This is a genomic window from Clostridium senegalense (assembly GCF_018916625.1).
Lineage (GTDB): Bacteria > Bacillota > Clostridia > Clostridiales > Clostridiaceae > Clostridium_J > Clostridium_J senegalense.
On record NZ_JAHLNC010000001.1, the window covers coordinates 461,372 to 519,042 of the forward strand.

At 28.0% G+C, this 57,671-nt stretch carries 51 protein-coding genes and 1 other annotated feature (2 of these 52 running past the window's edge); all 51 genes read right to left on the reverse strand.

The features are described 5' to 3' along the window. A protein-coding gene (rplU, locus tag KQI36_RS02305) for a 50S ribosomal protein L21 (protein ID WP_010292661.1) crosses the window boundary here: on the reverse strand, positions 1 to 33 show its start. 279 nt of this gene lie to the left of the window's left edge; the window shows 33 of its 312 coding nt (coding positions 1-33); its start codon is at positions 31 to 33; the stop codon falls past the left edge of the window. 11 nt (positions 34 to 44) lie between these two features. Beyond that, positions 45 to 110, reverse strand: a sequence feature (ribosomal protein L21 leader region). Between the two features lie 141 nt (positions 111 to 251). After that, a complete protein-coding gene (locus KQI36_RS02310) occupies positions 252 to 1,697 on the reverse strand; it encodes an Rne/Rng family ribonuclease (protein ID WP_216449477.1) in 1,446 nt (481 codons plus the stop codon). Positions 1,698 to 1,718: 21 nt separating this feature from the next. Beyond that, the gene (locus KQI36_RS02315) at positions 1,719 to 2,423 is read right to left on the reverse strand and encodes a TIGR03936 family radical SAM-associated protein (RefSeq protein ID WP_216449478.1); all 705 of its coding nucleotides are present in this window, start codon (positions 2,421 to 2,423) and stop codon (positions 1,719 to 1,721) included. Further along, complete coding sequence (locus KQI36_RS02320) at positions 2,392 to 4,251, reverse strand: TIGR03960 family B12-binding radical SAM protein (protein ID WP_216449479.1); 1,860 nt, start codon at positions 4,249 to 4,251, stop codon at positions 2,392 to 2,394. The genes KQI36_RS02315 and KQI36_RS02320 overlap by 32 nt, the downstream gene beginning before the upstream one ends. A 69-nt stretch (positions 4,252 to 4,320) precedes the next feature. Continuing rightward, positions 4,321 to 5,163, reverse strand: a complete 843-nt coding sequence (locus KQI36_RS02325; protein WP_216449480.1) for a M50 family metallopeptidase — start codon at positions 5,161 to 5,163, stop codon at positions 4,321 to 4,323. 16 nt (positions 5,164 to 5,179) lie between these two features. Further along, a complete protein-coding gene (locus KQI36_RS02330) occupies positions 5,180 to 5,935 on the reverse strand; it encodes a M23 family metallopeptidase (protein WP_216449481.1) in 756 nt (251 codons plus the stop codon). A 306-nt stretch (positions 5,936 to 6,241) separates the two neighbouring features. Next, entirely contained in the window at positions 6,242 to 6,610 is a 369-nt protein-coding gene (gene mgsA, locus KQI36_RS02335; protein WP_216449482.1) for a methylglyoxal synthase, read from the reverse strand. 10 nt (positions 6,611 to 6,620) lie between these two features. After that, positions 6,621 to 7,733 carry a rod shape-determining protein RodA gene (gene rodA / locus KQI36_RS02340; RefSeq protein WP_216449923.1) on the reverse strand — a complete coding sequence of 371 codons (1,113 nt, stop codon included), beginning with the start codon at positions 7,731 to 7,733 and terminating at the stop codon, positions 6,621 to 6,623. Between the two features lie 174 nt (positions 7,734 to 7,907). Further along, positions 7,908 to 8,174, reverse strand: coding sequence for a cell division topological specificity factor MinE (gene minE, locus KQI36_RS02345; protein ID WP_010292678.1), 267 nt, complete (start codon positions 8,172 to 8,174; stop codon positions 7,908 to 7,910). A gap of 9 nt (positions 8,175 to 8,183) precedes the next feature. After that, positions 8,184 to 8,990: a septum site-determining protein MinD gene (gene minD / locus KQI36_RS02350; RefSeq protein ID WP_010292680.1), complete on the reverse strand. Its 807-nt coding sequence runs from the start codon at positions 8,988 to 8,990 to the stop codon at positions 8,184 to 8,186. 13 nt (positions 8,991 to 9,003) lie between these two features. Next, entirely contained in the window at positions 9,004 to 9,636 is a 633-nt protein-coding gene (gene minC / locus KQI36_RS02355) for a septum site-determining protein MinC (protein WP_010292681.1), read from the reverse strand. 245 nt (positions 9,637 to 9,881) lie between these two features. Beyond that, the gene (locus KQI36_RS02360; RefSeq protein WP_216449483.1) at positions 9,882 to 12,791 is read right to left on the reverse strand and encodes a penicillin-binding transpeptidase domain-containing protein; all 2,910 of its coding nucleotides are present in this window, start codon (positions 12,789 to 12,791) and stop codon (positions 9,882 to 9,884) included. 352 nt (positions 12,792 to 13,143) lie between these two features. Beyond that, entirely contained in the window at positions 13,144 to 16,020 is a 2,877-nt protein-coding gene (locus KQI36_RS02365; RefSeq protein ID WP_216449484.1) for a penicillin-binding transpeptidase domain-containing protein, read from the reverse strand. Between the two features lie 12 nt (positions 16,021 to 16,032). Further along, positions 16,033 to 16,524 carry a rod shape-determining protein MreD gene (gene mreD / locus KQI36_RS02370; RefSeq protein ID WP_216449485.1) on the reverse strand — a complete coding sequence of 164 codons (492 nt, stop codon included), beginning with the start codon at positions 16,522 to 16,524 and terminating at the stop codon, positions 16,033 to 16,035. A gap of 11 nt (positions 16,525 to 16,535) precedes the next feature. Then, positions 16,536 to 17,381 carry a rod shape-determining protein MreC gene (mreC, locus tag KQI36_RS02375; protein WP_216449486.1) on the reverse strand — a complete coding sequence of 282 codons (846 nt, stop codon included), beginning with the start codon at positions 17,379 to 17,381 and terminating at the stop codon, positions 16,536 to 16,538. A gap of 3 nt (positions 17,382 to 17,384) precedes the next feature. Continuing rightward, the gene (locus KQI36_RS02380; protein ID WP_010292690.1) at positions 17,385 to 18,395 is read right to left on the reverse strand and encodes a rod shape-determining protein; all 1,011 of its coding nucleotides are present in this window, start codon (positions 18,393 to 18,395) and stop codon (positions 17,385 to 17,387) included. Positions 18,396 to 18,417: 22 nt separating this feature from the next. Then, entirely contained in the window at positions 18,418 to 19,083 is a 666-nt protein-coding gene (radC, locus tag KQI36_RS02385) for a RadC family protein (protein WP_216449924.1), read from the reverse strand. A 45-nt stretch (positions 19,084 to 19,128) separates the two neighbouring features. Further along, complete coding sequence (locus KQI36_RS02390; protein WP_216449487.1) at positions 19,129 to 19,704, reverse strand: Maf-like protein; 576 nt, start codon at positions 19,702 to 19,704, stop codon at positions 19,129 to 19,131. Positions 19,705 to 19,716: 12 nt separating this feature from the next. Further along, positions 19,717 to 19,977, reverse strand: a complete 261-nt coding sequence (locus KQI36_RS02395; protein WP_010292695.1) for a DUF4321 domain-containing protein — start codon at positions 19,975 to 19,977, stop codon at positions 19,717 to 19,719. 362 nt (positions 19,978 to 20,339) lie between these two features. Then, on the reverse strand, positions 20,340 to 21,047 hold the full coding sequence (locus KQI36_RS02400; RefSeq protein ID WP_216449488.1) for an SPOR domain-containing protein: 708 nt from the start codon (positions 21,045 to 21,047) through the stop codon (positions 20,340 to 20,342). 103 nt (positions 21,048 to 21,150) lie between these two features. Further along, positions 21,151 to 21,747: a C40 family peptidase gene (locus KQI36_RS02405; RefSeq protein ID WP_216449489.1), complete on the reverse strand. Its 597-nt coding sequence runs from the start codon at positions 21,745 to 21,747 to the stop codon at positions 21,151 to 21,153. A gap of 394 nt (positions 21,748 to 22,141) precedes the next feature. Continuing rightward, positions 22,142 to 22,528, reverse strand: coding sequence for a hypothetical protein (locus KQI36_RS02410; RefSeq protein ID WP_216449490.1), 387 nt, complete (start codon positions 22,526 to 22,528; stop codon positions 22,142 to 22,144). A gap of 614 nt (positions 22,529 to 23,142) precedes the next feature. Further along, positions 23,143 to 24,129, reverse strand: a complete 987-nt coding sequence (locus KQI36_RS02415) for a tyrosine-type recombinase/integrase (RefSeq protein WP_244991454.1) — start codon at positions 24,127 to 24,129, stop codon at positions 23,143 to 23,145. Between the two features lie 76 nt (positions 24,130 to 24,205). Then, positions 24,206 to 24,463, reverse strand: coding sequence for an HPr family phosphocarrier protein (locus KQI36_RS02420; RefSeq protein ID WP_216449492.1), 258 nt, complete (start codon positions 24,461 to 24,463; stop codon positions 24,206 to 24,208). Positions 24,464 to 24,479: 16 nt separating this feature from the next. Beyond that, a complete protein-coding gene (locus tag KQI36_RS02425; protein ID WP_216449493.1) occupies positions 24,480 to 25,673 on the reverse strand; it encodes a pyridoxal phosphate-dependent aminotransferase in 1,194 nt (397 codons plus the stop codon). 389 nt (positions 25,674 to 26,062) lie between these two features. Then, positions 26,063 to 26,323 (reverse strand): stage V sporulation protein S, encoded by a 261-nt coding sequence (locus tag KQI36_RS02430; RefSeq protein ID WP_010292705.1) that lies wholly within the window; start codon positions 26,321 to 26,323, stop codon positions 26,063 to 26,065. A gap of 138 nt (positions 26,324 to 26,461) precedes the next feature. Continuing rightward, on the reverse strand, positions 26,462 to 28,009 hold the full coding sequence (gene rny / locus KQI36_RS02435) for a ribonuclease Y (RefSeq protein ID WP_216449494.1): 1,548 nt from the start codon (positions 28,007 to 28,009) through the stop codon (positions 26,462 to 26,464). Positions 28,010 to 28,617: 608 nt separating this feature from the next. Continuing rightward, positions 28,618 to 29,670 (reverse strand): recombinase RecA, encoded by a 1,053-nt coding sequence (gene recA, locus KQI36_RS02440; RefSeq protein WP_010292709.1) that lies wholly within the window; start codon positions 29,668 to 29,670, stop codon positions 28,618 to 28,620. Positions 29,671 to 29,940: 270 nt separating this feature from the next. After that, on the reverse strand, positions 29,941 to 30,483 hold the full coding sequence (pgsA, locus tag KQI36_RS02445) for a CDP-diacylglycerol--glycerol-3-phosphate 3-phosphatidyltransferase (RefSeq protein WP_010292711.1): 543 nt from the start codon (positions 30,481 to 30,483) through the stop codon (positions 29,941 to 29,943). A 44-nt stretch (positions 30,484 to 30,527) separates the two neighbouring features. After that, positions 30,528 to 31,850, reverse strand: a complete 1,323-nt coding sequence (rimO, locus tag KQI36_RS02450) for a 30S ribosomal protein S12 methylthiotransferase RimO (protein ID WP_216449495.1) — start codon at positions 31,848 to 31,850, stop codon at positions 30,528 to 30,530. Positions 31,851 to 32,048: 198 nt separating this feature from the next. Then, complete coding sequence (locus KQI36_RS02455) at positions 32,049 to 34,325, reverse strand: FtsK/SpoIIIE family DNA translocase (RefSeq protein WP_216449925.1); 2,277 nt, start codon at positions 34,323 to 34,325, stop codon at positions 32,049 to 32,051. A 484-nt stretch (positions 34,326 to 34,809) separates the two neighbouring features. Continuing rightward, entirely contained in the window at positions 34,810 to 35,544 is a 735-nt protein-coding gene (locus KQI36_RS02460; protein ID WP_216449496.1) for a ClpP family protease, read from the reverse strand. 58 nt (positions 35,545 to 35,602) lie between these two features. Further along, positions 35,603 to 36,796 carry an aspartate kinase gene (gene dapG, locus KQI36_RS02465; RefSeq protein ID WP_010292720.1) on the reverse strand — a complete coding sequence of 398 codons (1,194 nt, stop codon included), beginning with the start codon at positions 36,794 to 36,796 and terminating at the stop codon, positions 35,603 to 35,605. A gap of 13 nt (positions 36,797 to 36,809) precedes the next feature. Beyond that, entirely contained in the window at positions 36,810 to 37,085 is a 276-nt protein-coding gene (locus KQI36_RS02470) for a YlmC/YmxH family sporulation protein (RefSeq protein ID WP_010292723.1), read from the reverse strand. Positions 37,086 to 37,160: 75 nt separating this feature from the next. After that, positions 37,161 to 38,435: a M16 family metallopeptidase gene (locus KQI36_RS02475; RefSeq protein WP_216449497.1), complete on the reverse strand. Its 1,275-nt coding sequence runs from the start codon at positions 38,433 to 38,435 to the stop codon at positions 37,161 to 37,163. Between the two features lie 313 nt (positions 38,436 to 38,748). After that, positions 38,749 to 40,857 carry a polyribonucleotide nucleotidyltransferase gene (locus KQI36_RS02480; protein ID WP_216449498.1) on the reverse strand — a complete coding sequence of 703 codons (2,109 nt, stop codon included), beginning with the start codon at positions 40,855 to 40,857 and terminating at the stop codon, positions 38,749 to 38,751. Between the two features lie 105 nt (positions 40,858 to 40,962). Then, positions 40,963 to 41,226, reverse strand: a complete 264-nt coding sequence (gene rpsO / locus KQI36_RS02485) for a 30S ribosomal protein S15 (protein ID WP_010292729.1) — start codon at positions 41,224 to 41,226, stop codon at positions 40,963 to 40,965. 123 nt (positions 41,227 to 41,349) lie between these two features. Next, the gene (locus KQI36_RS02490; RefSeq protein WP_216449499.1) at positions 41,350 to 42,312 is read right to left on the reverse strand and encodes a bifunctional riboflavin kinase/FAD synthetase; all 963 of its coding nucleotides are present in this window, start codon (positions 42,310 to 42,312) and stop codon (positions 41,350 to 41,352) included. A gap of 11 nt (positions 42,313 to 42,323) precedes the next feature. Beyond that, positions 42,324 to 43,211, reverse strand: a complete 888-nt coding sequence (gene truB / locus KQI36_RS02495) for a tRNA pseudouridine(55) synthase TruB (RefSeq protein ID WP_216449500.1) — start codon at positions 43,209 to 43,211, stop codon at positions 42,324 to 42,326. Next, positions 43,212 to 44,171: a DHH family phosphoesterase gene (locus tag KQI36_RS02500; RefSeq protein ID WP_216449501.1), complete on the reverse strand. Its 960-nt coding sequence runs from the start codon at positions 44,169 to 44,171 to the stop codon at positions 43,212 to 43,214. A 5-nt stretch (positions 44,172 to 44,176) separates the two neighbouring features. Continuing rightward, positions 44,177 to 44,521, reverse strand: a complete 345-nt coding sequence (gene rbfA, locus KQI36_RS02505) for a 30S ribosome-binding factor RbfA (protein ID WP_010292736.1) — start codon at positions 44,519 to 44,521, stop codon at positions 44,177 to 44,179. A 17-nt stretch (positions 44,522 to 44,538) separates the two neighbouring features. Then, positions 44,539 to 46,608 carry a translation initiation factor IF-2 gene (gene infB / locus KQI36_RS02510; RefSeq protein WP_010292737.1) on the reverse strand — a complete coding sequence of 690 codons (2,070 nt, stop codon included), beginning with the start codon at positions 46,606 to 46,608 and terminating at the stop codon, positions 44,539 to 44,541. Positions 46,609 to 46,625: 17 nt separating this feature from the next. Further along, a complete protein-coding gene (locus tag KQI36_RS02515; protein ID WP_216449502.1) occupies positions 46,626 to 46,940 on the reverse strand; it encodes a ribosomal L7Ae/L30e/S12e/Gadd45 family protein in 315 nt (104 codons plus the stop codon). Beyond that, positions 46,930 to 47,199 (reverse strand): RNase P modulator RnpM, encoded by a 270-nt coding sequence (gene rnpM / locus KQI36_RS02520; RefSeq protein WP_216449503.1) that lies wholly within the window; start codon positions 47,197 to 47,199, stop codon positions 46,930 to 46,932. The genes KQI36_RS02515 and rnpM overlap by 11 nt, the downstream gene beginning before the upstream one ends. A gap of 9 nt (positions 47,200 to 47,208) precedes the next feature. Continuing rightward, positions 47,209 to 48,309: a transcription termination factor NusA gene (gene nusA / locus KQI36_RS02525; RefSeq protein ID WP_010292741.1), complete on the reverse strand. Its 1,101-nt coding sequence runs from the start codon at positions 48,307 to 48,309 to the stop codon at positions 47,209 to 47,211. Positions 48,310 to 48,324: 15 nt separating this feature from the next. Next, positions 48,325 to 48,786: a ribosome maturation factor RimP gene (gene rimP, locus KQI36_RS02530; protein WP_010292743.1), complete on the reverse strand. Its 462-nt coding sequence runs from the start codon at positions 48,784 to 48,786 to the stop codon at positions 48,325 to 48,327. A 334-nt stretch (positions 48,787 to 49,120) separates the two neighbouring features. Next, positions 49,121 to 53,473: a PolC-type DNA polymerase III gene (locus KQI36_RS02535; RefSeq protein ID WP_216449504.1), complete on the reverse strand. Its 4,353-nt coding sequence runs from the start codon at positions 53,471 to 53,473 to the stop codon at positions 49,121 to 49,123. 17 nt (positions 53,474 to 53,490) lie between these two features. Next, positions 53,491 to 54,540 carry a flavodoxin-dependent (E)-4-hydroxy-3-methylbut-2-enyl-diphosphate synthase gene (ispG, locus tag KQI36_RS02540; RefSeq protein WP_216449505.1) on the reverse strand — a complete coding sequence of 350 codons (1,050 nt, stop codon included), beginning with the start codon at positions 54,538 to 54,540 and terminating at the stop codon, positions 53,491 to 53,493. A gap of 11 nt (positions 54,541 to 54,551) precedes the next feature. After that, positions 54,552 to 55,589, reverse strand: coding sequence for an RIP metalloprotease RseP (gene rseP, locus KQI36_RS02545; RefSeq protein ID WP_216449506.1), 1,038 nt, complete (start codon positions 55,587 to 55,589; stop codon positions 54,552 to 54,554). 14 nt (positions 55,590 to 55,603) lie between these two features. Further along, positions 55,604 to 56,761 carry a 1-deoxy-D-xylulose-5-phosphate reductoisomerase gene (locus KQI36_RS02550; RefSeq protein WP_216449507.1) on the reverse strand — a complete coding sequence of 386 codons (1,158 nt, stop codon included), beginning with the start codon at positions 56,759 to 56,761 and terminating at the stop codon, positions 55,604 to 55,606. 111 nt (positions 56,762 to 56,872) lie between these two features. Next, positions 56,873 to 57,671 carry the 3' portion of an AI-2E family transporter gene (locus KQI36_RS02555; RefSeq protein ID WP_216449508.1) on the reverse strand. Its footprint extends 206 nt past the window's final position, so the window shows 799 of its 1,005 coding nt (coding positions 207-1,005); its start codon lies off the right edge, out of view — the gene reads right to left on this strand; its stop codon occupies positions 56,873 to 56,875.

The following is a 57,671-nucleotide window of genomic DNA, read 5'->3' on the forward strand; positions in this document are numbered from 1 at the left end:
TTGTTTTCCTCCAGTAAGTAATACTGCGTACATGTAAATACACCTCCTCAATCCAGTCTCGCCTTTTAAGGTACTTAATTAAATAAGTTTTAACACCTTTTCCGTGCGGTCTACAAAAGCCATTTTAGCACATAAAAATATCTTTGTAAAGATTTTTATTGTTAAAATTTATTTTTAATTACTCATGTAAAATAAAATAATCTACCGTAATTATACAGTATATTTTAATCTATTATTTAATTAAATATACTTTAATCAATATACTCTTCAGGATAAACCTTATATATATGTAGATTTTTTATTTGACTATTAAAAATAAGTGGCTCTATTTTAAATGTATCTATACCATGCACATAATTAATATATATATTTTTATCTAGACCATGAATGTTTTTCACAAAAGATAATATATCACTTTTTATTTCATTTTTATAGATATCATTTATTTCTATATATATATTCTTTACATCTTGTTCTACTTTTAAACGTTCTATATTATTTTGAATCATTGTTTCTATATACGAAAGTTTCACTTTAACTCCCTTACCATTGCAAGAAGTACAGTTTTCAAATATGTATTCAAAAATAGACTTTCCACTTCTTCGTCTTGCTATTTGCACAAGGTTTAATTCAGTAAAGTCATATATACTTACTTTGTTTTTGTCATTTTTAAAATGTTTTTTTAATTCTTCTATTATTGTTTTTTTCTCTTCTAGTTCCTTCATATCTATAAAGTCTACAACTACTATTCCACTTATGTTTCTAAGTTTTATCTGATCTGCAATAATTTCAGCCGCTTCTAAATTAGTTTCAAACACAGTTTTTTTCATAGAGGAATTTTTAGTATTTTTAGCAGAATTTACATCTATAACATGCATTGCTTCTGTTTTTTCTATAACTATATTCCCTCCACTTGGTAAATTTACTTTATTATTTCTCAAACTTAAAATTTCTTTTTCTATACCGAAATAATTAAATAGACTTATAGCATCTTCATATATTTCTAAATTAACTCTTTCAAATTTATATTCTAAAATTTCTTTACAAAAATTGAAGTCTTTCAAATTATTTACTATCACTTTATAATTCTCATGTTTTAATCCTTTTAATATATTTCCTATTATTCCATCGTTATCATATAATAGACCTATATTTTTAGAATAAGTAAACTTTTTAGCAACATTTTCATAAATAGAATAAATAGTTTGAATTTCTCTGTTTATTTCATCAATTTGAATCCCATACGCACTGGTTCTTATGACAACCCCTATATTTTCAGGTTTATGTATATTTATCATAGCATTTTCTTTAAACTTGTCATCTCTTATTTTTGGTGAAAATCTTATTTCTTTATGACCATTTGATAAAACAACATAATTTCCTGGGAAATTTACATTTTCTGTTACCTTCGCACCCTTTTTACCACTTTGTTCTTTTATAACCTCTACTAGAACCTCTTGGCCCTTTTTTAAAGTATTTAAATCTCCCTTTAAATACATATAAGCATTCTTTTTTGTGCCTATATCTATAAATGCAGATTTTATGGATGGCACTATATTTTGCACCACTCCCTTATATATATTAGAAACCTTAGGTTCATTATTCTCTTCTTCTATATAACACTCTGATAATTGTCCATTAGTTTTTACCGCTATTCTAACAATTTTCTCATGTCTTTCAATAAATATTTCTTTCAATTAGAAACACTCCAAACTACTTTAAAAATATTCATTAAGTGGAAGCATCTTTTTCCCTTTTAATGCATACATATCTATTCTCTCTATATCTACAAAAGCATCTTTTTCTATAGCATCTACATTTTCTTTTATAAAATCAGCTAATAAACTTGCAGAAAGATTCGCTCTACTACCACATGCCAATGTAGAATTTAATACTATATAATTATCTTCTTTAGAAAAAGATATCTTTTTTATTAAAGGTTTAATATTAACATCTTTTTCACCTTTTTTACTTTTTTTAATAGTATTCCATTCTTTTATATTATTTAATTTTTTTATTCCTTCTAAAGCTTCTTCTAAATTATTAGTTTTTAATTTTATTTTATATTTAGCTTCATCTATTATAGCCATTGCTTGTGGAGATTTAGTGTTTTCTTCTTTTTCAACTTTTTTAGCATCTAAAAATTTAATGCCAATAGGGGCATTTGTATTTAATAATTTTACTATTTCCTGTGAAGGCATCTCCTCTTTAAATACAACATCCATATATTCCCCACTAGAATATACCCCTACCGAAAGCGGTTGGGCTATAGATATGGTCATATGAGGATTAAATCCTTTTGAATATTCAATTGGTAAATCTGCTCTTCTTATTGTTCTTTGTATTGTTCTCATTAAGTCTAAATGTGATATAAATTTTATTTCACTTTCTTTAGTGTATTTTATTAAATAACGCACCTTCAAAGCACTTCCCCTCCTTAAAGTTTACATTTACTCCACATCCAGTACATCTTTCTCTACAATCTGGAGTTAAGCTTGCTTTTTTTGCATTTTCATTTTCTTCTATCAAGTATTCTTTTGTAACACCTATATTGATAAAATCCCATGGAAGTATCTCATCATAACTTCTTTCTCTATATGTATAGAAATCTCCATCTACTCCACATTCATGCAACGCTTCCTGCCAAGTTTCAAAGCTAAAGTATTCACCCCAACCATCAAATCTTGCTCCTTTTTCAAAAGCTTTAATTAAGACATCACATAATCTTCTATCACCTCTTGCAAATACTGCTTCCATATAACTTACTGGTGATTCATGCCAATTATAAACTATAGCTTTACTTTTTATAGAATCTCTTAAACTTCCAATCTTCCCTTTAACACTTTCCATTGTATCCATTGGTGCCCATTGGAATGGAGTGAATGCCTTAGGAACAAAAATAGATGTGCTTAAAGTCACTCTAAGCCCTCTTTTTCTTACATTTTTAGGAACCTTAAAATATTCTTCTACAACTTTTTCTCCAAGAGTTCCAATTCCTATAACATCATCCATAGTTTCATAAGGAAGACCTATCATAAAGTATAACTTTAATGTTGACCATCCAGCTTCAAAAGCACTTCTACTAGAGTTTAATAAATTTTCTTCATTTACACCTTTATTTATTATATCTCTCATCCTTTGACTGCCTGCTTCTGGCGCAAATGTAAGTCCTGTTTTTCTAACTTTTTGTATCTCATTAATTAAATCTACTGAGAATGAATCTATTCTAATAGATGGCAATGAAACACCTATTTTTTTATCCTTATATTTTTCTATTAAAGAAAAAACTAGATTTTGTATATCTGAATAGTCACATATACTAAGTGATGTTAATGAAACTTCCTCATATCCTGTCTTCTTTATAATATCATCTACTTGATTAACTAAAGTAGATGTCTTTTTTTCTCTAACTGGTCTATAAATCATACCTGCTTGACAAAATCTACACCCTCTTGTACATCCTCTAAAAGTTTCAAGAGTTATTCTATCATGCACTATCTCTGTATAAGGAACTATAAGTTTATCTGGATATGTATTTTCATCAAAATTTGTAATTATTCTTTTCTTAACTATTTTTGGTACATCTTCATACTTAGGCTCAAAGCTTTTTATCGTATTATCATCGTTATATTCTACATTGTAAAGACTTGGAACATATATTCCTTCAATTTTTGAAGCAGCTCTTAAGTACTCTTCTCTAGATTTACCTTTATATTCTTTATATAGGTCTAAAAGTTCGTTTAAAACTTCTTCCCCTTCTCCTAAACTAAATAAATCTGCAATATCATAAAGGGGTTCTGGATTGTAGGCACACGGTCCTCCCATCATAACTATTGGATGATCCTTTGTTCTTTCAGATGACCTAAGTGGTATATTAGACATATCTAACATATTTAATATGTTTGTATAACTCATTTCATATTGAAGAGTAAAACCTAAAAAATCAAACTCACTTAAAGAATCTTTACTTTCTAACGCAAATAATGGAATATTATTATCCCTTAAAGCTTTTTCCATATCTGGCCAAGGTGCATAAGCTCTTTCACAAAATGTATCTTCCCTTTGGTTTAAAACATGATATAGTATTTTACTTCCTAAATGAGACATTCCTACCTCATAAACATCTGGAAAACAAAATGCATACCTTATATCTACTTTGTTTATATCTTTATTATAAGAATTAAATTCTCCACCTATATATCTAGCTGGTTTTTCAACTTTATATAGTATATCATCGGAAATTTTCTTCATTTAAATTCCTCCTTAAGTTAATTACAATACTTTATTTTATCATAAGCTAATAATAATTCAAAATATATATTAATATTTTTTTATTAATTCTTCTAAGGTTACATTTCCCTCATTTTTTAAGAACTCTATTATTTCTTCCTCATATATAGTTTTTAATACTTCCATATTATCATCTAATACAGTAAATATATGATAATGATTTTTGTCTATAAAATCTAATAACTGTATAAGATTTAATTTGTAATAAACAGATATACTTTTATTTTCTATATAACCTCTCTTTAAGAGTTTCTCCCTTTTCTTTATTGTATAACCCATAATTACATAAACTATCCTTTCTTTCTCTTTCTTTGTGATTATTAATATAAAAATAGATATTAAAACTATATTTATATTTGACACATCATAAGGTAAAGAAATTATACCTAATATCAAAATTATATAGGCACAAAACATACTTATGTTTAAAGCTATTTCATTAGCTTTTTTATATAAAAATTTAGTTCTTAATATATCTTTTAAAACTCGTCCTCCATCTAACGGGAATAATGGCAACAAATTAAACATACCTAAAGCTAAATTATAATCTAAAAATCTTTTAACTACTATATTTCCATATAATCTATATAACACTAAACTTATTAAGGCTAAAATAAAATTTCCTATTGGCCCACTAATAGATATTAATATATCTTCCTTTATTGAAGCTTCATCTAAATCTTTAAGTTTTATAGCTGCCCCAACAGGAAGCAATTCTATACAAAAACCTTTAAACCCTAAAATTCTTGCCATAAAATAATGGCAAAACTCGTGAATAATAACTATAGAAAATCCCATAAATAAATTTTTATTTAATCCTAAAACTATTAAAAATATTAGATAAGGTATTAAATATTTATTAAACTTTATCAAAATTTCACCTATATTTTTAAATTACCATACTATTATATATATCTTGTGCTTTTCCCATATAAAGTATCTCAAAATAAAAATTTGTGATACCTTCAGATGATACATCTATTTCACCAATAACTGTATCTTTGTCTACCTTATCTCCAACTTTAACAAATATTTTTGATATATTGTAATACTTACTTTCTATCCCTTTACCATGATCTATTATTATATATTTACCTAAATTCTTATCCATATCTATTTCTTTTATTTTTCCTGAATTACAACTCTTTATAGGTGTCTTTTCTTTTATTGAAAATGTTATAATATTATCTTTATTTTTTTTATAAACATCATCTTCAGAAGATTTATTTGCCATAACCGGTATTGAATACTCTGTTTCTAACTCTTCAATTATTGTTTTTCCGCCTATAAACCCTGCCTTTATTTTATCAATCATTTGTACACTAATATTTTCTACATCGTCCAAAGTCATATTTTCCACTTTATTTACAACATATTTATAATCATAAGTTTTATTTATAACTACATTTGCACATTTTAGTAATTTATTACCATACTCATTATTTACAGTTTTACACCCCAAAAAAAATACCATCATAAATATAGCTATAGATAATTGAATTATAAATTTATTAGCTAAACTTAATTTTTTTTCACTATGAAAATTAGGTTGTACATAACCATGCCTTCGATTTACACTATTATTTCTTTTTCCTTTTGTAAGATTATTATAATATCTTTCATAAAGTTCTTTATAATGATTCATAACCCTCTCTCCCCATTTAATATTTTAGATTTTCTAATATCATATTGCTTAAAATATCTATTAATATAGGATTCTAAATTGAATCTTAAGCTTATTTTTCTATATATAGTTTTTTAAGTTCCTTTTGTACAAAATATGATATTAGTTTTTAAACTCCTACTTTTTTATTTATATTTAATTGATTGAACTTTTATGAGTATTGTTTTTTATTATAAAAACTTATTTTTACTATTTGAAATTAATTTTCACATAATAAAAAGCTATTCTAGATAAATTTTTACACTATCTAGAATAGCTTAATTTTTTTTATTTATTTTTCATTGCAGCAATAATTGTTTCTGCTGTACCTATATTTGTTGCCAATGGTACTGAATGTACATCACAAAGTCTTATAAGAGCATTTACATCGGGTTCGTGTGGTTGAGCAGTTAATGGATCTCTAAAGAAAAATACTACGTCTATTTCTCCTTGAGCTATCTTTGCTCCTATTTGTTGTCCCCCACCCATGGTTCCTGTTAAAAAAGTGTGTATATCAAGGTCTGCAAGTTTTCCAACAAATTTACCAGTAGTGCCTGTTGCATACAATTCATGTCTACATAATATTTTTCTATATCTCCTTGCAAAATCTATCATTTCATCTTTTTTCTTATCATGAGCAATCAATGCAATTCTCATATAATTCCTCCTAGAAATTAATCTTCTTTCTTCTCATTCCTACATTTAGCATTAATCCTAAAGAAATAAAGTTAGTAAGCATAGAACTACCTCCGTAACTTACAAAGGGAAGAGTTATTCCTGTTACTGGCATAATTCCTATTGCCATACCCATATTTTGAATTATAGAAAACATAATAAATCCAATCATACCAGCACACAATATGCTTCCAGCCATATCCTTGGATGTTTTTGCTATATTTATAAGCTTATATAAAAGTATTCCATATAATATTAGTAATATTATTGCACCTAACATTCCCCATTCCTCACCTATAACTGCAAATATAAAATCAGTATGGTTTTCCGGAACAAATTTATATTGTTTACCATTTAAGAATCCAAGTCCAAATAATCCACCAGATCCTATAGCTATTTTAGATTGTATAATTTGATGTCCATATGTCAACTCAAATTGTTCTGGATTTAAAAATGAAATTAATCTATTTTTCCAGTAATCATGCATTAATGGAGAATTCCACAATGCAACTATAGTTACAATTAAAAAAGACAAACCACCAGTTATTATTTTCCAATCTACATTTGCTACAACCACTATTGGAAGTATAATAAAAAAGGAAACCATAGTCATACCCATATCTGGTTGTATAACTATTAAAATCATAGGAATAGCTGCATAAAACATCATAGTCAAGATGCTTTTTAAGTTATTCACATTTCCTTCCATATCTTGAATGATCCTTGCTAACATAAATATCATACCTATTTTAGCAAACTCGGCTGGTTGAATAGCTCTATTACCAATACTAATCCAACCTGTAGCTCCATTTACATTACTTCCTATAAGGAAGTCATTTAAAATAAGCAAGATTACTCCACCCCAATAAATTATAGAAGCATAATTTAGAATTAAATTATAATCCCAAATAAGCATTATGTACATAGCTATTAATCCAACTATAAGCCACATAAACTGTAACTTAGCATAATATATTCCAGCAGTACTGTTAGTTGCACTATATATATTTAATATAGAAAATGCGACAATTAAAACAACTACAATTATGATGCTATAATCTAATCTTTTTACAAGTTTACTATTTAATTTAAGCTTATTTATCATATTCATCAGCATAATTATCCCTCCAACATAAATATGATTATAGCACATTTAAAATAATAACAAAAGTTTTTATAATTTATATATATACTGTTTTTATAAATTCTTAAATTAAATTATATATTATAAAATAAGTGTTGAAATAAAATATTATTTTTATTTCAACACTATTTTCATTTATCTTTGTTTTATATTTTTTATAGGTATACTAGCTATTAATGCTGGTGAAGATCCTTGTATTTCTTCTGTTTTTGTTATTTTTACATCTACTTCACTATCATCTATTTCAACATACTTAGATATAACCTCAAGCAAATCTCCTTTTATCATATTTAATAAATCTGGAGAAAAATTTGCCCTATCATGTATTAGTATTAACTTTAATCTATCTGTAGCTATACCTTTTGATGATGCTTTGTTTGAAAATAATTTAAAGAATTCCATAACTTCCTCCTATTTATTCCCCCCAAATATTTTCTTTATTGTTGCAAAAAAACCTCCTTGTTGAACCGTTACGCTTAAATCTAAAAATGGAACTTCATATCCCATTATTCTTTTAGCAATATTATTAAATGCTTGCCCTGCATCAGCAGAATTATCTAATACTATAGGTTCACCTTTATTAGTAGACACTGTTACCTTTTTATCATCAGGCACAACTCCTATTAATTTTATAGCAAGACATTCTTTTATATCTTCAATATCCAACATATCTCCATTTTGTGTCATCTCAAAATTTATTCTATTAACTATTAATTGAGTATCTTCTAATCCTTTTGCACATAATTTTCCTATAACTCTATCAGCATCCCTTACCGATGTTATTTCTGGGTTAACTACAACCACAGCTCTGTCAGCACCTACTATAGCATTTTCAAACCCTTGTTCAATACCAGCTGGACAATCAATTATAACATAATCAAAATTATCTTTTAAATCATTAACAACCTTTAACATAGCCTCTATATTAACATCATTTTTATCCCTAGTCTGAGCTGTAGGCAATAAAAATAAATTGGTAAATCTTTTATCCTTTATTAATGCTTGTTTTAATCTACATTTTTCATCTATTACATCAAGTAGTGTAAATACTACTCTATTTTCAAGACCCATAAGAACATCTAAATTTCTAAGTCCTGTATCACCATCTATTACTACCACTTTTTTTCCTGCAGAAGCTAAAGCAGTACCTATATTTGCTGTTGTTGTTGTTTTGCCAACTCCACCTTTTCCTGAAGTTATAACAATTGATTCTCCCATACTATCTCCTCCATTAAATGTATTTATTAACTAAATACGGTTCAACTATTATGTTTCCATTTTTTATTTTTGCAATTTCTGGATATGTAGGTTTAATTCCATCATCTGGAGATATTGTCATCAAATTTGCAATCTTTAATATTTGAGGATTTAAATAAAAAGCCCCTATTATAGCTTTTTCATTTCCTGTACATCCAGCATGAACACAACCTTTTATACTTCCTAAAACTATAATGTTACCAGCAGCACATACTTCTGCTCCTGGATTTATATCTCCTATTATAACTAAATTTCCTAAATACTCATAAGTTTGTCCACTTCTAATACTCTTTCTAAGATATTTAGTTCTTCCTTCATAAACTCCATTAAACATTTTTGTATTTGTTTCTTCTATGTCTATAAATATACAATCTTTTATATAAATTTTTTCAAACAATATATCTTTTATATAATTTAATTCTCGCTTTGTAAATTCCTTTATCTGAGTAGTTATTTTTATAGTACAACCTTTATAAAAATTTTTCCCTTTCGAAAGTTTTTCTATTAAACAACTAATCATATCTTCAAAGCTTCTAAACTTATTAATATCTATAATAACATTAAGTCCATCTCTATTTCCTTTTAGTATAATATTATCTCCTTGCATACATATCCTCCACACTATGCTATTTGATATATTTCAACATGTTTAATTAAAATCCTTCTTTTTGATTAAAAAATTTCTATTTTTTAGCAAATCTAGAAAGAATCCATGTTTTAAACTTTTAATTACAAAAAAAATATATCACAATTTCACATTAAAATCTATTGATATGATTAAAAGTTGGAAATTTAATAAAATATAAGTTGTTATATACAAAAGACACCATAAATTTATGGTGTCTTTCTATTTTATTCTTCGTTATTATCATTACCATCCGTATTCTCTTTGTTAATGTTATCATTAGTATTTTCATTTGTTTGATTTTTAGAGCTATTCTCTCTAGAATCTGGATACTTAAATTCATACCCTGGATTTGCTGATAATATTTCATCTCTAAAATATTGCTCATAAACTGCTCTTGCAACCGAACCTACATTTCCACCATGTCCACCATCAAAAACAACAATACAAGATACTATTTGTGGGTCATCTAGTGGAGCAAATCCTAAGAATGTTGCATATGAAGTTCTTCCTAGAGAATCCTGTTTATTTTGGTTAAATGTTGATGAACCAGACTTAGCTCCAGTTGATATTGGAAAACCATGAAATGCAGTTGCAGCAGTACCCTCATCATTAAAAACAGCACGTTGCAACCCTTCTTTTATAGCATTAACATGTTCCTCAGTTAAATCTATATGTTCTAGTAGTTTTGGCTCTATTTCAGTTTTTTCTCCTGTTACTGGATCTATTATACTATCTACTAAATGCATTTCATATCTATTTCCACCATTAACTAAAGTTGCCATATAATTTGCTAATTGAAGTGGAGTAAAATAATTCATACCTTGACCAATAGATGCATCATAAGCATTTGCCCCTGATATTCTATTGGATATAGCATCTCCTATAGAATAGTTTATTGCTATAGCCATATTTTCTATATCCTTATCAGAATATTTTTTAGCTTTTAGCTCATCACTTGATTCTATTAATTTCTTTAATAAATTTTGCATATTTGGTAATATATCTTCTTCTTTTGCCTTTTTCTCTTTTTTCATCTCTTCTTTTATAGCATCTACCAAAATAGTTTTCTTTTCATTTATTTTTTTAATTGCTTCTTTTTCTTTATCAGTACCTGTTTCATTCTTTCTAGTAATGTCAATATCCTTATAATGAGGTTGAGTATTTATTGAATTGGTACCTGTTTGTAGATAATTGACTACGTGATTAATATACTCATCTGCAAATTTATTTTTGCTTGATTCATAATTATATACTTGACCAAAATTTTCTGCTATTTCTATACCAGTTGAAAGTTTTGTATTTGAGCCTGGCTCAACACCTAGTCCAAACTTCCAAGCATATTTTGCTAAATAATTAAGTCCACTTGAATTTTCCCCACCTTTTGCAAAAAGCCTATCTGCAACATCATAGAAAAAGTAGTTACAAGACACTTCTAATGCCTTCCTTACATCTGTATCCCCATGTGAACCATGTTGGGTATTATAAATCCAACAAGCACCAGGATAATCAGAATATCTTTTATTATATTTACCATCATCATATACAGATGTGTACGGAGTTATTACATCTTCCTCTAAGCCTGCAATAGCTGTAAGTGGTTTAAATATAGAACCTGGTGGTATTAATGTAAATGTTGCATAATTATAAAATGGTTTTGGGAATATATCATAACTATCTTCTCTTATTTTAGTGTTACCTTCAATAGAATCATTTAATGGAAACATTTTATTTAACATAGTATTAACTTTATCTTCATAACTCATTGTAGCAACTTGTTCTTCAGTTAATACTCCTGGTATTGATGTAAGACCTCTACTTTCAATATACTCTTTTCCCATTTTTTCTAAATTAGGATTAAAGTATTTTTCTGAATCCTCTGCACTAAGCGATCCTCCTATAAACATATTAGGATCATATCCAGGTCTACTAGCTAATGCTAATATTTTCCCTGTTTTAACATCCATAAAAACAGCTGCGCCTCTAGTAGCATTAGTACTATCAACATCATTTACTCTACCTTTACTCTGTAAATCTGCCATAGTATCATCTAAAGCCTTTTCTGCTATTTTTTGTAAACCTTTATCAATAGTAAGTTGAATATTTTTACCTGGGTAAGCTTCTACTTCCCCCAATGTCTTTACTTTTCTACCTTGTTTATTAACTTCAATACTTTCCTGACCTTTAGTTCCTTTTAATATATCTTCAAAGCTTGACTCAATTCCTGCTTTACCAACGCTATCGCTACTTACATCACAACCTTTTTCTTCATATTTCTCTTGTTGCCATGAATCTATCTTAGATGTGTACCCTAAAAATGCTGAACCTAAATCACCATTTGGATAATATCTCATCGGTTGAGTTTCTACACTTACTCCAGGTAAATCTGATTGCAGTTGTTCAAAAATAAATGCAACTTCCTTTGATAAGTTGTTTGCAATAGCCACAGGTTTATATCCTGAATAACTTTGCATTTTAACAGCATCTAAAACAACTAATAATCTTCTTTTTTCCTCTAATGTATACTCATCTTTATCTAATAAATCATATTCTTTTAACAATTCATTTAAACACTCTTCTGCAGACACATTTAATAATTCTTCATCTACATTTTTAAGCTGCTCTTCAGTAAGATCTTTTTCATCTTTTCCTGGGTAAAGTTTTTTTATTGCTATACTTTGAATTCCCCTATCTTTTTTAAATCTTAATTCCATCCAACTTCTATTTGCATCATCTGTAGCTTTAAAATTAAATCGCACTTTCGGCTCTTTAGATGAATCTATAGCTATTGCAAATTCATCTACCATAGCAACACCTTTTTTATCTAATTTTTTAAAGACTTTATCCATAGTAGTTAAAAAACTTTCCTTACTTTCCGTTGTTTCTGTAAACATCAGTGTATAGCTTTGAATGCTAGTTGCAAATACTTCTCCATTTTTATCTAAAATTTTACCTCTAGGTGCTGCTTTAGATACATTTTTATAGTTTTTTTGTGTTGATTTTTTTTTAAATTCTTCACTCATTATAACTTGCAGGTAAAAAAGCCTGGAAATTATAGCTGAAAATATTATTCCCATTGCAATAAAAAACACCGTATATCTTGAAAATTTTTTATCTGTTTTTCTGTTTTTAATCATAATATTCCTTTCTCAAAGTCATCTTCTTTTTATAAATTTTTCTTCAAATATTTTTTTATTAAATAAGTTAATTACAACTTCAAAATTTCTTATCGTAACAATATCTATTTATTTTTATATAATATTACATTCCCACACCACTATTTTCCACATTATCCTATTTGATATATTTCAACACATTTAGTTAAATTCCTTTTTTTATCCAAAAAAAATTTCTATATTTTAGTAAATACAAAATTTTTTCGATTAAAAATTTAATTTTAAAAAATATTTTTATAAAATATAAATAAAAACAAAACAAAAAACACCATGAAATCATGATGTTTTTTGTTTTATTTATTAATACTACGTTCTATTTGTTAAGATTTTCGGTAGTTTTTTCATTTGTTGCATCTTCAGAATTTTTTTCTCTAGGATCTGGGTACTTAAATTCATATCCTGGATTTTTGGCTAATATTTCATCTCTAAAATATTGCTCATAAACGGCTCTTGCAACTGGACCTGCATATCCTCCATGTCCACCATCAAAAATAACAATACAAGATATTATTTGTGGGTCATCTACTGGAGCAAATCCTAGGAATGTTGCATATGAAGTTCTACCTAGAGAATCCTGTTTTTCCTGATTGAATGTTGATGAACCAGACTTAGCGCCATGTTCTATTGGGAATCCACTAAATGCAGTTGAAGCAGTACCTTCATCATTAGAAGCACCACGTCGTAAACCCTCTTTTATGGCATTAACATATTCTTCATCTAAATCTATATGTTCTAAAAGTTTTGGTTCTATTTCAGTTTTATCTCCTGTTACAGGATCTATTATACTATCTACTAAATGCATTTCATATCTATTTCCACCATTAACTAAAGTTGCCATATAATTTGCTAATTGAAGTGGAGTAAAATAATTCATACCTTGACCTATAGATGCATCATAAGCGTTGGCAGCAGATATTCTATTTGATATAGCATCTGCTATAGAGTAATTTATTGCTATAGCCATATTCTCTATATCTTTATCTGAATATTTTTTAGCCTTTAACTCATCACTTGATTCAATTAAATCCTTTAATAGATTTTGCATCTTTGGTAATATTTCTTCTTCCTTAGCTTTTGCCTCTTTTTTCATCTCTTCTTTTATAGCATCTATCAAAGCAGTTTTCTTTTCATTTACTTTTTTAATTGCCTCTTTTTCTTTATTACTACCTTTTTCATCTTTTTTAGTAATATCAATTTCCTTATAATGAGGTGTAGTATTTATTGAATCAGTACCTGTCTGCATAAAATTAACTAACTGATTTACATAATCATTTGCAAACTTACTTTTACTTGATTCATAATTATATACTTGACCAAAATTTTCTGCTATTTCTATACCTGTTGAAGGTTTTGTATTTGAGCCTGGTTCAACACCTAGCCCAAATTTCCAAGCATATTTTGCTAAGTAATCAAGCCCACTTGAACTTTCTCCACCTTTTGCAAAAAGTCTATCTGCAACATCATAGAAAAAATAGTTACAAGATACTTCTAATGCTTTTCTTATATCTATAGCTCCATGTGATCCACCTGCTGTATTATAAATCCAACAAGCTCCATGATAATCAGAGTATCTTTTATTATATTCACCATCATCATATATAAGTGTATCTGGTGTTATTACACCTTCCTCTAAACCTGCAATAGATGTAAGTGGCTTAAATATAGAACCTGGTGGTATTAATGTAAATGTTGCATAGTTATAAAATGGTTTTGGGAATATATCATAAATATCCTCTCTTACTGTTGTATTACCTTCAATAGAATTATTTAACGGAAACATTCTATTTAACATAATATTAACCTTATCTTCATAACTTTTTGTAGCAACTTCTTCTTCAGTTAATACTCCTGGTATTGATGTAAGACCTCTACTTTCAATGTACTGTTTTCCCATTTTTTCTAAGTTAGGATTAAAGTATTTTTCTGAATCCTCTGCGCTAAGTGATCCTTGTGTAAATATATTAGGATCATATCCTGGTCTACTAGCTAGTGCTAATATTTTTCCTGTTTTAGCATCCATGAAAACAGCTGCACCTCTAGTAGCATTAGTACTATCAACGTCAGCTACTCTACCTTGTTTTTGTAAATTAGCCATAGTATCATCTAAAGCTTTTTCTGCTATTTCTTGTAAATTTTTATCAATGGTAAGTTGAAGAGTTTTACCTGGGTAAGCTTCAACTTCACCTAACGTCTTTACTTTTCTACCTTGTTTATTAACTTCAATACTTTCCTGACCTTTAGTTCCTTTTAATATATCCTCAAAGCTTGACTCAAGCCCTGCTTTACCAACACTATCGCTGCTTACATCGTAACCTTTTTCTTCATATTTCTCCTGTTGCCATGAATCTATCTTAGATGTATATCCTAAAAACGCTGAACCTAAATCACCATTTGGATAATATCTCATCGGTTGAGTTTCTACACTTATTCCTGGTAAATCTGGTTGTAGCTGTTCAAATAAAAAAGCAACTTCTTTTGATAAGTTGTTTGCAATAACTACAGGTTTATAACCAGAGTAACTTTGCATTTTTACAGCATCTAAAACAACTAATAATCTTCTTTTTTCCTCTAATGTATATTCATCTTTATCTAATAAATCATATTCTTTTAATAATTCATTTAGACAATCCTCTGCAGATATTTTTAATAATTCTTCATCTACTTTTTTAAGTTGTTCTTCATTAAGGTCTTTTTCATCTTTTCCTGGGTAAAGCTTTTTTATTGCTATACTTTGAATTCCTCTATCTTTTTTAAATCTTAACTCCATCCAACGCCTATTTGCATCATCTGTAGCTTTAAAATTAAATCGCACTTTCGGTTCTTTAGATGAATCTATAGCTATTGCAAATTCATCTACCATCGCAACACCTTTTTCATCTAATTTTTTAAAGACTTTATCCATAGTAGTTAAAAAACTTTCCTTACTTTCTGTTGTTTCTGTAAACATCAGCGTATAGCTTTGAATACTAGTTGCAAACACTTCTCCATTTTTATCTAAGATCTCACCTCTAGGTGCTACTTTAGATACATTTTTATAGTTTTTTTCTGTTGATTGCTTTTTAAATTCTTCACCCATTACAACTTGTAAATACAAAAGTCTGGAAATTATACCTGAAAATATTATTCCCATTGCAATAAAAAACACCGTATATCTTGAAAATTTCTTATCTGTTTTTTTGTTTTTTACCATAATATCACGTTCCTAAAATCTCCATTCTTTCTTTATAAATTTTGTTTCTGAAAGTTTGTAAACATATCTATATAATATAATCGATAAAACCATATTATATAAACTAGTATATAATATATTTTCCGTATTTATTTTTATGTTCATTAAATATAATACTATTAGTATTATTATACCTTTCAAAATACTAAGGAACAATGTAGAAACTATCGGTACAAATGATTTTTCTTTAAAAATACTTTTTCCTACTACTGCTGCTATATAACAAATTACCATATTCGTTAGCATATTCACACCTAGTCCATTAAAAAAGTATAAATCTTGAATTGCACCTGAGAATATTCCTAATAGTATAGCTTCCTTTTCCCCATTTATAATTGAATAGGATATAATAAAGATTAATACTAAACTTGGATACACAGACTTTATAGCAAAAAATGTTACTAATGTATTATCTAGTATGGTTAGTAATAATGTTATTCCTATTAGTGTTAATATTTTCTTCATATTATCACCTACTACTTGTTTTTATCACTATTTTCTTTGTCAACCACTATAAGAACTTGTTCTAATGTATTAAAATCAACGCTTGGCTTTATTACTGCACTTTTCATAACAGCTGCCTTATCTTCTTTTACATCTAAAACTTTTCCTATTTCTATGCCTTTAGGATAAATAGCACCTAATCCAGATGTTACTATTGTATCGCCTACTTTTATTCCTGAATCAATAGATAACCCTGTTATTTCAGCTAAAAACTTATCCTCATTTCCTTTATATCCCTTTACTATACCATCACTCTCTTTTGTTGATAATACACATCCTGCTACTGCTATGTTTTCATTACATAATGTTTGAATTGTAGCTCGATTATTTCCAACACTTGTAACTTGACCTACCAATCCAACAGAAGTAACTGCAATCATTCCTTTTTCTATTCCATCTTTGCTACCTCTATTAATAGTAAATCCATCTAAAAAATTTTGTCCACTTAGCCCTACTATATCAGCACCTATATATTCATAGTCTGATTTTGTATCTTTAAATTTTAAATTTTCTCTCAATCTAGCATTTTCTTCTGTTAGCATTGTATTTTCATTTTTTAACTTATCTAAATTTTTATTGTCTTCTTTTAACTTTTCATTTTCAGATTTTAAATCTTTTATATGAAATATAAAAGAAAATGAACTTTTAACTTTATTACCAATATTATAAACAACACCTTGAACACTATTTAAAGTTGTTCCTACACCATTTTCCACGAAAGACACATGTTTTCTTTGCACAGTATAACCTATAAGAAATAAAAAGCATACTGACAGTATTATTACTAGTACTGCCAGTTTATTTTTTAGTTTATCCAATTTTTAGCCTCTTTTATCCATTATGTCAAGATTATCTAGTGCTTTACCTGCTCCTATAGCAACACAATCTAATGGTATCTCTGCAGCTTTTACAGGCATATGAGTTTCGTGGTTTATTAGTGCATCTAATCCTTTTAGCATCGCACCACCACCAGTTAACATTATACCTTTATCCATTATATCTGCAGCAAGTTCTGGTGGTGTTTTTTCTAGTGTAGTTTTTATTGAATCTATAATTGATGCTACTGGCTCTTTTAAAGCTTCTCTTACTTCACTTTCACTTATTTCTATAACTTTAGGAAGTCCTGAAACCAAATCCCTTCCTTTAATTTCCATATGTTTTTCTTCTTCTCCTAGATCAAAAGCTGAACCTAGTTCTATTTTTACTGCTTCTGCAGTACGTTCACCAATCATTAAATTATACTCTTTTTTTATGTAAGCAATTATGGCTTTATCAAGCTCATCACCAGCAACTCTTAAAGATTTACTAGTTACTATTCCACCTAATGAAATTATTGCAACTTCTGTTGTTCCTCCACCAATATCTACAACCATACTTCCTGTTGGTTCATTTACTGGAAGTCCTGCACCGATTGCGGCTGCCATTGGTTCTTCTAAAAGACATGCAAATCTAGCACCTGCACTTTTAGTTGCTTCTTCTATAGCTCTTTTTTCGACTTCTGTTACTCCTGATGGAAAACATACCACGATTCTAGGGCTTTTAAACCCATTTTTCGCACCAGCTTTTTCTATAAAACTTCTTAACATTTTTTCAGTTACATCAAAGTCTGCAATAACACCATCTCTCATTGGTCTTATAGCTACTATATTTCCTGGAGTTCTACCTATCATTTGTTTTGCTTCTTCACCAACTGCTAAAACCTTATTAGTTTTTTTATTTATAGCTACAACTGATGGCTCTCTTAATACTATTCCTTTTCCTTTTACATACACTAGAGTATTAGCCGTTCCTAGGTCTATACCCATATCTCTTGATTTTGAAAAAAATCTCATCATCTTTTTTCTCCTTTCGTTTCTATAAAAATGCTCTTTCTTTTAAGCTAACATATATACCATTTCCTATAATAATATGATCTAAAACTTCAATACCAATTATCTTTCCACATTCTCTTAATCGCATTGTAATGTTTATATCTTCTTTACTTGGATTAGGATCACCTGAAGGATGATTGTGGCATACTATAACTGAAGCACTATTATTCTTTATGGCCTCAACAAACACTTCTCTTGGATGTACAATTGAACTATTTAAACTTCCTATAGATATATCTTTTACAGACAAAACTATATTTTTAGTATTCAACATTATAAGCCTTAAATATTCCTTTTTTAAATGTTTCATATCTTCCATAACATAATTAGCAGCACTTAGTGGACTTAAAATTCTATACTCTTCACCTGACTTAAATGATTTAAACCTTTTAGAAAGTTCACATAATGCTACAAGTTGTGTAGCTTTAGCTTCACCTATACCTGGTAATTTTATAAAATCATTTATACTAGAATTTAAAAGTCCATTTAACCCCTTACAACTTACAAGTATCCTATTACACAATCTAAGAACATCTTCTTTTTTACTTCCTGTCCTTAATATTATTGCTAAAAGCTCAGCATTGGATAAACATTCACTGCCATATCTTAATAATTTTTCTCTAGGTCTCTCACCTTTTGGCAAATCCATAATACTTAAATTCTTCAAAAAATCACTTCCCTGAAATAATTATAATTAAAGATTTACCCCCATCTCATTAATCATTGAATTTAACCTGTTTAAAGGCAATCCAACAACATTATAATAACAACCATTAATTTTTTCAATAAAAACAGCTGCTTTTCCTTGTATACCGTAAGCCCCTGATTTATCCATAGGTTCTTTAGTTTGTATATACTCTAATATTTGATCATCAGTCAACTTTGAAAATTTAACTTCTGTACAAACTGCATCTGATAGCATTTCATTTGTTTTCAAATTCAAAATTACTATTCCAGAATAAACCTTATGGGTATTATCACTAAGACTTTTTAGCATATTAAATGCTTCTTTTTCATCTTTAGGCTTAAGCATCAAATTTTCATTATTAAAAACAATGGTATCACTAGCAATTATTAGTTTCTCACCTTTAACTCTATCTGCAACTTCCAAAGCTTTTCCTTTGGAAAGTTTAATAACATACTCCCTGCACTTTCCTTCAAAAGGCACAGTGCTTTCATCAAAATTACTTGGAATTATTTCAAATTTATCAGTAATTAAATTTAAAAGTTCTCGCCTTCTTTGTGATGAGGATGCTAAAATTATATCCATACAAATTCACTCCTAATATTTCCTAAATAATATCATTGCTACTATTATACAAATAATAGACATTAAATTAAGCTTAAATTGTAATCCAAACGTTATACTTATAACCTTAAGATCTAGTAATATAGGTTGTTTCAGCCCTATAAAATAGGATAACCCTAAAATGTCTAAAAAGCTAACACTTTTTGACAAAACTTCCCCAATAAAGCTTCCAGAAATGCAGGCTAATAAAATAACAAAAATATACTCTTTTGCCTTTTTATCTGAACTCTTCAAATTTTAATCCCCCATTTTATTTCTTTATCTTATATAGTTTATCACTTAATAAAATTATTAACAAGTATATAAAACACATAATAATAAAAAATATATTTATTTTTTTATTTGAATTCTTTTTAATTTTTCTAAATAAACTATTAATTTTATGTAAATGATGTAATATTATTCAAATGTACTTTATTATAAGAATTTTTTAGTTGGTTTAATATATAAATAAGCCTTAAATCAAAATTTTCTGTATTTCCATTTTGACCTCAATACCAATGTGTTTTAAATAATATTATATATTTTTTTACACAGAAAAATAAGCAAAGACTTAATATCTCTGCTTACTTATACTTTATAAATATATTTAATTTTTATTTATTTTGTTTCTTTTCTTTAAATTTTGATATCTGATTATAAATAAAAGAATTCATCTCTGATGCCTTATTTTTATCTACTTCCTCAGGAAGTTTACTTATATGTTCTTTTAATTCATTCACTTCTTTATATGCACTATGACTTTCATTTACAGGATCTAATTCTGCAACCCATTTTTTAAGTTCTGTAGTTTTTACAGATTTTATTTTCGGATCTATTGCATTGTTTATAATATCTAATTCTGCCTCTATTATTTTTGCTACTTCAACCATAGATAAATCTTTATAATATATCTTTATTATATTTTTACTTGTATTTATTCCACTTTTCTCTAAATCATTTATAATTTTTTCACTTTCATTTATGTTTTTATACATACCATAATATATTTTATATAAACCATTATCTTCTATAACAAATGGACTTCCTTTTCCTGAAAGCTGTTTTAAAATTTTATCAGCATTATCTTTTACTTTAAATACCCCACATTGCAAAAGTACTATTTCGCTTTTTTCTAATTCATTTCCTTTTATATTGCTTTTTTCTTTAGCTTCTATATTACTTTTGTTGTTCCTAATATTAATTCCTTTTATTCCACCTAAAATTAAATAACCAAATACTGCACAAAAGAAAATAATAACTATTAATGGAAGCAACTTAATTTTTTTTCTTTTTGGTCTCACATCATATCTTGTGTATTTCACTTTTATCACCTTCCCTAACTTCTTGTTTATAAATTTATATTTAAAAAGTTAAGAGAATATGACTTTAAAATAAAAAAGGTAGAATACTCTACCTTAATAACCACTACTCAAATATTCTTCTTGCACCTACATATGCATCAGAATAATATTTATTTATTAAACTACCCTTTATAACTCTTCCTGTAGTTTTGTCTGCATAAACAAAATTATTGTTTCCAGCATATACTCCCACAATAGATAGATTTTGATTATCTGTTTTTAAAAATACCAAATCTCCATTAACTAATTCATTTTTAGAAACTGCTTTACCAAATTGAATTTGTTTAGAAACACAATGTGGTAAATCCACATTATATTTACCATAAATATATTTTGTAAATCCTGCTGCATCAAAAGCTTCAGTTCCTTCTGCACCTTCTACATAAGGTCTACCTATTTTCGATAATGAAATATTTACCACTTCATTAGATTCTATAGGTATATCTTTTTCTTCCCCTCTTGATACACGCTCACTGTTTTCATTACTACTAGAAACCGTTATAACTTTATCTGTAGATATAGTTGTGGCTCTTAGTTTCATGTTTATTTTTTCATTAAATATAGTATATGCATAAGTTATCTTATTACCAAAGGCTACTGCAATTAAAAACACTAGAAAAATGCTAATTAAACTTTTTCTAATCATTGTTTTTTTAATCATTAAATTTCCTCCTAAATTTTAAATCATCTAAGCAATTCTATTATTTTATATAAGTTATCATATATTTTTCAATCAATTACTTAAATCAACATTTGTTAGTTTTTAATTTTAATTTGCAAATTACTAAAATAATTTCTTGCAACAAAATTATTTTATATGCAAAACACACTAACTAATTATCTAATTCTTATAGCTATTATAAATTATTAAAATACCATAAGTCAAATTTTAACCCATAATTTTAAAATAGAATTTTCAGAAAAATAATTAGCAACACTTTACATCATATATTTTTCGTAATATTCATTATATTTTTTGAAATAATTTTGTACTATATGTTAACCATAGACTTTAAGCTCTTCTCAACACTTGAGAAGAGCTTACTTAATTTTATTTATTTATATAATGCTGCCAATTTTAGTATTTTTTCAATTACATTTTTACTTTGTTTGTAAGATATACCTGTAGATAATAAAAACCTAATTATTTCTGGATTGTTTTTCTCTATTCTATTTACAGTCTTATTAATTTTAAAATCATCATACTTTTTATTTATACAACCAAATTTATGTTCATTTTCAGATTCTATTAAATTATGTTTCACAAACTCATTTTCTTCAATCACAGCAGGCATTGGTGTTAAAAAACCTATAAATTTACTTCTTTCAAAATTGATAAGCCCTCTCATGCTATATAGAGCCATGAATTCTTCCATTTCTTCTGACAATTTTATGTTATTTATACTTTGTAATGGAATTAAGTCATATTCATCATAATTCATAATTTCACTGTTACCAACATTTTAAACTCCACATATCCTTTTGGCAACTTTACCCCCTTTTTACATTTTATATTACAATAAAATATTTTTTTAAATTTTCACTTGAAAATATATACAATATAACGTATGCTCTACACATTTATTTTATGATAATATTGCTTTTGCATAGCATAAAATTATAAACTAAATTCTAAAATTATTCATTTATTAAATAAGGTTAAAATTTATTATTATTTGTTATGCTCCTAGTAGCTCTAAACATGCTTTTTTTCTATATAAATTTACAAAAAAATTATATTAATAGATTTTTAGAAATAATTTCTTAGAAGTTGATTATAACTTTTATGATAAACTTTTCATTAATAATAATTAATTGTACTTATTTCTATTGAATAATAACAACCCTTTAATATATTTATTAAGTATATTATTTAATTTAAATAAGTTACAATTTAATATATTTTTCACTTTACAAATTAACTTAAATACTGTTTTTAATAAAAAAAGATTGAAAACGAAGGATTAACTTCTTTTTCAATCTTTTTATTTATAATTTAAAATTCTTTACTTAACCTCCAAATTATATATAATTTATACCTTTTCAAAAGATTTTTTTAAAAAATATCTATTGCATCTCCTGCATTATTTTTAAGTTTATCTATTGAATGTATATATCTATTAGTTGTAGCTATATTCCTATGTCCTGCAAACTCTCTTACCTTTTCTATTGTTACACCTTTAGTTATTGCCAAAGTTATAGCTGTATGTCTCATAGAATGGACCTTTATTTCTTTTTTTATATTTGCCTTTTTACATATGTTTTTTATTATATAATTTAAACTACTAGGATCTAATTTGCTATACTTTTTACTGTTTCTTGAATGACCTAAAAACAAGTAATCTTCTTTATTATTAATTTTATCTCTTGATGTAGCAAGTAGATATTCGTAAATAAAATCTAAAACTTGCTTTTGAAGTTTTACCATATCTTGTTTATTCCCTTTCCTTTTCACTATAATTACATCATAATCTCCATAAGCACAAATATCTTTTATTTTTATATTTATTATTTCTGATTTTCTTAAAGCTGTGGTAAGAGCTAATGCAATAATAGCTCTATTCCTTAAACCAATAACATTATCTGTTTTTATACTATTTATTATCTTTTTACATTCTTCTTCAGTCAAAAATTCTGTCTCTTTATTATTAACTACAGGTTTTTCTTCCTTTAATCCAGAAAAAGGATTATATTTTATAATTTCTATTTCATTATAATTATCCTTATATTTTAATAACCATTTATAAAGTGCACTTAATGAAGAAATTTTTCTATTTATTGTAGCTGAAGAAAATCCTTTTTCAGTAAGATATAATATATAATTTTGAACATGAAATATATTTACTTCTTTTATATTATTTAATGTTATTTCTTCAACATTACTCACATTAAAAAAATCTTTTATATCTCTTTCATAGCTTTTTGCCGTATTAACACTTCTATTGCCCTTTATATTTAAAAAATTTTTTATGAAATGATTATTATTAACTCCTATATGTTTTAGCATTTCATTTTTTTTGTTTGATAATATAATTTCATTCATATTCATTCATCACCTATTTTAATTATAATAGAATATAAGAAAAACTGCTAATAAACTATTAGCAGTTTTTCTTATATTATTCTAAGTTGTTTATCAATTCACAAATATTTTCTAGTGCTTTTTCTTCATCACTGCCTTTTATCACTATATTAACAGTACTATCCTTATTAATTCCTAAAGATAAAATTCCTATTAAACTTTTAGCATTAGCAGCTTTATCATTATATTCAATACTTATTGATGATTTAAACGATGATGCTACTCTAACTAATAAAGTAGCTGGTCTAGCATGTAATCCTTGTGAATTTTTAATTTTTAATTCCTTTGATACCACTGGCATCACCTCTTAATTATTGTATGTTTTTTATAAATTTTTCTATTCTGTTTAGTCCTTCTTTTATATTTTCTACAGATGTAGCATAAGATAATCTTACAAATTCATCAACTCCAAATGCTATACCTGGAACTAACGCAACTTTTTCTTCCTCTAATAATAATTGTGAGAAAGTTAATGAATCTTTTATTGTTACACCATTAAATTTTTTACCTAAAACTTTACTTATATTAACCATAACATAAAATGCACCTTCTGGTTTTACACAAGATAAATTATCTATTGAATTAATTCTATCAACCATAAAATCTCTTCTATTTTTAAATTCCTTTATCATTGCTTCAACTTCGCCTTGTTCCCCATTTAAAGCTTCAACTGATGCATATTGAGATATTGAACAAGGATTTGATGTTGTATGACTTTGAATGTTTGACATTAGTTTTGCAATTTCTTCCGGAGCTGCAACATAACCAATTCTCCAACCAGTCATAGCATATGCTTTGGATACACCGTTAATAACTATTGTTCTATTATAAGCATCTTCTGAAAGACTTGCTATTGATATATGACCTTCTGAACCATATAATAATTTTTCATAAATTTCATCTGAAATAATCATTATATCTTTTTCTTTAGCAAAGTCTGCTATAGCTAATAACTCCTCTTTTGTATATGCTGTTCCTGTTGGATTATTAGGACTATTTAATATTAAAGCTTTTGTTTTTTCTGTTGTAGCTTTTTTTAATGCATCTACTGTTAACTTAAAGGCATTTGATTCTGAAGTTTCTACAAAAACTGGCTTTCCATCTGCTAGTTGTACTAGTTCAGGATAACTTACCCAATAAGGAACTCCAATTAGTACTTCATCATTAGGATTTAAAATAGCTTGAAATGCATTTGCTAAACATTGTTTAGCGCCTGTTGAAATTACTATTTGAGATGTTTTATAAGTTAAATTATTATCATTTTTAAACTTATTAACTATTGCTTCTTTTAATTCAACTATTCCTGAAGCAGCAGTATATCTAGTTAATCCCTTTTGAATTGCATCAATAGCAGCATTTTGAATATTTTTTGGAGTATTAAAATCTGGCTCACCTGCTCCAAATCCAATCACATCTATTCCATCTGCTTTCATTTGTTTTGCTTTAGCTGTTATTGCTAAAGTTAAAGATGGTGAAATTTGCAAAGCTTTATTTGATAATTTCATAAATTAAACCCCCATTGCTCAGTATATTTTATGTAAACTTGAATTGATACCTTCATTTTTCCCTCTTATGAAGGATATACTTCATACAATTTATACTATATCATTTATTGTATAAAGTGTAAACAAGTTTATAGCGTATTTTGAACATTTACTAAACAAAGTGACACATTATATATCTATTTGTATATCACTTTTATTTTAAATCATAACTCATTATATATTATGGTTTATTTTTTATAATTCATTCTATATTTTTTATTTTTTTATAATAAAGTAAATTTAACACTTAACTTTTCACTATATTTTTCTCTATAGCATTAAAAAACAATCCCAAAATAGAATTTAAATACTATTTTGGGATTGTGCCTATATAATTTATTTTCTAATAATTATCTAGGTTGTACAATTAATCTTATAGCAGTTCGTTCTTCCCCATCGATTTCTATATCTGTAAATGCTGGAACACAAACTAAATCTATTCCACTCGGTGCTACAAACCCCCTAGCTATGGCAACCGATTTCACAGCTTGATTAAGAGCACCAGCACCTATAGCCTGTATTTCTGCTGCTCCTTTTTCTCTTAATACCCCTGCTAAAGCTCCTGCTACTGAATTTGGGCTTGATTTTGCTGAAACTTTTAATACTTCCATGATTAACCCTCCTAGTAAATTTAAATTCTGTATAATTAGATATTCTACAAAAGTTAAAAAAATCCTCTTAAATTTTTGATAAAAATAAATTTTTTCAAAATTTAAGAAGATTATTTTTGTCTATTTTATAAAAATTTACTATTTTGCATACTCTATAGCGCGAGTTTCTCTGATTACATTTACCTTTATTTGACCTGGGTACTCTAATTCTCCCTCTATTCTCTTCACAATATCCCTTGCCACCTCAATAGCACCTGTATCATCAATCTCTTCTGGTTTAATCATAATTCTAACTTCTCTTCCAGCCTGAATGGCATATGACTTTTCTACACCTTCATATGAATTCGCAATTTCTTCAAGCTTTTCTAAACGCTTAATGTAAGCTTCTAAAGTTTCTCTTCTAGCTCCTGGCCTTGCCGCTGAAATAGCATCAGCTGCTTGAACCAAAACAGCTTCAAGTGATTGTTGTTCAACATCTCCATGGTGAGCAGCTATAGCATTTACAACTATTGCTGATTCATGATATTTTTTTGCAAGTTCTGATCCTATTAATGCATGTGGACCTTGAACTTCATGATCTACCGCTTTACCAATGTCATGTAACAACCCACATCTTTTTGCAACTGTTGGATCTATACCTAACTCTGAAGCCATTAGCCCTGCTAAATAAGAAACCTCAATTGAATGTTTTAACACATTCTGACCATAACTTGTTCTGTACTTAAGTCTTCCTAATAGTTTTAATACCTCTATATGTAGACCATGTACACCTGTTTCAAAAGTAGCCTGTTCGCCTTCTTCTCTGATATCATTTTCTACATCCTTCTTAGCTTTTTCAACCATTTCTTCTATTCTAGCAGGATGTATTCGTCCATCAACTATTAATTTTTCTAAAGCTATTTTAGCAACTTCTCTTCTAATCGGATCAAATCCTGAAAGAATCACGGCTTCTGGAGTATCATCTATAATTAAATCTACACCTGTAAGAGTTTCAAGTGCTCGAATATTTCTACCCTCTCTACCAATTATCCTTCCTTTCATTTCATCATTTGGAAGTGAAACAACATGAACAGTAGATTCTGCAACATGGTCTGCTGCACATCTTTGTATAGCATAAGTTATAATTTCTCTAGCTTTTTTATCAGCTTCTTCTTTCGCCTTTTGTTCAACATCTTTAATCATGATTGCTGTTTCATGTCTAATTTCTTTTCTTACTTCCTCAAGCAAAACTTGCTTAGCTTCTTCTGAAGTAAGATTTGATAATCTTTCTAATTCTTCTCTTTCTTTAGTATACAAGTCTTGTATACTCGTTTCTAATGCCTCTACCTCTTGTTGCTTCTTATTAAGGGTATCCTCTTTTTTTTCTAATATTGCATTTTTCTTATCTAGAGACTCTTCCCTTTGAATTACTCTTCTTTCAAGTCTTTGTACTTCATTTCTTCTTTCTCTAGACTCTCTTTCAAAATCCGTTCTTAATCTATGGACTTCTTCTTTAGCCTCTAGTATAGATTCTTTCTTTGCAGATTCGGCCTCTTTTTTAGCCTCCTCTATAATTTTTTTAGCATCTTCCTCAGACTTAGCAATATTAGTTTGTGATATATTTTTTCTAGTATAAATAACAACAAAAGTTCCAATTAAAATAACAATTAATAATCCTATTATAAACAATGCATTCAATTCAGTCATTGTATATAAACACCTCCTTCTTCATTTTTAGTGCAATCTATTTTACTCCAAAATAAAAGTTAGAAAAGGTGTCATACTTTATTCAATTGGTAGCAATTATATTATGCTAAACCAGTATTTGTATTTATTTTATATTACTTTCTATATAATGTCAAGATGATTAACATTTGCTAAAGAGTGCATAACACTAGCCTTTACAAGGTTTTCATAGTGCTATTTTTTTAATTCATTTTATTTTTTTATATTTAAAAATAATCAGGATATTATCTAAATTATAACCAAAATTCAATAGGTATATTCAAAGTCTTATTTTAAATATAATAATATTATTTCTTTAACTTTACATTTTATAAAATACTTAACTGATACCAATTTACACCTTTTTCTATGAATATTAACTTTCATTTAGAGACCTTGTATAGTTTTTTTATTGTTACAGCTGTTTTATATAAATAACCCTTCGAAAAACTATTCCTCATTAAGTATATATTATTAATATTAATATAAACAAGTATTTTAAATAAACTCTTTAATTTTTTTTAAAATTAACTACCTTATATCTTTTTGACATAAAAAAAGGAGGGTTTTCCCTCCTTAATTTCAAAAACTTATTTTGTAACTTCTTTTTCCTCTTTTGAAACTTTTTTTGATGAGTTTGTTGATTCTTTGTATAATGGTAAATCATATTTAGCTCTTATTTTATTTTCTATTTCTAATCTTATTTGAGGATTCTCTTTAAAATAGTTTTTAGCATTTTCTCTACCTTGTCCTAATCTTACATCACCATAAGAGAACCATGCACCACTCTTTTGAACTATTTCTTCTTTAACACCTATATCTAAAACATCACCTTCTTTAGATATACCTTCTCCATACATTATATCAAATTCAGCTTGTTTAAATGGAGGCGCCACTTTATTTTTAGTTATTTTCACTCTTGTTCTATTACCTAAAAATTCATCACCTTGTTTTATACTATCTATTCTTCTAACATCTAATCTTACAGATGCATAGAATTTTAATGCTCTTCCTCCAGGAGTCGTCTCTGGGTTACCAAACATTATTCCAACTTTTTCTCTTAACTGATTTATAAATACTGCTACACATTTAGATTTGTTTATAGAACCTGCTAGTTTTCTTAATGCTTGTGACATAAGTCTTGCTTGAAGTCCTACATGTGAATCACCCATTTCACCTTCTATTTCAGCCTTAGGCACTAATGCAGCAACAGAATCTACTACTACTATATCTACTGCACCTGAACGCACTAATGCTTCTGTTATTTCTAATCCTTGTTCTCCAGTATCTGGCTGAGATACAATTAAATTATCAATATCTACTCCTAATGCTTTTGCATAAACAGGATCCAAAGCATGTTCTGCATCTATAAATGCAGCAACTCCACCAGCTTTTTGAGCTTCTGCAACAATATGTAAAGCTACTGTTGTTTTACCTGATGACTCTGGCCCAAATATTTCCATGATTCTTCCTCTTGGAACACCACCTATTCCAAGTCCTATATCAAGTCCTAAACAACCAGTTGAAATAGCATCTATCTCTAATACACTATTTTCTCCTAATTTCATAACAGAACCTTTTCCAAATTGCTTCTCTATTTGAGTCATAGCCGACTCTAAAGCCTTAAGCTTTTCACTATTCATATCGCGCCACCCTTTCTAATAAAAATCTTATATATAAGCTTAATATATAAACTTAATGTATCATACTAACAATATTTTTTGCTTAGTTAGACAAGTATACATTTTAAAATAAATGTTGTCAATTTATTTTATCATATTATTATTATACTTAACATTATATAATTTTTTAATCATTTTTTCTAACTATATTGAACATAGTATTAAGTAAAAAAACTAGTTAAAAACTAGTTTTTTTACTTTCAATAAAATCATTTTTAAACTAATTAAATTTTACTTTTCTGTATTTATGATATTTTTATTTTTCACAAAATAATCAATTCCTGAGATTAAAGTTATAATCACAGACAAAATCATAAATACTTTAGTTAATATAATCAATATATTATTTGGAACATTTAATGTTACTAGAGCTAATATTATAAACGTCATTTGTACAACGGTTTTCCATTTTCCCCACTGACTAGCAGCAATAACTACACCTTCTGAAGCAGCAACCGTTCTTAATCCAGAAACGGCAAATTCCCTAGCAACTATTACCATAACCATCCAAGCCGGCATAATCCCTAGCTCTACTAAAACTACAAGGGCAGATGTAACTAAAAGTTTATCTGCTAACGGGTCCATAAATTTTCCAAAATTAGTTATTTGGTTCCTACTTCTTGCTATATATCCATCTAATTTATCTGTTATTGATGCAACTATAAATATTACAGTTGCAATAAATATGCCTATTTTAGTATCAAAAGCCATGAAAAATAAAAAAAATGGCACTAAAATCATTCTTATTATTGTAAGCTTGTTTGCAAGATTCATAAAACACAACTCCCACTAAATATTTTTAAAACTTAACTTTAAGGTTATTTTTCCAATACAGCTATTAAATCATACTCTAACGCTCTAATAATTTTCACTTTAACAAATTGACCAATTTTCAACTCTTCTTTAGATTCTATAAATATTTCTCCATCTACCTCTGGACACATAACTGAATTTCTACCTATATAAACTTCTCCATCTTTACTTTCTACTAAAACATCATATGTTTTTCCTACTTTATTTTTATTAACTTCTTTAGATATTTTTTGCTGTATTTGCATAATTTGATGATATCTTTCTTCTTTTATTCCTTCATCAATCTGATTATCCATCTCTGCTGCTACAGTATCTTCTTCTTGCGAGTAAGTAAATACGCCTAATTTGTCAAATTTTATTTCTTTTACAAACTCTTTTAGTTCATTAAAATCTTCTTCAGTTTCTCCAGGGAACCCTACTATAAGAGTTGTTCTTAAAACTACATCTGGTATTTGTTTTCTTAATTTTAGTATATTTTCAGTTATATTCCTTTTTCTTCCTTTTCTGCGCATTGATTTTAATATATTATCACTTATGTGTTGTATTGGAATATCTACATATTTACAAACTTTATCATTAGTTGCAAATTCACTTATTATATCATCTGTAAGTTCTTCTGCATAACAATATAAAACACGTATCCATTTAATACTATTTATTTTAGATAACTCTTTTAATAAGATATGTAGACTTTTTTCTTTATATATATCTATCCCATAACTTGTTGTATCTTGAGCTACTAATATTATTTCCTTATAACCATTTATAGCTAATTCTTTTACTTCTAAAATTATATCTTCCATTTTTCTACTTCTGTATTTACCTCTTATTTTAGGTATCGCACAATATGCACAGGTATTATTGCAACCTTCAGCTATTCTTACATAAGCAGTTGTACTTCCAGTTGTAATTATTCTTTTTCCTACATTTATATTAGAATCACTATAATTTGTATACGCTATCTGTTTATTAGTTTTTAATACTTTTTCAACACTTTCAATTAATTTATCATAATCATTAACTCCTAATATAATATCTAGCTCAGGAATTAAATTTAAAAGTTCACTTCCATATCTTTGAGTTAAACATCCAGTTGCTATTAAGACCTTACATTTACCCTCTTTAAATCTTGACATTTCCAATATAGTATTTATAGATTCTTCTTTAGAGCTTTCTATAAATCCACAGGTATTTATAATTATTATGTCTGCATTTTCTGGTTCATTAACTACTTCATATCTTTCTTTCACTTTACCAACTATTATTTCAGAATCTATTCTATTTTTATCACAACCTAAATTTACTATTCCAACTTTTAACTTGTTCATTCATTTCCTCCTATTTATTGTATATAATTGGAAGTTTTTCATTAGTTTTATAATGTAACACTTATATTTCAAAAAATATTATATATACCTTAAAGCTTAATGTACAATCACATTTATACTAAAAATAATATAGGTTATTTAAAGTAAATTTAATATTACAATTACATTATAACCTTATATTACAATTTTTAAAACATCTTATATTTCTTCTTTACTTAATAAAACTTGTCTTGGTTTACTTCCATTTCTCCCAGATATAATTCCGCGTTCTTCCATCTGATCAATAATTCTTGCCGCTCTATTATATCCTATTTTTAATCTTCTCTGCAACAGTGATGTAGATGCTTGTTCTTCCTCAACTACTATTTTTATGGCTTCATTTAAAAGCTCATCACATTCACTATCTTGAGATGGTTTTATCCCTTCTTCTATTTGCTCAATTATTTGTTCTGAATACACATGCTCTTCAATTTGATTTTTTATAAAACTAACAACTCTTTCTACCTCTTCTTCTGATACAAAAGCTCCTTGTATTCTTAGAGGTTTAGATTCCCCAACCGGATAAAATAACATGTCTCCTTTTCCCAGTAATTTTTCTGCACCAGATGAATCTAATATAGTTCTAGAGTCAATTTGACTCGAAACTGCAAAAGATATTCTTGAAGGTATATTAGCTTTTATAACTCCTGTAATTACATCTACAGAAGGTCTTTGTGTAGCTATAACTAAATGCATACCTGCCGCTCTAGCCATTTGCGCTAATCTTCCAATATAATCTTCAACATCGTGCGGACAAACCATCATAAGATCTGCAAGTTCATCTATAATGATTATTATCCATGGAAGTTTCTCTTCCACGATTCCTTTAGATGCCATTTCATTATATCCTTCTACATTTCTTACTCCACTATCTGCAAAAATTTTATATCTTCTTGTCATTTCATTTACCGCCCAATTCAGTGCACCTGCTGCTTTTTTAGGGTCAGTTACTACTGGAATTAAAAGATGTGGAATTCCATTATATACATTTAATTCTACAACTTTAGGATCTATCAACACTAATTTCACTTCATCAGGTGAATATTTATACAAAATGCTCATAAGTAATGTGTTTATACATACACTTTTACCAGATCCTGTAGCTCCTGCAACAAGTAAATGAGGCATTTTAGTAAGATCTGATATAATAGAATTTCCTGCTATATCCTTTCCTAAACAAAAGGCTAAATTTTTATTAAAATTATTAAATTCCTCAGATTCTATTACTTCTCTTAAGTATACCGCTGAAAGTTCTTTATTAGGCACTTCTATGCCAACAGCTGCTTTTCCTGGTATAGGTGCCTCTATTCTTACTCCTGAAGCCGCTAAGTTTAGAGCAATATCATCTGCTAAATTCACTATTTTACTTACTTTTACCCCTGCACTAGGTTGAAGTTCAAATCTAGTTACTGATGGACCTTTTGTGACTTGTGTAACCTTTGCTTCTACTCCAAAACTTTGCAGAGTATCTTGAAGTTTACTTGCACTATTTAAAAGTTCTTTTTTATCACCTTTTTTTAATTGACTTTGATCATTTTTATAAAGCAAACTAATATCTGGATTTTTATAATCTAAAATCTTATTATTATTAAAGTCATTTATATTTAATTCTTCTACTTTTTCCTCTTGACTTAAATTATATTTTTTTATTCCATGAAAGCTATTTTTTGCTTTTTCATCTGAATTTTCAAAAGCAAAATCTGTATTATCACAATTTTTATCTTCTTCTTTTAAAAATTCTATAATTTTTATTTTATTATCATCATTATTCTCTTTTTTATTTGTAAGGTCAAAAAATGGGTTATCTAATGATATGTCTTCTGTTACTGCAACAGTATCATTTATTGGTATATCACTTTTTACAATTGTATTTTCAATGCTTTTATCTGAATTTTTAATTGTTGAACCTAAACTGGTAAACATATTTTTTGTAGTATGAATCATTTCTTTAATAGTACTATCTTTAATTAAAATTATTGCTAATAAATATACTGTTACAAATATAATATAGCTTCCTATACTTCCTAAAAGCTTATATATTGGAAGAGTTATGAGATATCCTAGAACCCCTCCATGAACTATAGTATATGAGTTATAAACTAAATTAAGGCTTTCCATCAAGTTTCCATCTACATAATATTTAGGTAATGTAACCATTTGTACTATAAGAATAGTATTTATAATAAATAAAATTATTCCACAAACTTTTTTAGAAAACTCCATTTTCCCTTTAGTTATATAATTAAATCCTACAAAAATTAATATCAGTGGTAAGACATACGCTCCTATACCTACAATTCCAACTAATAAATTATAAAGGAATACTCCTAAAACACCTGTAAAAGATTCTTTTTGATTAAAAAGAGTAGAACAAAGACTTAACAATATTATTAGTGCTAATACTATTAATAATATTCCCTTCATTTCCTTGCTCATAGGTTTTGCTTGTTGTTTTTGTACCTTAGCTTTTGTCTTTTCCGACTTTTTTTTACCTTTTGTACTACTTCTTGCCACTGTATCACCTCCGACATAATATATTTTAATTCTTTAACATAAAATAGAAATACATTAATTATATTTTCAAATAAATATGTAAAAAATTTCTGTTTAACTTAAAAATTATATTGACTACCATATACCTCTATAATATCCATTATAACCTTTTACAATATTTAAATCCATTTCATGAAATATTTTCATCTTATTCTTAAATAACATTATATATTATACTATATATTTTTTGTCTTTTTATATATATTTTTTAAATAGTACTATGTTTTTATATAAAATAATGCTTGTACATTTTTATACTAAAATATACTATCAATATGATTTACAAATATATTTGAATTTAATCCACCTAATTTTAATTATAATAATGATCTATTTTAATTTCAAATTAAAAAATAGGTCCAAAGACCTATTTTAAATTTGTTTTTATAAGTTCATTTAACTTATTTAAAGCTTGGGATATTCCACCAACCTCGTCAATCAATCCACATTCTACAGCTTGTTTTCCTATAAGTATAGTTCCCATATCATTTAAAAGTTCATCCGTCTGAGCCATCAGTTTTCTTAATTCTTCTTCGGAAATTTTAGATGTCCTAACTATAAACTCTACTATTCTGTCTTGCATTTTTCTAAAATATTCAAAAGTTTGTGGTGCTCCTATAACTAAACCATTCATTCTTACTGGATGAACTATCATCGTTGCTGTAGGTGATATAAAAGAATAATGTGATGATGTTGCTAGTGGCACACCTATTGAATGCCCTCCACCTATAACTAAAGATACTGTAGGCTTTGTCAAACTATTAATCATTTCAGCTATAGCCAGACCTGCTTCCACATCTCCACCTACTGTATTTAACACAACTAATATTCCTTTTACATTTTTATCTCTTTCCATTGCAATTAATTGTGGAATTACATGTTCATATTTTGTAGCTTTTGTTTGCGGAGATCCTACGTTATGCCCTTCAATCTGCCCAATTATAGGTAATACTTGTATACTTTCATCTACTTCTGGAACACTTTGAACGCCTAATTCTTTAATGTTTTCAATATTTTCACTAGCTCTTATTTCATCTTCATTTTTTTCCACTTCACTTACAATATTCTTTGTTACTTCCTTTTCTTCTTTTTCTAAATTCATAAAACAACCTCCCTAAATGACATATTTATATTCTGTGCATTTAGGGATATGGTTATACTTATTGTTCTAAATTAAATTCTTTATGAAGAAGGTTTATAGCTGACTGTGTATTTATTTCCTCTACCAAACACCAAATTGTCATATGTGAATCTGCTGTTTGTAAAACCTCTATATTTCCTTTAGTTAATGCCTTTAATATTCGTGCCATTACCCCTGGAACACCCTTCATTTTAGAACCTATTACAGCTATTTTACTGCAGTTTTCTATATAAGAATATTCTAAGTTAATTTCTTTTAATATAGATTTAAATTTATCTAAATCTTTACTTTCTATAGTAAATATTTTTTGCTTTGGAAATACACTAATAAGATCTATACTTATATTCTCATTTGCCAAAATTTCAAATAAATTTATATATTCTTCAGTACCATTATGACTTACTGTTATTTGGACTCTATCTTTAATATGTGTTATCCCAGTAATAATACTGCTAGATAAATCACAAATTTCATTTGAAATTGTAGTTCCTTCACAATCACTTAATGTATTTTTAATAACTAATGGGATACCATATTTTTTTGATATTTCCACAGCTCTTGGATGTATAACTTTTGCCCCTTGATCTGCAAATTGAAACACTTCATCATATCCTATTTGTTTTATAAGTGCAGCTTCAGAAACTATTCTAGGATCTGCAGTCATTATTCCATCTACATCTGTATATATATGAACTTCCTTAGCATTTAACCCTGCTCCTAAAATTGCACCAGTAACATCACTTCCACCTCTACCTAGAGTTGTTAAGTATCCATCCTCGCCAATTCCTTGAAATCCTGCAACAACTGGAACAATTCCTTTTTCTAATAACTCAAGTATTCTCTTAGAATCAACATTTAATATAGTTGCATTTCCATAAGTATTATCTGTTTGTATACCTGCAAGGCCTCCTGTTAATGGAACAGCATTAATATCTTCATTATATAATTCATTACACATTACCACTGTGCTTATTATTTCTCCACATCCCAAAATGGCATCTGTGGCTAATAAGTTATTTCTTTTAAATTCATCATCTAATAATTGAAGCAACGTATCCGTTGCATAATTATCTCCTTTTCTTCCCATAGCAGAAACTACAACAACTGGACTATATCCATTTTCTATAGCAGATTTAACCTTTTTTACAACTAAATTTCTATTATTTTTACTTGAAACAGAAGTTCCTCCAAATTTTTGCACTAGTATCTTCATTAATACACCCCCGTTATATATGAGACCTTTTTAAAACTTCATCCTCTACATCAATTATTATAGTTCTTGATCCAATCTTCTTTACATGTTCCCATGGTACTTCCATAAGTCCATTACTTTTTAAAAAGCTAAATCCAGATTTGTTTTCATTTAACAATAATAATTTTAATACACCTTGTTCATCTATAACAATATCGTTATTAGCTAAAAAATTGTATTTATCTCCGTCATTGATATTTATAATCTCATATCTCTCCATTTCACTTAAATATTTAATATTTTCCTCCATAGTTACCCCCCATTTCTTTTATGTATATAAAGATAACTATGACTCTGTTTTTATATTTATGATATAAATTATCTATTATTTTTCTATATTAATTATATTTTCTTTATAATATTCATTTAATATATTTATGTCTTTACCTACAAATGCTGAATTAACAACACCTTGTTTGAATGTCTTATCTAGTACCCTCTCTACACTGTCCATATCTATTTTATCAATTTTATTTATTACATCCATAGGTGTATTTATTTTATTTTGAAACATAACAGATTTTCCATTACTAAACATTCTGCTGCTAGTACTTTCTAATCCTAGTATATAATTTCCCTTTAATTGTTCCTTAGTTTTAGCTAATTTATTATTATCTATTTTCTTATTAGCAAACTTATACACTTCATCACTTATTGCTTCTAAAGCATATTTAGCATATTTAGGATTTAATCCAGCATAAACATTAATTAACCCATTATTAACATGTGAAGTCATATACATGTATATTGAATAACACACCCCTAATTCTTCTCTTATTTTTTGAAATAATAAAGATGAGGCGCCTCCTCCTAAAATATTGGATAATAATATAGATGTATATAAATCGTTATCTCCTACTTTAAATCCATTCAATCCTAAATTTATGTGAAGTTGTTCTATATCTTTCTTTCTAAAACAATTATTTTTTAATATTTTTGGTGTTGAGTATAAAGTTATGTTTTTATTTACTGATTGCCATTTCCCAAAATAATTCTCTACTAACTTTTCTATTTTGTTCATATCTAATTTTCCACATATAGATATGACACAATTTTCTGGTATGTAGTGAGCTTTAACATAATCTACTAATAAAGTTTTATTAAATGATTTTACAGTAGATTCACTTCCTAAAATAGGAAGTGATAATCCATCATCACCCCAAGCAGCTTTTGCATGTAAATCAGCAAGTACATCTTCAGGATTATCTTCACTCATATTTATTTCCTCTATTACAACACCTTTTTCTTTCTCTATATCATCTTCATTAAATAAACTATTAAATAACATATCAGATAAAATTTCTAATCCAAGTTCTAGATGTGTATCCAAAGTTTTTATATAGTAGCATGTAGCCTCTTTACCTGTAAAGGCATTTATTTGACCACCTACATCTTCAATTTCTTCTGCAATCTCTTTAGATGTTCTATTTTCTGTACCTTTAAATAACATGTGTTCTATAAAATGAGATATCCCATTATTGCTTAGATTTTCTTTTCTTGACCCATTCTCTACCCATAATCCTATAGAAACTGAATTAAAGTGCTCAATATTCTCAACAACTACCCGTAATCCATTATTAAGTCTAAATAAATTATACATTTTCTTCTCCTTGTTGAAGGTATTTTTAAAATTTATTATAAATATAATCTATATTTTGGTAAAAATCAATATAAACAATTTTATTTCTATATTAATTTAAAATCTTTTATTATAAGTTCTTATATTATTATTTAAGATTATCGAATTATATATACCTGTTAAATAAACATTATATATTTTCTTTCCATCCTTTAAAGTTTAAAATTAATTACATATTAACAAGAGTACATTTATAATAAATTTTAACTAAAATCTATTTTACTATATAATTGCATAAAAAAATAAAAAGGCAATAAGCCCTTCTATTTATAAATTACTTTTCTTCGTTATTACCTTGAGTATCTTTAATTGCATCTTTTCTTGAAAGATTAATTCTTCCTTGATTATCTATTTCAGTAACTTTTACTAAAATTTCGTCACCAACTGATACAATATCTTCTACTTTATTTACTCTTTCTGCATCTAGTTTAGATATGTGAACTAAACCTTCTTTTTTAGGCATAATTTCTACAAATGCTCCAAATGCAGCTATTTTAGTTACTTTACCTAAATAAATTTCACCAACTTCGACTTCTTTAGTTATATCTTTTATCATTTTTAATGCTGCATTAGCACTTTCACTGTCATTAGACATTATAACTACTTTACCATCATCATTAGTATCTATTTTTACCCCTGTGTCAGCAATAATTTGTTTTATTGTCTTTCCACCAGGTCCTATTATATCTCTTATCTTATCTGGGTGAACAGTAATACTATACATTCTTGGAGCGTACTGAGATAATTCTTCTCTTGGCGCTGGTATACAATCTTTTATCTTATCTAAAATATAAAGTCTAGCAACTTTAGCTTTTTCTATAGATTGTCTTATACAATTTTTAGATAAGCCTTTTATTTTTGTATCTACTTGTATAGATGTTATTCCTTCTTCAGTACCAGCTACTTTAAAGTCCATATCTCCAAAGAAATCTTCTATTCCTTGAATATCAGTTAAAACTTCTTCTTCAGTTAAATCTTCACTAGTAATCAATCCCATCGCTATACCAGCTGCTGGTCTTTTTATTGGAACACCTGCATCTAATAGCGCTAATGTACTACCACACACACTTGCTTGAGATGTTGAACCGTTTGAGCTTAAAACTTCAGAAACTAATCTTATAGTATACGGGAACTCTTCTATTGAAGGTATAAGTGGTTCTAAAGCTCTTTCTGCTAAAGCTCCATGACCTATTTCTCTTCTTCCTGGTCCTCTTAATGGTCTAACTTCTCCTACGCTATAAGCTGGGAAATTATAATGGTGCATATATCTTTTAAATTCTTCTTCACCTAAACCATCTATTATTTGGACATCTCCTAAAGCTCCTAATGTAGCAACAGTCATAACTTGAGTTAATCCTCTTGTAAATAGTCCTGTACCATGAGTTCTAGGTAATATTCCTGTTTCACAGCTGATTTTTCTTATTTCTTCAAAACCTCTTCCATCTGGTCTTCTTTTTTCTTTTAGTAACATATTTCTTACTACTTCTTTTTGAATACCATATATTACTTCAGCTATATCACTCATTTTATCTTCATATTTTTCGCCAAAGGCTTCATTAATTTTTTCTTTAATTTCAGAAATTTTTATATTTCTTTCATCTTTATCAGTGATATACATAGCTTCTTTTAACATTTCGAAAGAAAATTCTCTTATATCTTTTTCTAAACTTTCTTCTACTTTATGAAGTTCTGGTGTAATTTTTTCTTTTCCAAACTTAGCTCTAGCTTCTTCTTGGAATTTAACCATTTGTTGACATTGATCAAATCCATAATTTATAGCTTCAATCATAGTTTCCTCAGGTATTTCATCTCCACCAGCCTCTATCATCATAACTCTGTCTTTTGTAGCACAAACTGTTAATGATAATGAACTTTTTTCTCTTTCAGCTGCTGTAGGATTTGTTATAAATTCTCCATCTATAAGTCCTACTGAAACTGTTCCTACTGGATCTACAAATGGAATACTTGATAAATATAATGCAGTTGATGCTGCATTCATTGCTAATATGTCTGGAACATTGTCTTGCTCTACAGACACTACAGTACAAACAACTTGAACATCATTTCTATATCCCTTTGGAAATAAAGGTCTTATAGGTCTATCTATAGCTCTACCATTTAATACTGCTTTTTCCGAAGGCTTACCTTCCCTTTTTATAAATCCTCCTGGAATTTTTCCTACTGAATATAATCTTTCTTCATATTCAACACTTAGAGGGAAAAAGTCTATTCCTGCTCTAGGCTGTTCTGATGCATTTACATTAACAAGTACAACTGTGTCTCCATAATTCATGAAGAGCGCACAATCAGAAAGCATTCCTACTTTACCATATTCAACTTTCATTTGTCTTCCTGCCACAGTGGTTTCTAATGTGTGAATCATTTGTTTGCCTCCTTTCAATTATTATAATTACTTTATTATTTGTAACTATATTATTTATAATTTTTTTCATTTACCTAAAATAATAGAGCGGCACAGCCGCTCTAATTATTTTCTTATTCCTAACTCAGCTATTAAAGCACGATATCTTTCTATATCTTGCTTCTTTAAATAGTTTAAAAGACCTTTTCTTTGTCCAACCATCATTAGTAGACCTCTTCTTGAATGGTGGTCTTTTTTGTGAACTTTTAAGTGCTCAGTTAATTCTTTTATTCTTGCGCTTAATAAAGCCACTTGAACTTCTGGTGATCCTGTGTCTCCTTCTGTTCTTGCGAATTTAGCTATTATTTCTTGTTTTCTTGCCTTATCCATGTGTAAAACACCTCCGATTGTAATATCCCCTTATTCCAAGTAGTCCGTTGGCAATTCAGTAAACTTAGCATAAGGTTCAAAGAAATTATATCAAATAAAATTATCTTTGTAAATTATTTATTGCTAATTTATATTTATATTTAGTTTTATACTTATATTTTTGACAAATTCTTTATCTTTATTCAATTGATTTACTAAATCTTCTATTATATTAAATTTTTTTTCTTCTCTAATTTTATGTACAAAATATAACTCTACAGATTCACCATAAATCTCTTTATTAAAATCAAAAATATTTGTCTCCACGCTAAGACTTTTTCCGTTAACTGTAGGATTAAATCCTATATTAGTCATAGCATTATACACATCACCTTTATATTTTACTAATGTATAATATACACCTCTACTAGGTAATACTAATTTATTATCATACTTTAAGTTTATAGTAGGAAATCCCATTATTTTACTGCCTATTTGTTTTCCTTTTATAACATTACCTGAAAGAGAGTATGTTCTTCCTAGCATTTCATTTGCTTTTTCTAGATTTCCTTCTTTTATATACTTTCGTATTTTAGAACTACTGATTACCTCATCTTCTATTTTTACTGGCTCAACTATACAAAGAGAAAAATTTAGTAATTTACTATATTTCTTTAATAAATTAACATCTCCTAAGTTTTTATATCCAAATTTATAATTAAATCCTACAACTATACCTTTTACATTATAAGTTTCAACTAATTTTATTATAAATTCTTCTGGAGATATTTGCATAAGTTTTTTGTCAAAGGTCATAAAATTTAAAATATCTAATCCCAAATTTTCTAGCACCTTAATTTTATTTTTATTATCCATAATAAGTTTAGGTGCTATAACACTATTTATAGTTACTAATGGATGAGGATAAAATGTACAGACCATTGACTTTGCATTTTTACTTTTATTGCTTAAATTAAATTTTCTAGTCATTTCAATTGTTTGCTCTATTAGTTTTTGATGTCCCAAGTGAATTCCATCAAAACTCCCCAATGCAACAAAAGTATCTGTGTTTATTTTTTCAGAAAAATTATCCCTCAATACTTTCATACATAATACCTCTAAACTAAAATTTTTATTAATTTAAATCCTATCTCCGTTTTTCTACCTATTGCTATTAAATCATTATTTTCATTATAAATCCTATATATTTTAAACTCTTCAATATTATCAATGAAACTTCTATCTTTTACAGCAACACCATTTAAAAGTAATTTTTCAAATTTATTATTTACTATTAATTTAGGGTAATCTAAAAACGCACTTTCAACTGAAAGAATATACTGTTCTACATTGTCTTTATGTAAATCTTTTATATTTATACTATTTTCTTTAGTAAATCTACCTGTTGACGTCCTTTCTAAATCTGTCATAACTGCACCACATTGCAATTTTTCGCCTATATCATAGCATAAACTTCTTATATATGTCCCTTTAGAACATCTTACTTTAAATTTCACATAAGGTATATCTATATTTTCTATGGTAATATCATGTATTTTTACATCTCTTGCTGCTCTTTCTATTTCTATACCTTGTCGTGCTAATTCATAAAGTTTCTTTCCATTAACCTTTAAAGCAGAATACATAGGAGGTACCTGTTTTATATCCCCTTTAAACGAGTTTATAACAGCTTTTACTTCATCTTCTGTAACTTTCACTTCAAATGTTTTTATTACTTTACCTTCAACATCATAAGTGTCTGTTACTTCTCCAAGTTTTAGTGTAGCAACATACTCTTTTGTACCTTCCATTATATAATCTATTATTTTAGTTGATCTTCCAAAACATACTGGTAAAACGCCACAAGCCTGTGGATCTAAAGTCCCACAATGACCAACTTTTTTTTCTCCCAATATTTTTCTTAAATCTCTTACAACATCGAAAGAAGTCATATTTTTAGGTTTATAAATATTTAATATACCACTTTTTTTATTACCAAAACTCATTTACATCAACTCTTTTTCTAATATAGATATTAATTTTTCTTTAATTTCTTCCATAGTAGATTCATAGTAAAAACCTGCTGCTCTAACATGTCCACCACCATTAAATCCTTCTGCAATTTTTCTTACATCCACTTTTTCTTTTGAACGCAAACTTACTTTTACACCATTATCTGCCTCTTTTATAAGAGCAGTAACATCTGCACCCTTTATTTTAGTTCCAAAAACCAACAAATCTGATGTATCACTTTGTTCTATTCCAAGAGATTCTAAATCTGTTTTGTTTAAGTACATAAATACTGCATTATTTTCACATTGCATTTCCATTTTTTCTATAACTTTTCCATATAATTTTACTCTATTAAATTCTTTGTTGTCAAAAATTTTTCTATGAATTTCACTAAAGTTCAAACCATTTTCTATAAGATAACCTGCAATTTCATGAGTAACTTTTGTTGTGTTACTATGTCTAAAAGACCCTGTATCAGTAAGTAATGATGTGTATATCCCTGATCCCATATCTTCTGTTATATGTATTTTAAGCATTCTTATAATGTTAAATACTATTTCTCCTACTGCAGCTGACTCAACACTTACATAATTAATATCTCCATACATTTCATTAGACATATGATGATCTATATTAATTATTGAATATTTTCTATTTTCAAAATCTAATTCTGCATTGATTCTTTTTTTGTCTCCACAATCTAAAACTATAACTAAATCAATGTTTTCTTGTGGTTTATATTCCTCTATATTAATTTCTTCAGCTATCTTTAAATAAGAGAAGGTAGTTGGTATTTCTTCTTTACAAAGCACTTGCACATTTTTATTTAAACTTTTAAGCGCTAACATCAATGCTGTTGCGCTTCCTAGGGAATCTCCATCTGGTGATACATGGAAAGTAATAGCTATGCTATTACTTTCCATAATTTTTTCTACAACTTTTTTTAAATTCATACTAACTATTTCTTTATTTTATCAAATAAAGATTCTAGATGCATTGCTTTATCTAGTGTTGTATCTAATTCTATAATCACCTGTGGTACTTGTCTTAATTTAACATTTTTCCCTATTTCTTTTCTTATAAATCCAACTGAACTTTTTAATGCTGCAAGTGAATCTTGTTTTTCTTTTTCATTTCCGAAAATACTAACATATATTTTAGCATAGCTTAAATCTTTACTTACGTCTACATCAGTTACGCTTACCATTGCAGTTAATCTAGGATCTTTTATCTTATTTTGTATGGTATTACTTACGTCTTTTTTTATTTCTTCGTTTATTCTACCGCCTCTATAATTTGCCACGTAACTCACTCCTTAAACTATATTTGTTTTGGTTTAATTTCTTCCATGATGTATGCTTCTACTATATCTTCTTCTTTAATGTCATTGAATTTTTCTACACTTAAACCGCATTCAAATCCTGACGCTGCTTCTTTAACATCATCTTTAAATCTTTTTAATGAAGCTAAAGTAGATTCAAATATAACTACACCATTTCTTATAACTCTAACACTAGAGTTTCTTGTAATTTTACCATTTAATACATAACATCCTGCTATAGTACCAATATTAGATATTTTGTATACCTGTCTTACTTCTGCTCTACCTTGGATAACTTCTTTATATTCTGGATCAAGCATTCCAAGCATAGCTGATTTTATGTCTTCAATAGCATCATATATTATTCTATATGTTTTTATTTCAACACTTTCTTTTTCCCCAGCAGCTATAGCATTGTTATCTGGTCTTACATTAAATCCTATTATTATGGCATTTGAAGCTGTTGCTAATGTAACATCTGTTTCTGTTATAGCTCCAACTCCACCATGTATTACTCTTACTTTTACATTGTCTGTTGAAAGTTTTTCTAAAGATTGTCTTATAGCTTCTACTGAACCTTGAACATCAGCTTTAACTATAACGCTTAATTCTTTAACTTTACCTTCTTGTATTTGACTATATAAGTTTTCCATTGAAACCTTATTAGAAGCTGTAAAACTTTCTTGTCTAATTTTTTCTTTTCTATTATCAGCCATATTTCTTGCAGTTTTTTCATCTTTAACTACATTAAATCTATCTCCAGCTGCCGGAACTTCAGATAATCCTAAAATCTCTACTGGTATAGATGGTCCTGCTGATTTTATTTTCTTTCCTTTGTCATCTATCATAGCTCTTATTCTACCATAAGTAGTTCCAACTATTATAGAATCACCAACATTTAATGTTCCATTTTGAACAAGTAATGATGCTACTGGACCTCTACCTTTGTCAAGTTTAGCTTCAATTACTGTACCTTTTGCTCTTCTGTCTGGATTTGCTTCTAACTCTAACATTTCAGAAGTTAAAACTATCATTTCTAATAATGTGTCCAAACCTTCTCTAGTGTGCGCAGATACAGGTACACAAATAGTATCTCCACCCCAGTCTTCTGCTACTAATCCATGTTCTGTTAATTCTTGTTTAACTCTATCTGGGTTTGCTGCTGGTCTATCCATTTTATTTATAGCAATAATTAGAGGTACTTCTGCTGCTTTACAATGATTTATAGCTTCAATTGTTTGAGGCATTATTCCATCATCTGCTGCTACTACTAATACAACAACATCTGTTATTTGCGCTCCTCTTGCTCTCATAGCAGTAAAGGCTTCATGTCCTGGAGTATCTAAGAATGTTATCTTTTGTCCATTTACATCTACAGTATAAGCTCCTATGTGTTGAGTAATTCCTCCAGCTTCTGTAGCTGTAACTTTAGAATGTTTTATAGCATCTAGAAGTGATGTTTTACCATGGTCAACGTGACCCATTATTGTAACAACTGGTGGTCTTTTTTTCATATCTTCATCTTCTGATTGAATATCTTCAACTTCTATTTCTTCACCTAATTTACCAGCTTCTTCTTCTTTTAATACAGCAAATGCACCAAACTTTTCTATTACCTTTTCAGCTATGTTAAAATCTATTTCTTGGTTCATATTTGCCATTACGCCTAAAAACATTAGTTCTTTAATTACTTCAACAGAAGATTTATTTAATTTTTCAGCTAAATCCTTAACAACTATAGTGCCTTCAATTTCAATAACTTCATCTACTGAATCATTCTCTGTTGAATCATCATCTCTACCATCTCTATTTTTACCTTTGTTCTTGTTTTTCTTCTTATTTAATTTATTAACACTTTCATTTTCTATATGTTCATAAATTTCAACTATGTCGTTTTCTTTTGACTTATTTTCAGCAAAAAGTTCCTTAATTAATTCAGCATCTTCCTCATCTATGACACTCATATGATTTTTTGCTTCAACACCAAATTCTTCAAAAAGAACCGTTATTAATTCTTTACTTGAAACACCTAATTCTTTAGCTAATTCGTATATTCTTGTTTTCGCCAAAGCTTTCACCTCCAAATTTATATGCTTTCGTGATTATTCCATAACTCTATAAGCTTTTTGCTCATATTATTATCTTTTACACACAGTACATTTATCTCTTCTCTACCTAGTGGCTTGCCTAATTCATTCTTAGGGACATCCTCTATTAGTTGTACTGATTTTTCTTCTGAAATTTTTCTAAATTTCTTTTTAGTATTCTCTGAGCATTCTTTTGACAATATTATAAGATAAATCTTTTCTTTTTTTATTGCTTCTTCACACTTATTGTAGCCTTCTATTAAGTTTCTTGATTTTTTAGTTAAACCTAAAAATTGATAAAACTTATTGTTCATTATTTATCTCTTCCTTTAGCTTTATAAAAACCTCTTCATCTATATTTACTTCTAAATTTCTCTCTAATCTCTTGGCTTTTATAGCTTTTTCAAGGCAATCAATATTTTTGCAAATATAAGCTCCTCTGCCTGGTTTTTTACCTGTCATATCTATAGAGATTTCTCCCTCTTTATTTCTTACAACTCTTATAAGTTGTTTTTTATCTTTCATTTCCATACAACCAGTGCACATTCTTTGAGGTACTTTTTTTACCTTCATAATTATCACCTACTCTTGAATTTCTTCAACTATTAAAAGTTCTTCGTCATTTTCTTCAATAATTTCTAAAGCTTGTGATTTGCTTTTTATGTCTATTTTCCAACCTGTAAGTCTCGCTGCTAATCTTACGTTTTGACCTTCTTTACCTATAGCCAATGATAATTGATTATCATCAACTACAACTTTTGCACTCTTAGTTTCTTCATCGACCTTAACTTCTAATATCTTAGCTGGACTTAAAGCATTAGCTATATTTTCTTCAGGTAATTTGCTATATTTTATTATATCAATTTTTTCATTTCTAAGCTCATTTACAATATTTTGTACTCTTATTCCTTTTGGTCCAACACAAGCACCCATTGCTTCTACATTGTCGTCATTTGAATAAACTGCTATTTTAGTTCTTGAGCCTGCTTCTCTTGCTATGCTTTTTATTTCTACAATACCATTGTATATCTCTGGAACTTCTCTTTCAAATAATCTTTTAACTAAACCTGGATGAGTTCTAGAAACTATTATTTGAGGTCCCTTTGTACCATTTTTAACTTCTACTATATATAAACTTAATTTTTCATTAAAGTTATATTCTTCACCTGGCATTTGTTCGTTAGGTCCAAGTATAGCTTCTATTTTTCCTAAGTTTATAAATACATTTCCTCTGTCTTTTCTTATTATTGTTCCTGTAATTATATCAAATTCTTTTTCTTTGAATTCGTTATATATAATAGTTCTTTCTGCTTCTTTAATTCTTTGAATAACAACTTGTTTAGCTGATTGAGCTGCGATTCTACCAAAGCTTCTAGGAGTAACCTCCATCTCAGCTATATCTCCAATAGCATATCTTGGACTTAGCTCTCTTGCTTCTTCTAAAGATATTTCACAAGTCTCATCATATACTTCTTCTACAACTTCTTTTTGAGCATATACGTGAGTTTCTCCTGACTCTCTATCCATTGTAACTTTTACATTTTGTCCGTTTACAGAAGAGTTTGCATAATTTTTCTTATATGCTGCAACTAACGCATCCTCTATTGTCGTAAATAATAAATCCTCACTTATTCCCTTTTCATTTACAATTTCTCTAAGTGCATCTATAAATTCTTCATTCATTTTTAGTTATCCTCCTTATAGCGATGGGTTTAAAGTAACTTGTGATACTTTTTCTCTTGGAATAACTATTTCTTCACCTGAAATTTCTATTACTAAATTTAAAGTATCAAATTTCTTTAATACACCTTCATATTTTTTCTTACCATTTAATAATTTTTTCAAGTTAACTTTAACATCGTGCCCTATGTATTTTTCAATATGTTTATCTGTAAATAATGTTCTAAATATTCCTGGTGATTGAACTTCTAAAGTATACTCATCTGCTATAGGGTCCTCTATATCTAAAACATCACTTAACTCTCTACTAACCTTTTCACATTCTGAAAGCGATATTCCTTTTTCGCTATCTATATAAACTCTAAATATATATTCGCCTGCTTCTTTTACATATTCTAGATGATACATTTCACATCCATTTTTCTCAACTATTGGCTGTGCTAATCCGTTAAGCTTTTCAACTAAAATACTGTTTTCCATACATTAACCTCCTTTTAACTCTTATGGAATTATACTGTCTAACTCCACTTTTTATTATAGAATGCATAAATATATGATATGTTCTATTGTCTAATGAATTCCTTTAAATTTACTTTTTATTATATGACAAAACGCAACCTTAAAGTGTTGCGTTTCAATAAATAGAGAGTAGGCATAACCTACTCTCCCAAAAGTACAATTATCTCAAATCACTAAACCTTAGTGTTAGTATATCATAAAAAACAATCTATTTCAAGGGAATTTAAATAGGTATACTCTTACACATATTTTGCTCTATTTTTCTAAAATTAATAACAAATAATCAAAATTTCTTTTAAAATAAACTTAATTGATTGGTTTCTGGTAAATTTTCTAATGAACCATGGTTATCTAAAGATTCTATAACAGTTTTAGAAACAGCACTTCTTTCTTTTAAATCTTGTTTAGAAAGAAATTCTCCTTGTTCTCTAGCTTCCATAATACTTTTAGCAGCATTGACACCAACACCTTGCAGTCCACTAAGTGGTATTCTTATATACTCACCTTCTATTAAAAATTTTGTTGCATGAGATACATATATATCTACTGGCAAAAATTTTATACCTCTCTTGTACATTTCATAGGACAATTCTAATATTGTCATCAAACCTTTTTCTTTTGGTCCTACCTTATTACCAAGTTCAGCTATTTCATCCATTTTTGCCTTTATAGCTTCCTCTCCTTTTATAACAACATCTCCATCAAAATCATCTGCCCTTACAGTAAAATACGTTGCATAATATGCTTTAGGATAATAAACTTTATAATACGCAATTCTAACTGCCATCATAACATATGCTGCAGCATGACCTTTAGGAAACATATATTTTATTTTTTTACAAGATCCGATATACCAATCTGGGACATTATTATCTCTCATTATTTGTTCATGTTCTTCTGAAAGGCCCTTTCCTTTTCTTACTTTTTCCATAATATTAAAAGCTATTTTAGGTGGCAACCCTTTATATATTAAATAAACCATAATATCATCCCTTGTTGATATACAGTCTTTTAATGTAGTGAAACCTTCTTTAATATAATATTGAGCGTTGTTAAGCCAAACATCTGTTCCGTGTGATAATCCAGATATTCTTACAAGATCTGAAAAAGTTTTAGGTTTAGTATCTAATAGCATTTGTCTTACAAATTTAGTACCAAACTCTGGAATTCCATAACTTCCAACTTCACATCCCAATTCTTCTACTGTTACCCCTAAAGCTTCTGGTGATGTAAATATACTCAAAACCTTAGGATCTGAAAGTGGTATTGTTTTTGGATCAAGCCCTGTTATATCCTGAAGCATTCTTAATACAGTAGGATCATCGTGACCTAGTATATCTAATTTCAACAATCTACCACTTATAGAATGATAATCAAAATGAGTTGTTATTATGTCAGAGTTAGGATCATCTGCTGGATGTTGTATAGGACAAAAATTATATATTTCATTATCACTTGGAACTACCATTATCCCCCCTGGATGTTGTCCACTTGTCCTTTTAACTCCAGTACACCCAATTGTCAATCTATCTATCTCTGCTGATGGAACATTAATCTCTTTTTCATCTAAATATTTTTTTACAAAGCCATATGCAGTTTTTTCTGCAATTGTTCCTATAGTTCCTGCTTTAAAAGTATGCCCTTCTCCGAAAAGTACTTCAGTATATTTATGTATGTCTCCTTGGTTGTCACCGGAAAAATTAAGATCTATATCTGGCTCCTTATCTCCTTCAAAACCTAAGAAAGTTTCAAAAGGAATGTCATGTCCATCTCTAATATACGGAGTTCCACATTTCTCACAATTTTTTTCTGGCAAGTCAACCCCAGAAGCTACTGAACCATCCATAAAAAACTCACTATTTTTACACTTTGGACAAACATAATGTGGTGGTAATCCATTAACTTCTGTTATATCTGTCATGGTTGCAACAAAAGAAGATCCTACTGATCCTCTAGAACCTACCAAATATCCATCTGATATTGACTTTGCAACTAATTTATGAGCTATAAGATAAAGTACTGCATACCCATTATTAATTATAGAATTTAACTCTTTGTCTAATCTTTGTTGTATTACTTCTGGTAAGTCATCTCCATAGATTCTCTTTACATTTTCCATCGTCATATTTCTAATATCTTCATCTGCACCTTCAATTTTAGGTGGAAATGTTTCATCTGGAATTGGTTTTACCACCTCAACCATATCTGCTATTTTATTTGGATTTTCTATTACTACTTCTCTAGCTTTATCTTCACCTAAATATGAGAATTCCTTTAACATTTCCGTAGTAGTTTTAAAATATAGCGGCGGTTGGTTATCTGCATCTGAGAATCCTTGTCCTGCCATAAGTATTCTTCTAAAAACTTCATCATCAGGATGTAAAAAATGCACATCACCTGTAGCCACAATTAATTTATTATATTTTTCTGCAAGTTTATAAATTTTACTATTTATTTCTCTTAGCTGATTATCATCTTTAACTGTTCCATTTGCAATCAAAAATTTATTATTACCAATTGGTTGTATCTCTAAATAATCATAAAAATTCACTAATTGTTCCATCTCTTCAAAAGATTTTCCTTGTAATACCTCTTTGTATATTTGACCTGCCTCACAAGCAGAACCAATTATAAGTCCTTCCCTAAATTGTTCCAAAAGACTTTTAGGTACTCTTGGTCTTCTATGAAAATATTCTAAATTAGACTTTGATATAACTTTATATAAATTTTTTATACCTACTTGATTTTTTGCAAGTATTATTATGTGATAAGTAACAGCCTTTTTTATATCAAAATTTCCTAAAAACTCTTTATTTAATTTATATACATCAAATATTTCCTTTTCTTTTAACATATCTAAACAATGTAATACTATTTCTGCTGTTGCTTTTGCATCATCAACAGCTCTGTGATGATTTTCTAAAGATATACCTATATGTTTACATATTGTGTTTAACTTATATCTTTTTAAATCTGGAAATAAAAATTTTGCTAAAGGAATAGTATCCATTATTGAATTTTTAAATTCTATATTAATTTTTTTACAATTAGATTTTATAAAAGATGTATCAAAAGGAGCATTATGAGCTGCAACCATAGAATCTCCAACAAACTCTAAAAACTTAGGTAATATACTTTCTATAGGATCTGCATCTTTAACCATATCATTTGTTATTCCTGTAAGCTCTGTTATTTTATATGGAATAGACTTATTAGGATTTACAAATTCATTAAATTTATCCACAATTTGATTATCTCTAACTTTAACTGCCCCAATTTCAATAATAGAATCATTTTCACTGGAAAATCCTGTAGTTTCTAAATCAAATACTACAATATCGTCATTAAGATTTCTATTTTCATCTGCTATCACTATTGGTATTCCATCATCAACTAGGTAACCTTCCATACCATATATAACTTTTATATCTTTACCTTTAGATGCATTCATAGCTTCTGGAAATGCTTGTGCCACACCATGATCAGTTATTGCAATAGCTTTATGTCCCCATTTTACAGCAGTATTTATAAGTTTTGATGCTGATACTAATCCATCCATAGAACTCATATTAGTGTGTGCGTGAAGCTCTACTCTTTTCTCTTCACTTATATCATTTCTTTCAGTTTTAGCCATTTTATACATATGTTTACCCATAAGTACTATTTCTCTTGCATAAGTATCATATATAACTTCTCCACTAACTTTACAGTGCAATCCTACCTTCAAATTTTCCTGAAGTTTTTCTAGTTCTTGATTTTTGAGAAAACATTTTACCATTATAGAACTAGTATAATCTGTAATACAAAATGTAGGTATAATTCTCCCCGTTTTTGTTTCTATTATTTCAACTTTGAATATGTCACCAATTATGGAAACAAATCCAGAAGTTTGATCTAATTCACAAATTTGTGTTGGCTCTGTTGTAACATGACGCCCAATAATTAAATTTTCATCATTAGCATCTTTAGAGTTATCAAATCGTGGTTTTCTGTAAGAATTTGCACTTCCATTATTATTTTTATTATTTTGCATTGAAGATTTTGGTTTACTATTTTCTATAGAGTTATTTTTATTTTCTACATTGGTGTTTTTCATTACTTCTTGTATTATATTTACATTTTCTTTCTCTTTTTCTTTAAAGTAATCCACCTTCACAATATTGTCATTAATTATTTTTATACTTCCATCTATACCATATACTCTTTTTAATGTGGACTTAATAGTTTGTTCCATATGTTTATTTTTTAATATATCACATATGAATTTATTAGAAATTTTTATTTTTACAGTATTGTCCTCAATTTCTTTTTTGCAATTTAATAAAGCAGTTCTCACTGTTGGATTTTTTACTGTAACATCATTTATAAGATCTGTCCAATACATTGTACATACTTCTTGTAAATTTGCAGCCTTTATGTCCACATACCATATATACTCTATATTTTTAAATACTTTTAACGCCTTATATAGTATTAATTCTACCTTATCTTTTATATCTTCATTTAGACCACTGTCACCGCTTAAGTATATTATTAGTTTTTCCGTTTTTTTAAGGTACTGAATCCTCAGTACCTTAATATCATAATCAGAAATATCCTTATGTTCATCTAAATGATCTTTTAAAAGTTCAACTAGGCTTTTATTCATATTTTATCCTCCTAGTCCTATAGTTTTTCTATCTCCTTCATTAGCTCTGGAACAAGATCTTTTTCATCTACTTTTTTTATAATTTCACCTTTTTTAAATATTATTCCACAACCTTTTCCACCAGCTATACCAATATCTGCTTCTCTTGCTTCTCCTGGTCCATTTACTACGCATCCCATAACTGCTACCTTTATGTTCTTATTAATTCCTGCAAGTAATCCTTCTACTTCATTAGCAATTTTTATAAGATCAATTTCTGTTCTTCCACAAGTAGGACAGGATACAAATTTTATTCCTTCTTTAATATATCCCAAAGATTTCAAAATTTCTTTTCCAACTTTAACTTCTTCTTCAACATCTCCAGTAATAGATACCCTTAAAGTATCACCTATACCTTGAGATAACAATGCACCTATGCCAACACTTGATTTAACAGTAGCTTTAAAAGGAGTCCCTGCCTCTGTTACACCTAAATGTAGTGGATAGTTAACCTTTTCTGACATCAATTTATAACTTTGTATCATTTCACTTACATCTGATGATTTAATCGATATAACTATATCATGAAAATCCATATCTTCTAATATCTTTACATGTCCTAATGCACTTTCCACCAAAGCTTCTGCACAAGGTCTTTTATATTTTTCAAGAATACCTTTTTCTAAAGATCCTGAATTAACGCCAATTCTTATTGGTATTTTCTTTTCTTTAGCAACTTTTACAACTTCTCTAACCCTTTCTTCGCTTCCTATATTTCCTGGGTTAATTCTAAGTTTGGACACACCATTTTCCATAGCTTTAATTGCTAGTTTATAATCAAAATGAATGTCTGCTACAAGAGGTATATTAATATGTTTTACAATCTCTTTAATAGCTTCTGCTGCTTTTATATCCGGAACTGCACATCTAACTATATCGCATCCTGCTTTTTCAAGTCTTAATATTTGTTCTACAGTTGCTTTAACATCTCTTGTATCTGTATTAGTCATAGATTGGACTGCTATTTTAGCATCTCCACCAATCTCTATATTTCCTATTTGTATCTTTCTAGTTTCTCTTCTTATCATCTTAATCACTCCTAAAATTGAATAGGATTAACAATATCCTTTACAAGCATAAATATCATAAGCCCCATAAGTGCCATATATCCATAATAATTTATTCTTGCAATAACTTCTTTATTAAACTCTCTTCGAGTTATTATTTGCAATATTAATATTAAAGTCCAACCACCATCTAATGCTGGAAATGGTATTATGTTAAATATAGCTAATTGAATACTTAAGTATGCTCCTAACAACATAAGGTTTACAACCCCTTGCCTTGCTACTGCAGTTGAAATTCTAATTATCGAAATAGGACCACCAAAATCATCACTTGATACTTTTCCTTTAAATAATCTTCCGAAGAATTGAAAAGTTTGTTTTGTAAGACTTATTGTTTGATCAACACCATATTTAAAAGCTTCACCAATTGTTGGAGTTTTCAATTCTGGATAAATACCTATTAAAAACTGATTTTCTTCTTTTGAAAATGCTGGCGTTAAGTTTATATCTTTATAATCACCATTTCTTTCAATAGTGACTTTTAGTTCCTTACCATCACTTAAAATAACTTCTGTTGCAAAATCATTCCAAGTAGTTATTTTTTTGTCATCTACAAATTTTATAGTATCTCCTTTTTCTACACCTGCAGTATATGCTGGACTATCTTTTATTGTATCACTTACAGTTGGAACATGAATTCCTTCTATATTTCCAACAAGTCCAAATAAGAATATAGCTAAAAATATATTCATTACTGGTCCTGCTAAAACTATTGAAAGTTTTTGCCATGAATTTTTATTTGCATATGCTCTTGGGTCTACACTAGTTACTTCATCATCTTCTCCATACATTTTTACATAACCACCTATAGGTAGAAGACATATTTTATATTCTGTTTCTTTTCCTTTTATGCCAAAAAGTTTAGGTCCCATACCTATTGAAAATTCATCTACACGTACATCATTTATTTTTGCAAGTATAAAATGTCCAAATTCATGCACTACAACCAAAATTCCAAAGGCTATTATAGCCATAAGTATATGTCCTATATTTTCAAATAACACTCCCATACTAATTTATCTCCCTACATACCAAATTTATTTTCAACATATTTTCTAACCTCTTTATCTGTAAGTATGACTTCTTCTAAAGTAGGATTTTTTATAAATTTTAATGTTCCCATACATTCTTTTAAAATTTCTTCTATTTGTAAATAACCAATTTTTCCATTTAGAAATAATTCTACTGCAACTTCATTAGCTCCATTCATTATTGCAGGCATGTTACCGCCTTTTTTTCCTGCTTCATAAGCAAGTTTTAAACACCCAAAAGTATCCATATCTGGTTTTTCAAAAGTTAATTGTCCTAATGTATAAAAATTTAATTTTTCAGTAACAGATGGCTTCCTTGCTGGATAGTTCATTGCATATTGTATTGGTAATTTCATGTCTGTACTTCCAAGCTGAGCTATAATACTTCCATCTATATATTCTACCATTGAATGAACTATACTTTGTGGATGAACTACCACCTCTATATCTTCATAATCAACACCAAATAAATAATGAGCTTCTATAACCTCTAATCCTTTATTCACCAACGTAGATGAATCTATAGATATTTTTTTCCCCATATTCCATTTAGGATGTTTTAATGCCTGTTCTGCTTTTATCGTAGTAAGTTCTTCTCTACTTTTCCCTCTAAAAGGCCCTCCTGATGCTGTTAATAATATCTTGTTTATTTTTTGAGTTTCATTCCCTTGTAAACATTGAAATATAGCTCCATGTTCTGAGTCTACTGGTAATATTTTAACATTATTTTCTTTAGCTTCTCTTATTACAATTTCACCTGCTACTACAAGGGTTTCTTTATTTGCAAGCGCAATATCTTTTTTAGCTCTTATAGCTTTTATAGTAGGTATAAGCCCTATCATACCAACAACTGATGTAACTACCATTTCTATCTCTTCTAATGTTGATATTTTTATTAACCCCTCTAATCCTTCATAAACTAATATGTCTAATTCATGTTCTTCACAATATGCTTTTACTTTAATATAACTATCTTTATCCATCATGGCTACATATTTAGGTTTAAATTCATCTATTATATCTATAACCTTTTTATAACTGGTATTTGCAGATATACCTATTACATTAAACTCTTCATTTTCTTGCCTAACAACGTCTAACGTCTGAGTTCCTATAGAGCCCGTAACCCCTAATATACTTATGTTTTTCAAAAAAATCGCTCCTTCTTCTAGCTATACTATATAATTTAAATTTATAGCCCTTTGTTATAACTTACCTTTTTAAAATTATACTATTATGCCATAATTTCTTCAAATATAAATCTATTTTGCATTATAAATTTTATCAAAATCATATGACTTTTCAAAGACAAACTCATTACAAGTTATTACATATAATACTCCTGTAATCATTCCAATTATACCAAAATTTTTAGTACCAATATATATTGCAAGAATTAGTGGTATTGGAGGAATATTTAGTTTACAACTCATAAATTTTCCTTGAATTATTTGTGTAGTTAAAAATAATATAACATATAATGTTAATAACCCTATAACTATAAAATGATTTTTCATATAAAAATAATATAATGTTAATGGAACAAACACTATAAAAGTTCCTATATAAGGAATTATATCTAATATTGCACAAATAATACCTAAAGATATACAATTTTTTATAGATAGTATTTTAAACCCTATTATTACAATAATCATATTTATAAAAGCTGAATAAATTATTATCTTTATCAATTTACTCATTTCATAAAACTTCTTCCTAACTCTCATATAATTTTCTTTGCCTATTAATTCAATTATAAATAGTGCTACTGATTTTATATCAGCTAAAACAAAATATGCTATTATATTTCCAACAAAATAAGTTAACAATCCATCCGTTGTGTGAATAGCACCTTTTTTTAATACTCCACTTTTCAAAAATTTCTCCATAGCATTTAAAATTCTATTTTTAGCATCCATATCATTTAAACTTTGAAAAGGTGTTATTTTTTTATAAATTTCACTAATATATAATAACAATCCATTTAACTCATCATTTACAAAAGAAACACCTTTATCAAATAAAAATGTACCTATAAACAATAAAATAAGAAAGAAA

What these genes read in the sequence shown, in the direction of transcription:
- KQI36_RS02320 (WP_216449479.1), bottom strand. Translation starts at nt 4,251, where the DNA reads ATGAAGAAAATTTCCGATGATATACTATATAAAGTTGAAAAACCAGCT.
- KQI36_RS02330 (WP_216449481.1), bottom strand. Translation starts at nt 5,935, where the DNA reads ATGAATCATTATAAAGAACTTTATGAAAGATATTATAATAATCTTACA.
- mgsA (WP_216449482.1), bottom strand. Translation starts at nt 6,610, where the DNA reads ATGAGAATTGCATTGATTGCTCATGATAAGAAAAAAGATGAAATGATA.
- rodA (WP_216449923.1), bottom strand. Translation starts at nt 7,733, where the DNA reads ATGATAAATAAGCTTAAATTAAATAGTAAACTTGTAAAAAGATTAGAT.
- minE (WP_010292678.1), bottom strand. Translation starts at nt 8,174, where the DNA reads ATGGAATTCTTTAAATTATTTTCAAACAAAGCATCATCAAAAGGTATA.
- minD (WP_010292680.1), bottom strand. Translation starts at nt 8,990, where the DNA reads ATGGGAGAATCAATTGTTATAACTTCAGGAAAAGGTGGAGTTGGCAAA.
- minC (WP_010292681.1), bottom strand. Translation starts at nt 9,636, where the DNA reads ATGCAAGGAGATAATATTATACTAAAAGGAAATAGAGATGGACTTAAT.
- KQI36_RS02360 (WP_216449483.1), bottom strand. Translation starts at nt 12,791, where the DNA reads ATGATTAAAAACAGAAAAACAGATAAAAAATTTTCAAGATATACGGTG.
- KQI36_RS02365 (WP_216449484.1), bottom strand. Translation starts at nt 16,020, where the DNA reads ATGGTAAAAAACAAAAAAACAGATAAGAAATTTTCAAGATATACGGTG.
- mreD (WP_216449485.1), bottom strand. Translation starts at nt 16,524, where the DNA reads ATGAAGAAAATATTAACACTAATAGGAATAACATTATTACTAACCATA.
- KQI36_RS02380 (WP_010292690.1), bottom strand. Translation starts at nt 18,395, where the DNA reads ATGAGATTTTTTTCAAAATCAAGAGATATGGGTATAGACCTAGGAACG.
- radC (WP_216449924.1), bottom strand. Translation starts at nt 19,083, where the DNA reads ATGGATTTGCCAAAAGGTGAGAGACCTAGAGAAAAATTATTAAGATAT.
- KQI36_RS02390 (WP_216449487.1), bottom strand. Translation starts at nt 19,704, where the DNA reads ATGGATATAATTTTAGCATCCTCATCACAAAGAAGGCGAGAACTTTTA.
- KQI36_RS02405 (WP_216449489.1), bottom strand. Translation starts at nt 21,747, where the DNA reads ATGATTAAAAAAACAATGATTAGAAAAAGTTTAATTAGCATTTTTCTA.
- KQI36_RS02410 (WP_216449490.1), bottom strand. Translation starts at nt 22,528, where the DNA reads ATGAATTATGATGAATATGACTTAATTCCATTACAAAGTATAAATAAC.
- KQI36_RS02415 (WP_244991454.1), bottom strand. Translation starts at nt 24,129, where the DNA reads ATGAATGAAATTATATTATCAAACAAAAAAAATGAAATGCTAAAACAT.
- KQI36_RS02425 (WP_216449493.1), bottom strand. Translation starts at nt 25,673, where the DNA reads ATGAAATTATCAAATAAAGCTTTGCAAATTTCACCATCTTTAACTTTA.
- KQI36_RS02430 (WP_010292705.1), bottom strand. Translation starts at nt 26,323, where the DNA reads ATGGAAGTATTAAAAGTTTCAGCAAAATCAAGCCCAAATTCAGTAGCA.
- rny (WP_216449494.1), bottom strand. Translation starts at nt 28,009, where the DNA reads ATGACTGAATTGAATGCATTGTTTATAATAGGATTATTAATTGTTATT.
- recA (WP_010292709.1), bottom strand. Translation starts at nt 29,670, where the DNA reads ATGAATAGTGAAAAGCTTAAGGCTTTAGAGTCGGCTATGACTCAAATA.
- pgsA (WP_010292711.1), bottom strand. Translation starts at nt 30,483, where the DNA reads ATGAATCTTGCAAACAAGCTTACAATAATAAGAATGATTTTAGTGCCA.
- rimO (WP_216449495.1), bottom strand. Translation starts at nt 31,850, where the DNA reads ATGAACAAGTTAAAAGTTGGAATAGTAAATTTAGGTTGTGATAAAAAT.
- KQI36_RS02455 (WP_216449925.1), bottom strand. Translation starts at nt 34,325, where the DNA reads ATGAGCAAGGAAATGAAGGGAATATTATTAATAGTATTAGCACTAATA.
- KQI36_RS02460 (WP_216449496.1), bottom strand. Translation starts at nt 35,544, where the DNA reads ATGAATTTAGAAAAAGAAGAAAAGGAAGTAACAAAGAATATTGTAAGT.
- dapG (WP_010292720.1), bottom strand. Translation starts at nt 36,796, where the DNA reads ATGAAGATACTAGTGCAAAAATTTGGAGGAACTTCTGTTTCAAGTAAA.
- KQI36_RS02470 (WP_010292723.1), bottom strand. Translation starts at nt 37,085, where the DNA reads ATGGAGGAAAATATTAAATATTTAAGTGAAATGGAGAGATATGAGATT.
- KQI36_RS02475 (WP_216449497.1), bottom strand. Translation starts at nt 38,435, where the DNA reads ATGTATAATTTATTTAGACTTAATAATGGATTACGGGTAGTTGTTGAG.
- KQI36_RS02480 (WP_216449498.1), bottom strand. Translation starts at nt 40,857, where the DNA reads ATGATTCACACATTAGAAACCACTGTGGCAGGAAGACAAATGAAAGTT.
- rpsO (WP_010292729.1), bottom strand. Translation starts at nt 41,226, where the DNA reads ATGGATAAGGCAAGAAAACAAGAAATAATAGCTAAATTCGCAAGAACA.
- KQI36_RS02490 (WP_216449499.1), bottom strand. Translation starts at nt 42,312, where the DNA reads ATGAAAGTATTGAGGGATAATTTTTCTGAAAAAATAAACACAGATACT.
- truB (WP_216449500.1), bottom strand. Translation starts at nt 43,211, where the DNA reads ATGAGTTTTGGTAATAAAAAAAGTGGTATATTAAATATTTATAAACCT.
- KQI36_RS02500 (WP_216449501.1), bottom strand. Translation starts at nt 44,171, where the DNA reads ATGAATTTAAAAAAAGTTGTAGAAAAAATTATGGAAAGTAATAGCATA.
- KQI36_RS02515 (WP_216449502.1), bottom strand. Translation starts at nt 46,940, where the DNA reads ATGAACAATAAGTTTTATCAATTTTTAGGTTTAACTAAAAAATCAAGA.
- rnpM (WP_216449503.1), bottom strand. Translation starts at nt 47,199, where the DNA reads ATGAAGGTAAAAAAAGTACCTCAAAGAATGTGCACTGGTTGTATGGAA.
- nusA (WP_010292741.1), bottom strand. Translation starts at nt 48,309, where the DNA reads ATGAATGAAGAATTTATAGATGCACTTAGAGAAATTGTAAATGAAAAG.
- rimP (WP_010292743.1), bottom strand. Translation starts at nt 48,786, where the DNA reads ATGGAAAACAGTATTTTAGTTGAAAAGCTTAACGGATTAGCACAGCCA.
- KQI36_RS02535 (WP_216449504.1), bottom strand. Translation starts at nt 53,473, where the DNA reads ATGAATAAAAGCCTAGTTGAACTTTTAAAAGATCATTTAGATGAACAT.
- ispG (WP_216449505.1), bottom strand. Translation starts at nt 54,540, where the DNA reads ATGATAAGAAGAGAAACTAGAAAGATACAAATAGGAAATATAGAGATT.
- rseP (WP_216449506.1), bottom strand. Translation starts at nt 55,589, where the DNA reads ATGGGAGTGTTATTTGAAAATATAGGACATATACTTATGGCTATAATA.